Source organism: Streptomyces sp. NPDC102283 (genome assembly GCF_044766265.1).
Classification (GTDB): domain Bacteria; phylum Actinomycetota; class Actinomycetes; order Streptomycetales; family Streptomycetaceae; genus Streptomyces.
In genome coordinates, this window is the sequence record NZ_JBIWLQ010000002.1 from 260,221 (window position 1) to 316,981 (window position 56,761).

Here is a 56,761-nt window from a genome sequence, read left to right on the forward strand (position 1 = left end):
AGCGGCTGTCGCGGAACAACTCGGCGAAATCCGGTACCGCACCGTCGAGGAACTGTTGGGCGAGCGCCCGCAACCTGGAGTCCGCGCTCGGTGCCGGAACGTCCTGCGCGGAGAGCCAGGTGGTGCACCGGCTTTCCAGTTCCGCGATGTCCCGGACCACACGCGCCCATCGGTGCCGCAGGTGCCTGCGGCCGAGCAGAAGTGTGTGGCTCACGTCGCCGACATCGAGATCCGGATGCTCGCGGCAGTGGCGCGCGAGCCGGGCCACCTGGTCGCGCAAGGCGTGCTCCGTCGCCGCCGACAGCACGATCAACCGGTCCCCGTCCGGCCTGCTCCGCGGCGGCGTGGGCGGCTCCGACGACTGCTCGATGACGGCGTGGGCGTTGGTGCCGCTCGCGCCGAGCGACGTGACCGCGACACGCCGCTTGCCGCCTTCCGGCACGGCCCACCGCCTCGGCTCGGTGTGTACGAAGAACGGGCTGCCGGCCAACGCGACGCTGGAGTTCGTCTCGGTGTGATGGGGGAGACCGGGGATCACCTCGTGCCTCATCGCCAGCAGCGCCTTGATGACGCCGATCACGCCGGCCGCGGCCTGCGCGTGGCCGATGGAGGCCTTGGTCGAGCCGAGCGAGCAGAACCGCTCGGCGTCCGTGAAGCCGCGGAACGCGCGATCGAGCGCCCGGAATTCCACCGGATCGCCGAGCTTGGTTCCGGTGCCGTGCGCCTCGACCAACCCGATGCCCGCGGGGTCGATGGCGAAGTCCTGGTAGATCTGCCGGATCAGCCGTTCCTGCGAGGTCCCGTTCGGCGCGGCGATCCCGTTCGTCGTGCCGTTGTGGTTGATCCCGATTCCACGGATCACTCCGTGGATGTGGTCGCCGTCCGCCTCGGCGTCCGAGAGCCGTTTGAGGACCAGCGCGCCGACTCCCTCGGCGGGCACGAATCCGTCGGCCGCCTGATCGAACGAACGGCACCGGCCTGTCGGGGAGAGCATCCCGGCCCGCGACGCCGCCAGATACAGTCGCGGCGAGTTCTGGACGTAGACCCCGCCCGCGATCGCCGTGGTGACCTCGCCCGCCCACAGCGCCTGACACGCCAGGTAGAGGGAGACCAGCGAGCTGGAGCACGCGGTGTCGACCGCGATCGCCGGCCCGTGCAGATCCAGGTAGTACGCGATGCGGGACGGCACGAGCGAGTTCATGTTGCCCCACAGTGCCTGGCCGGGGTAGTCGGACGGCCCCGTCAGATCCAGGTAGTCGCCCGCGGCACAGCCCACGTAGATGCCGCACCGGTCGCGGTCCAGCGACTCGCCCGCGTGGCCCGCGTCCTCCAGTGCCCGCCACGCTTCCTGGAGGAACAGCCGCTGCTGCGGCTCCATGTAGAGGGCCTCCGCACCGGAGATCCCGAAGAAGAGCGGGTCGAACTCGTCGACGCCGTCGAGGAGGCCGCCGTCCAGGCAGACGCTGCCCAGCGACGCGAGGTCCCAGCGGGACACCTTCGAGACAGCGTCCCGGCCGGAGGCCAACAGGTCCCAGAACTCGTCGGCATCCCTGGCGCCCGGGAACCGGCCGCTCATGCCGACGATCGCGACGGGCTCCCGGCCGCCGCCGGACGGCCTGGATGCGGCGGACAGTTCAGGTAGCGCGGACGGTCCGGATACGGCCGACGGCTCGGGTACCGGGGACGGCTCGGGTACCGGGGACGGCTCGGGTACCGGGGACGGCTCGGGTACCGGGGACGGCTCGGGTACGGCGCCCACGATGGCGGCGCCTCCCTCGTCGACGATGAAGCTCGTCAGCCTCCTGATCGACGGGTTCTCGAACAGCACGCTCGGATCGAGGTCAGTGCTCAGCGACTCGTTGAGCCGTTGCACCAGGGAGACCCCGGTGAGCGAGTCCAGTCCGTAGTCGGCGAAGGGCTTGTCGGACGCGAGCTCGTCCGCGGTCAGCTTCAGCGTCTCGGCGAGGATCCGCTCGACGGTCGTGCGGACATGCTCCGGAAGCGAACCGGGCGCTGCGGGCAGCGGATCCCGGCGTGGGACGGGCGTACCGGCACGCGCCAGCAGTACCTGCTGGCCCAGGTCGCGGGCGGACTCCGCCAGCGGTTCCACCGTGTCGAACCCGCACTCGCGCAACACTTCGCGCCACGCGTCCGAGGACAGCGCCGGTCCGCCCTGCATACGCCTTCCGTCCGTGAACCGCCACCACCCTTCGAGGAGCCCGAAGGTCAGGTGCGACCACCAGTCGTTCCGGGCGAGTTCGTTGAGTACGAGGACCCCGCCGGGCCGCAGCAGTGCTCTGGCATGACGCACTGCCTGCACGATGTCCTTGGTGGCGTGCAGGACGTTGTTGGCTATGACGATGTCGTAGTCGCCCGCGCCGAGCCCCTGTGCGCCGGGCACCCGCTCCACGTCGAAGGCCGAGAAGGACACGTACGGCACGTGGTCGGCGAACCGCCGCTCCGCGTCGATCAGGAACGCCTTCGAAATGTCCGTGTAGCGGTACTCAGCGACGTCGCGGCCCGTCAGTCGGGCGAAAACGCGCTCGCTGGTGCTGCCGGTGCCCGCTCCGATCTCCAGCAGCCGGATCCCGTCGCGGCGGGCGTCCGCCTCCGCGCGCACCGCGCCGGCCGTCACGTCGTTGAAGTAGTCGGCCGTCGCGTTCCCCCGGTAGACCGGTTCGACCAGCTCGAACGAGCCGCCCGGGAACATGACCGCCGTGGCCTTCGTCCGCCCGGACAGGATCGCGGGCAGGGCCTCGATCATGCGCTCGGTCAGGCCGGTCTTGGCCGCCGGCTCCGGATCTTCGGCACGGGAATCCTTCCACGCGCGCCAAGCACGCCACGCCTCTTCGAGGCCCGGCGCACTCTTCCCGGGCGCAACGAATTCGCCCTCACGCACGAGTTCCCCGTGGCTCAGCAGCACGGTCACCGTGTGGTCGAGCCACTGGGCCAAGGACGGCGTGATCCCCTGCCCGATCAGGTCGCGACGAACGGGCGCGTCGAAGAGTCCCGCCGCCACGAGCTGGGCCAGCACGAGCGGACGCGCGAGGCTGTCCATCTCGTCCGTGGTGGACGCGCGACCGGACAGGAACGTCCCGACGCTCTCAGGCCCGGCCGCGGCCACGAGCAACGATGCCGCGTCGAGCGGGTCGGCGGCCCGAGGAACCGGCGCCGCCTCTCCAGTCGGCCAGTACCGTTTCGCGGCGAACGGATACGTCGGCAGGCTCACCCGCACCGGCGGATTGGCGCCGTGGTAGGCGTGCCACTCGACGTCGACGCCGTTGACCCACAGGGGCGCGATCTTGTCCCACTCCCCGTGTTCGAGCCACCTGGCGGCCAGGTCCCGCAGCTCCCCGGGGCGAACGAAGAGGCCGAGCAGCTGGTCCTCGGGCCGTCGGGCCGTACCTTCGAACACCGGTCCGCGCGCCCCGCGCTCGACGTAGTCCTGAAGGGTCGCGATCAGCCCGTCCACGTCGTTCGCGACGAAGACCACGCGTTCGGCCATCGCCCGCCGCCCGACCTGGAGCGTGTACGCGAGCGACGCCAGATCTCCGTGCGCGTCCCGGTATCCCGGCAGGAACTCCAGAAGCTGCCGCGCGAGGACGCCGAGACGCTCCTCGTCGCGGGCCGAGAGGACCACCGCTTGGGGGCCGGGGCGTCCGGCGGCCCGCGCACCGGTCGGCGCCTGTTCCAGCACCGCGTGCGCGTTGGTGCCGCCGATGCCGAAGGAGCTCAGTCCCGCCCGCGCTGGCTCGTCGCCGTCCAACGGCAGATTCCGGTCGGCCACGAAGAACGGCGACGCGTCCCAGTCGATCTCCGAGCTCGCCGCGTCGCAGTGCAGGGTCCGCGGAACCTCTCCGTGCCGCAGGGCCAGGGCCACCTTGATGAGGCCGGCGATCCCCGCGGCCGCGTCCAGGTGGCCGATGTTGCTCTTGACCGAGCCGATGCCGCAGTACTGGCTGCGTGCCGTGTAGTGGCGGTACGCCTCGGTCAGAGCCGCGACCTCGATGGGATCGCCGAGCCTCGTGCCCGTACCGTGCGCTTCGACGTAGCTGATCGTGGACGGGTCCGTGCCCGCCTTGTCCAGCGCCTTGCGGATCACGTCGGCCTGGCCGCGCACACCGGGCGCGTAGAACCCCGCTTTGTCGCCGCCGTCGTTGTTCACCGCGACGCCGCGGATCAGGCAGTAGATGTGGTCGCCGGCGGCGATCGCCTCGCTGGCGCGCTTGAGGACGACCACGCCGACGCCTTCACCGCCGGACATGCCGTCGGCGCCGTCGGCGAACGCGCGGCTGCGCCCGTCGCTCGAGAAGTTCAGACCCGGCTGGTGGACGTATCCCAGTTCCCCCGCGGAGAACAGGCTGGCCGCGCCGACGATCGCCTGGTCGGCATCGCCGGACAGGAGTCCCTGGCAGGCGACGTGCACCGCGCTCAGCGCCGAGGAGCAGTTGGTGCTCACCGCCATGCTGGGGCCGCGCAGACCCAGCTTCGTGGAGATCATCGCGGGCACCGTGCCGCCTTGGGCGAACAGCCACGCGGCGTAGGTCTCGGAGCTCGCCAGGACCCGGGGGCCCGAGGCGTTCGCCATCAGAGCCGGGAGGAGGGCGTGGTAGAAGTTCGTGCTCGTGGACGTGGTGACGCTGGTCCCGGGAACGTCCTCCGGGCGGTAGCCGGCGTCCTCCAGCGCCTGCCACGCGTGCTGCAACAGCAAGCGCGCCTGTGGGTCCATGAACTCGGCGTCGCGGGGGGAGATGTCGAAGAACGCCGCGTCGAACTCCGCCCTGCCGTCCACGACCGATCGCTGCGGCACGTATCCGGGTCGGGTGATCAACTCCTCCGGCACTCCGAGCGTGCGCAGTTCCTCGACCGACCAGGAGGTGCCGCCGCTGCGCCCCTCCACGAGCTCGGACCAGAATGCGCGGTGGTCCATGGCTCCCGGGAACCGGCAGGAGATGCCGATCACCGCGATCGCGTCACCGAGCGAGGCGTCGGCGGCCGCCGGAGTGGCAGGGCGCGGATCAGGGTGCTGCTCGGGCTCGACCGACTGCGCCGCGCGTGGTTGTCCAGCAGGTGCCGCTCCAGCAGCTGCCTGTCCAGCGGGCAACAGCCCCGTCAGGTGCCGGGCCATCGCCGCGACGGACGGGTGCGCGAAAAGGCTGGTGGGTCGCAATGAGCAGCCGAACCCGCGGTTGATCCGCTCCACCGCTTCGATGGCCGCGAACGAGTCTCCGCCGATGTCGAAGAAGCCCGCGGCACGGTCGATTTCACGCGAGCCGAGCACCTCTTCGAAGATCCCGCGCACGGTCCGCTCGATGTCGAGCGTTGCCACCGGGCTGTCGGCGGCCGGGCGCGGCGCCGTCCGGGCGGCCTCGGTCAGTTTCGCCCGGTCGACCTTGCCGTGCGCCGTGAGCGGAAAGGCGTCCAGGGCCACGAATGCGGCGGGCAGCATGTAGGCGGGGAGGGTCCTGGCGAGTTCCGCGCGCAGCAGCGCGGCGTCGACAGGCGCGTCCCCGTTCCCGGTGCAGTAGGCCGTGAGCCTGTCCGACAGGCCCACTTGCTCAAGCAGGACGACGCTTCGGCCGATCTCCGGGCGGGCGTCGAGCACCGCCTCGATCTCACCGGGTTCGATGCGATGGCCGCGCAGTTTGACCTGGTTGTCCATCCGGCCCAGGACGACGATCTCGCCGTTCGCCAGCCGGCGCGCGCGGTCTCCGGTCCGGTACAGCCGTCCGGGCGCGAACGGGTTGTCCAGGAAGCGCCCGGCCGTCAGCTCCGGCTTCCGGTGGTAGCCGAGCGCGACCCCGTCGCCTGCGATGTGAAGCTCGCCGGTCACGCCGACAGGCAGGGGGCTCAGGTTCTGGTCGAGGACGTACAGCTGGGTGTTCGCGATGGGGCCGCCGATGGTCACCGGCTCCTCACGGCGCAGCCGCTTGGCCGCGGACCAGATGGTCGTCTCCGTGGGCCCGTACAGGTTCCATGCCTCGCCGCGCGCCACGAGTTGGTCCTTCAGGCCATCGGGTAACGCCTCGCCGCCGCACAACACCTTGACGCCCTCGGTGTTCTGCCATCCGACGCGCACCAGCATGGCCCAAGTGGCCGGAGTGGCCTGCATGACGGTGGGCCGCCAGTCGGCGATCTTCTCGGCCAGCAGCGTGGCGTCGGCGGCCGTGGCCGATGCGCAGACGCCGACCTGCCCGCCGGTGATCAGCGGGAGGTAGAGCTCCAGGGCGGCGATGTCGAAGCTGTGCGTGGTGATGGCCAAGAGCCGATCGGTGGACGCCACTTGCAGTGTGTCCGCCATGGCCAGCAGGAAATTGGTCAGCGCGGCGTGCGGAACTACGACGCCCTTGGGCTTCCCCGTGCTGCCCGAGGTGTAGATGACGTAGGCGGCCGGAGGTGTCGAGGTTCGCGGGTCCGGCGCATCGGCGGTCGTCTCCCCCGCCGCCGCCCGTGCCCAGGCGGCCCGATCATCCGCGCGGTCCGTCAGGAAGAGTCTCGCGTTCGGCGCGCCCACGGCGGCCAGCCTGTCCATCACCGCCTCATGGCAGATGATGAGTTGCGCGCCGCTGTCCTCCACCATGTAGGAGAGGCGTTCGGCCGGCAGCCGGCCGTCCAGGGGCAGATACACCGCGCCCAGCCGCATGACGGCGAGGAGGGCCACGACAAGGTCGATCGACCGTTCGTAGCAGACCCCCACAACGTCTCCGCGGCCGACGCCTCGACGCGTCAGCGCCTGTGCCAGCGCCGAACTGTGCTCTGCGAGTTCGCGATAGGTGAGAGTCCGCTCCCCGCAGGTGACCGCCGGGGCGTCCGGATTCGCCTCTGCCTGCTCCGCGAAGAGGTCCCAGCACGTCCGGTGCGCGGGAAAGGGGGCCTCGGTGCGGTTCCATTCCTCGATGACGAGGCGTCGTTCCTCCTCGTCGAGCAGGTTCAGCCCGCCTATCGGCGACTGCCCGTCCGAGTCGAGGATGCTGCCCACCAGGGTGGCGAAGTGTTCTGCCATGCCCGCGACGGCGTGGGCGGAGAAGGCGTCGGGGTGGTATTTCCAGTTCACCAGGAACCCGTCACCGGGAGCCACGTCCACCGTGAGGTCGTACTCACCCAGCTGGTACAGCCCGTCGACGAGCTCGAAGTCCGTCTCTCCGGTGGCGCGGGCCCGATCGTCCAGGTATCCGGAGAGAGCGGAATCCTGGTAGTTGTACACGATCTGGTAGAGAGGCGACCGCGGATTCACGCCCCGGGCACCGAGATCGCCCACGATCCGGTGGAACGGGTAGGTCCCGTGCTCGAGCACTTCGAGCACCGTGGACTGCACGCGCCGGGCGAACGAAGCGAACGCCTCGGAGCCGTTCGGCCTGCTCCGGACGGGCAGCGTGTTGACGAAGCAGCCGACGACCGGGTCGAAGCGTTCCGTCGGGCGCCCGGCCGCCGGCATCCCGATGACGAGGTCCTCGCTTCCGGTGTACCGGTGCAGCAGAGTCAGGAAGGCCGCCAGGAAGAAGATCCCCGGGCTGATCCCCTGTGAAGCGGTGAAGGCCGCGATGGCGGCGGTCTGCTCCTTCGACAGCCGGCTGCTGTGTACCTCGCCCACATGGGGCGCGTCCGGCGGCAGAGCCACCTGTGAGGGTAACCCGGTGAGCACGTCCGCGCCGGCGAGCTCCCGCACCCAGAACGCGCGGTCCTCCTCGGCACGCTCGCCGGCGAGTACATCCCGCTCCCACGCGACGAACTCACCGAATGAGGCGGAGCCCACCTCGATCGGCACGTCCCGCCCCTCGACCCGCGCCCGGTACGAACGGAACAGCGTGTCGGCGACGAGACGCCCCGACACTCCGTCGATCACGAGGTGATGAACGACCAGCAGAACGTAGGCCTCGGACGCGGAGCGACGCAGGACAGTCAACCTGGTCAAGGGATCAGCGGCCAGGTCGAACGGCCGCCTCGCCCTTTCCGTCAAAGAGTTCACCACCCGACCGGACGGCACGTCGGATATGTCCACGTACTCGACGAAGAAGCCGTCCGCATCTCCGTGGGACAGAAGCGGCCCGTCATCCGTCTCGCGCACCGAGGCCGAGAGAAGCGGATGCCGCGAAAGCGTGTCGCGGAACGCGGCCTGAAGCGTGGCGGTATCCACGTCCGCGAACGAGAAGCACACGGGAACGTTGTACGCGTACGTCTCCGGCTCCATCTTGGCAAGCGCCCACAGGCCGCGCTGCCCCTCGGACAGAGGGATGTCCACGCGTCTGTCGAGCTCGGCCAGTACCCCCGTCGTCGATATCTCGCCGTCGGCGTACATGCGGGCGAGCGCTCGAAGGCTCATGACGAACTCCTTCCTGCCACGCCACCCAGGCATGACACCGCGGCAGAAGATCGCGAGCGAACGCGAGAATTCTGCCCGAGCCCGCACGGAGCAGGCCTCCAGTTGTCTTCCGACGCCCACCCGTGCAACGCCCACCCGTGAACCCGGCCGACTATGACCGCTCCTTGATCATCGTGGTCGAACATCGTGTCCCCGCACCGGGCCACGTTCCCGAGCGGCTCCCGCAGCGGCACCGACTCCGGACTCCGGGTGCCGAAGGTCAATGGGCGGGGTGGTGCGACCGACAGCACCTCGATCAGATCCCACTCGGTGGTATCGAACGACTCGGGATGGCCTGACCGCTGCGACACGCTCACCAGCGCGTCGGCCGGGCCGTAGGACCAGCCGCGGTGGGTACAGGTGTGCTTGCGGATCGAGCGGAAATCGGCGCGGCACGCCAGGGTGCCGCAGTGAGGGCACGAGGCGAGGCAGGCCCGGATCGGGACGAACACGCGGCCCCACTCCCGGCGGGAGGGTTTCGCATCGACACCGGACAGTCCACCGGTCCGCCCTCGGCGTCGACGAGCCCGAGCGGTCGATCGAACGCGACATCCCGGCCGGGCACTTGAGGCCTGTGCGCAGCAACGAGCAGCAGGCGCCCACGGATATGGCCGTCGGTGTCATGACAATGAGTATGACCCGCGGAGCGTTGCGTGTTCTCGCGTTTGTTCCGCTGTGGGACACATCACTTATACGTTTCGACCAGCGAGGAGTACGTGATGCGCGCTGCCGCCGGGAGCCGGCGCCTGACCGATCCAGTCGTCCCCGCACCCGCAGGGGGTGTTCCTTCGCAGGCCTGGTTTCCGGAAGCCCACTCGCGCGACTGCGGTCGCCGCCTCCAACAATGACGTGCCCGGCCCGCCGATCAGGTTCAGCGGTGCCGGTGTCGGAGACGACCAGGATGTCGCGGTCGCCGACGTCGAGTCCGCGACCTGCGTCGGAGGCGCTACTCGGCCCGCCACCAGCCCTGTCCGACATGCCAGTCCCTCACCCAGCGCAGGAAGTCGCCCCCCGGCTGATCGGACGGGCCGTCGGCATAGGGTGCGGCGCATCCGTCTCCGAGCCACCACACCCTGCCGCGTTGCGGCCCGGTCACCACCAGCGTCCAGTACTCACCGGGTTTGTCGCTGCCCAGCAGTACGGAGCCGTGCTGGTAGGTCTGGTGCAATGGAGACGAGTGGCGGGTGTCGTACTCGTACTCCCACTGCCACTCCTCTTCAAGAGGGAAGGGCCGGCCGGGCAGGCGTAGGGCGGTGCCGTCGAACGGCACCGGGCTCAACCAGCAGTCCGCTTCCCAGACGGCCCAGCTGTCCGGTTTCTCTCCCAGGGGCAGCAGTCCCCCCTCGTCGGGCGGACCGTCGTCGGTGCCGTCAGCGACCTCGGTCACGAAAGTGCGATACGGCTCGGGCAACACCACCCCGTGTCTTCGCTCCCACACCAGAAGCTCTTCCCTGTCCAAAGGTCGGTGACGGACCTCTGCCGGAAAGGCTTCACGCAGGCCGACCATCGCAACCGAAATCGCATCTTCCACGCCCTACAGGTACCACCGGGCACCGACACTCCGGCTTCGGACCACTGCACGCGGCGGGTGGACAGCCAAGCTCGGACGGACTTCTTCGCTTGCGACTTCGCATGCCTCCGGCCGGGAGAGGAAGCGCATGGTGTCGGCGGTGGAGATTTGCGGGAAGATCACTTCCGGAGGCTGTGCCGTTCCGGCGGTGACGGAAGCGGAAGCGCCGCGAGCTGAGAAAGGACCGCCTGTCCGGCTCGCCAGGTGCGCGGACGAACCGCGGCGGTGGAGCTGATACGGATATCGCTGAGCTGAGACGCGCCGCCCGGAGGCGTTCGAAGATCATTTACGGGCCCCTCCCTGGCCGAGCAGTGCGGAGGCGTAGAAGTCCGAGTCGTCGGCCACTCCCGGCAGTACGAGAAAGTAGCCGCCGCCCGTGGTAATGCTGAAGTCGGCGAACCGCTCGCCCTCCAGCCGTTTCTGCACCGTCGCGAACTGCCTGGCCAAGTCCCGCTGGTAGCAGCAGAAGAGCAGCCCTACGTCGAGCGTTCCGTCGGGCGCGAGACCTCGGTCCATGTTGTAGCTTCGGCGCAGCAGGACCGAGCTCTCGCTTCCTTGGGTACGCGGATTGGCCCGGCGGATATGGGAGTCCAGCGGCGTGATTCGGCCTTCTGGGTCCCGCCCGTAGTCGGGCAGGTCGCTTTCCTTGCGCCCGTCGAGCGGTGCACCGGTGGCTTTGCGCCGGCCGAAGATCTGCTCCTGCTCGGCCGTCGGGACCCGGTCCCACTCCTCCGCGTGGAACCTCACGGTGCGCAGGACCTGGTAGCTGCCGCCGCGCGCCCAGGCCGGTCCCTCGTGGCCGACCCAGACAAGCCGGTCCATCTCTCGCTTCGATGTGGTGTCGGGGTGCGCCGTGCCGTCCTTGAAGCCGATGAATGACCGCGGAGCGCCCTCGGGTCGCGGTGGGTTCAGGAAGCCGTCGGCCCGCCACCGCGTTCGCAGCAGCCCCGCGGTTTCCCGGGCCAGATCGCGTACGACGTGGAGGACGGCGTCGGGATGCTGGGCGCAGATCTGCAGGGAGAGGTCACCGTGACTGTGTTCGGAGTCCAACCGGTCCCCGGGGAACTCCGGCATGTCCACGAGTCCGGGTGGCCGCACTCCTTCCAGTCCGTACCGCCTGTCGAACAGCGACGCGCCCACGCCGACGGTGATGGTCAGCCGGTCCTGCGGGCCGCGCACCGCCGCTACGTCCGGGTCTTTCGGTGTGACACCCGCTGTCAGGGTGCGGCACCGCGTGGTGAGCTTTTTGAAGAGGGCCGCCAATTCTGTCCGGTCGCGCGCGAGCACGTCGAACGCGACGAAACCGCCGAACGGCTGCTGCCGGGTGAGGATGCCTGCCTGATGTGCACCGTGGAACGGCACCCGGCCATCGCCGGAAGCGCTCGTCGAGATGCTGGAAGCGGGGCTGACCGACACCGTTGCGGCCAGGCCTCCGGCTCCCACCAGGCCCGCGGCGCCTCGTACCAGGGCGCGTCGGCCGGGATGCGGAGCCCGGGCGTGGTCATGTTCTGTCATGGCCGTTCTCTTTCCGGGGGGTCGTACGGCCTGCTCTGTCCCTGTCACCTCTACCCGGCTCGGGCGATAGCTGGGCGAGGGAAGCACCTCTCGCATCCTTTTGGCGTACGGAGAGGTGGGCCATGAGATCTATGGCGGCCGGCGCCGTCCCGCGACCGCCGTCACGCCGTCACGCCGTAGGGCGGAGAACGGCGCCTGCATGGTCGCCGGCTACGTGCGGCGGCACCTCACCCAGCGCCCGGACGGCGTCATCCCCGGCGGTGGTGGGGGCGGGAGCGACAAGGGCGGCGGCCTCCTCGCCCCCTGCGAACTCGTCCTCACCGATAGCCGCCTTGCCCACTCGGCTCTCCCGGGCACCGGGGCGAAGGGTCGGCCTGCGCGGGGTCCTCATTCTCCTGGTGGCCGTCGCGCTGACCGGGTGCACGGCCGGCCTGAGGGCAGTTCGGGCGGTGAACCCGGCTCAGCGCACCCTCCCCCGCGCCTTCAGCGGCACCGGAGGCAGCTCGGGGGCCGGAATCGGAGGGCCGTCGTAGCCCTTCACCTCACCGAAACGGGTGCCGTTCATCCAGTCGTCACGGGCCTGGGCGATCTCCTCGTGGGAACGTCCGATCCAGTTCCAGAACATGACGAGTTCCTCCTCGAAAGGCTCGCCGCCCAGGAGCATCAGGCCGGCGTCGGAGACGGCGCGCAGGGGCAGTTCGGTGCGGCCGCAGCCGAGGTAGAGCATCGAGCCGGGCAGCACGGGGACGCCGTCGACCTCGGCCTCGCCCGACATGGACAGGACCGCGTACTCGAAGTCGGGGTCCAGGGGCAGGCGGGCCTCGGCGCCACCGGCCAGGGCCACGTCGGCGCCGACGATCGGGGTGTACGCGGTGCCGGGCGAGGCCGCACCGTCCAGTTCGCCCATGATGACGGTGGCGGACACGCCGGGGGCGGTGACGAGGGGCAGGTCCGTGTGGTGCTGGAAGTGCGGCTCGATGGTGCGGTGCGCTTCCGGAAGGGCCACCCAGAGCTGCGCCCCGTGCAGGAGCCGGGCGTGTTCCTTCGGGCTCTCCTCCGAGTGGCTGATGGCTCGCCCCGAGGTCATCAGGCCCAGTTCGCGGGGGCGTACCGTCTGCAGGCTGCCGAGGCTGTCCCGGTGGAGAACCTCCCCGTCGTGGAGCCAGCTGACGGTCTGGAGGCCCATGTGGGGATGGGGCGGGACCTGCATTCCGGGCTCGTCGGTGATGTCGTCGGGGCCGTAGTGGTCCACGAAGGCCCAGGCGCCGACCATGCGCCTGCCGAGGTTGGGCAGCAGGCGGCGGACCTCGGTGCTCTCGCCGAGCTGGACGCGGCGGGGGGCGAGAAGCTCACGGACGGGTTCGGCGACGACGAAGCCGCGCCCTCCGCAGACGGAGGGCGTGGCCTGGCGATCGAGATTGCTCATGGCGCTCAACCTATTCCCGTAGGGGCGTGCGGCACCGGGTCCCACGCCAAAGTTTTAGTGGAATGTTCAACCATTGTGCGATGTTGTCATGGCTGAACGTACGGCGGGGCGGCCCGGAACCGGCCCGCACCACACGAAGGAGGACACGTGAGCGAGACCGAGACCTACTACGAGTTCGGCACCGCCGCCGACCGGTGGGACCGGGCGCAGATGTTCTTCGAGGCCAAGGAGTACCTGACGGCCGCGCGGATCCTGGGCGGACTCGTCGAGGAGGAGCCGAGGCAGGTCGCCCCGAGGCTGCTGCTGGCCCGCTCCTACTACCACTCCGCCCGGCTGGGTAGGGCGGAGAAGGAGCTCCGGGCCGTTCTGGAGCTCGACCCGGTGGAGAGCTACGCGCGCCTGATGCTGGGCCGGACGCTGGAGCGCCAGGGGCGGACCGCCGACGCGGCTCCGCATCTGCGGATGGCCGCCGCCCTCAGCGGCGACTTCGGCCCCGGAGGCGCCCTCTCCTGAGCCGCCCCGTGTGAGCGGCCGGGCCCGCACCCCTCGGTGCGGGCCCGGTCTCCTTTACCCGCCGATACCGGCATCGGACAATGGGATCTCCAGGACGAAGGGGTGGGAGATGCACGGATCCAGGAGTGCGGCGTTACGCCGGGCGCGGTCGGCCGCGCTCATCGGGCTGGCGGTGGCGGTTTCGGCCGGCTGCTCCGGCGGCGATGAGGGAAAGAGCGGAGAGGCGGCGGAGCAGGCCGCTCGCCCGCCGGGAGTCCACAGCTGGACCAGCAGACCGTGCGATCTCCTCACGGGCGCGGCGCCCGCCGAGGGCTTCACCCTCGGCAGCACCACCGACTCCGCCTCCTCCGACGCCCGGGAGGACCTCGGCGAGAACGGGGCACGGCCGCTCTACCGGCAGACCGGCTGCCTCGCGGACCTGAAGGCTCCCGACGGCACGTTCTGGAAGCTCAGCACCAGGGCCTCGGTGTACGAGGACCCCGAGGCCGCCGGCCACGCGTACCGCGTCAAGGAGGACCTCGACCGCGCTCACGGGCGCGGGCCCGAGAAGGTCCACGACGCGGCCTACGCGATACCGGCCGACGACCGGGGCCGACCCGGCCGCACCCTCCTCCTGTGGAACGGCGACCTCGTGCTCACGGTCTCCGCGTACGCACCGCACGGGAGCACGGAACACGACGTGCAGCAGGGCCTCGAACGCATCGTCGGCAACGCGGCACGCCGCACCGAGGACGGCCTGCGCGACCACGACGCCTCCTCCCCCGCGCCATGAAGACCTCTGTTCCCCGCCCGCTGCCCCCTGGCTCAGGTCCCCGCCGTAGCAGCGCTGTGAACCTTGCTACCCGCCGATCGCCACCCGCCTCGGCGGCTGTCCGGACGCGAGGGAGCCCGCCGGGGCCACGCCCGGCGGGCTCCTTCGTGTGCGTGCGCGCCTGCGTGTGCGTACGCACACGCAAGGACGATCCGGCTCAGTTCACCGCGCTCGCGGTGCGGTGCGTCGAGGCAAGGGCGGCGGGCGCCAGCAACCGTTCGGTGAGGTGGCCGAAGACGACGCCGAACACGGTCCACAGCGTCGCCTGCACCGCGAGCGTGGAGAGCCGGAACTCCCACAGCAGGCCGGCCGGGAAGTCCTTGCCCACTTCGTCGAAGGAGGGCAGGAAGGCGTAGGCGAGGCCGATCAGCAGGACGAAGCCGGCGACTGCTGCGACGGTCGCGTTCCAGTTGCCCAGGCGTGGAGCGAGCCGTCTGCCGATGATGACGGCGGCGACGGCCAGCAGCACGCTGAGGGCGACCATCAGGAAGAACAGGGCGGTGCGCTCACCGATGGTGTCGGGGTTGCCGACGGCGGGCGGGTTCGCCGGGTATTTGAGGAACGGCACGACGTAGACCGTGAGCAGGGCGGCACCCGCGATCAGCGCCGCCGTGGCCCGGGGGCCGAAGTCGCCGATGCGGCCCAGCGCGTAGCAGAACACGAGGGCGGCGATCCCGCCGACCGCGACGCCGAACACCAGAACACCGGTGGCGAGTCCGCCGGTGGCCTGCGTGGTGCGGCTGACCAACTCCTCGCCACCGCCGTGGTCGTGGCTGTGCGCCTCTTCGAGGGCGATGGCCGCGTCCACCTGGGACTCGCCCAGGAAGTAGGCCACGGCGAGCGCGAACGCGCCCGCGATCAGGCCCGCGAGCATGCCGCGCACGAGCAGAGCTCTGACAGATGTGGAGTTCACGATATTTTCCTGATTCCTCTTGCTTCCCGTGTCCGCTGATTACCTGGTTGCTCAGGTGCCTCAGTGGCAGGGGAAGCCGAGCAGGTGACGGCCGTCGTGAACCCATTCGTGGACGCCTTCGCCCGAGATGAGCGCGGTGGCGCCCTGTTCGGCGCCGACGAAGTACAGCAGGACGAGCATGAGGATGCCGAAGAAGACCGCCCACGGGGCAATGGCCTTCGCCGAGATCGGGGCGACCGTGGATGCCCCTGGCGCCGGAACGGCGGACTGTGCCATGGCAGAACCTCCTGTGGGAACACGCGTCCCTGTCGTGGTGCCTCGGACGAAGGTGCCGGGTCTGACTTCCCCGCGGGCGCGGGTTCACAGTGGCGCGACCGTGCCGGATTCCCACCGGACTTCCGTCGCACCCTCGTCATGGTCGACGTGACCATACCGCCTGCGCGCAGGCACCGCCATGGTCCAATCTGCGGGGTGGCGAAGCGCGGATTCCATGGGACGACAGGGTCCTGGGGCCCCTGATGGGAAAGTGAAGGCAGGGACATGACAGTTCGGGTGACGTTGATCTCACCGGCGATGAACGCCGCACTGCGGGAGGCCCGCTTCGACGGCGACGCCCCCCTGGACCGGTCCGGCCGGGAGCGGGCGCTGGCGGCGGCCGGCGCGGCGCCCGCGGCCGGAATCGCGCTCAGCGGCCCCTCCGAGCGGTGCCGCGGGACCGCCGAGGCGCTCGGCCTGACGGCGCGGACCGAACCGGCCCTGACCGGCTGGGACCTGGCGCGGTGGTCCGGCCGCCGCCTCGACGATGTGGCGGCCGCCGAACCCGCTCAGCTGACCGCCTGGCTCGGCGATCCTTCGGCGGCTCCGCACGGCGGCGAGTCGCTGCGGGATCTGGTCGAAAGGATCGGAGGGTGGCTGGATTCCCTCGGCGGGCCGGACGCACCCGGCGCGGGCTTTCTGGCCGTGGCCGAGGCCGCCGTCGTACGGGCGGTGGTCGTCCATGGCCTGCGGCTGCCGCTGGAGGCGTTCTGGCGACTGGACGTCGCCCCGCTGACGCTCACCGGACTCAGCGGGCGGGCGGGCCGGTGGAACGTGGCACTGGGCCGCCCGCTGACCGCTCCCCCGGCCGGCTGAAAGTCACCGCGCCACCGTCAACGCCCCCGGCCGGCTGGACTCCCTGCACCACCCCCTACAGCCCCCAGCGCCTGCCGAACGCCACCGCGCAGCCCTCGCACGACCCGCCGGACCTCACACGCAACGCGCTCCCCGGCCGCCCCGCCGAACGCTCCCGCGCACCGCGCACCGCGCACCGCGCACCGCGCACCGCGCACCGCGCACCGCGCACCGCGCACCGCGCACCGCGCACCGGCTGATTGCACGTCACACTCCGGCGATCACCCGCCAGTCGGGCCGGACCAGCACCGCCGTGGCGACGATGCCGTCCTCGATCCGCCAGTGCCCGTGCAGAGTCGTCGGCAGGGCCGGGTCCGTGAGAAGCAGACGCGCGGCGAACGTGCCCTCGGCGGCCGACCCGCCCTTAAGCCCCTCGCCGCCCCTCGGATCGTCGACTCGACGGAACGTCAGATCTGCCTGGATGAAGTCGAGTTCGACTCCTGTGACCGGGTACCAGGTCTTGAAGACACTTTCCTTGGCGCTGAACAGGACACGGTCCCAGTGGATCTCGCCCGTGCCTTCCGGTGCGGGCGGACCGATCCGCTCGCGTTCCGCGGGCAGGGTCACCAACTCCCTCACGCCGGTGGGGAGCGGGGCGTGCGGTTCCGCGTCGATGCCCAACGACAGCACGTCCGTCGCACGGGCCAGCGCGGCCGCCCGGTACCCGTCGCAGTGGGTGAGGCTGCCGACGATCCCCTCGGGCCACAGCGGTCGCCCCCGGTGACCGTGGAGCACGGCGACGGGCGGCAGGCCGAGTTGGGCCATGGCGCGCCGGGCGCAGGCGCGGGCCGTCGCGAAATCGTTCCTGCGTTTGGCCACGCTCTTGGCGATCAGTGCCTCCTCCTCCGGGAAGAGGGTTTCGTCGGGGACGGTCTCCGCGCGGGTGGCAGCGCAGGAGATGTCGGCGGGCAGCAGCCGCTCGATCATGAGGAGCCTCCGGGGGTGCGCCGTCGTGCGGACGGTTCGGCGTCGGTGCGGGCCGGTGGGGCGGGTTCGCCCTCGTAGGGGAGGATCTGCCGCAGCAGGCCGCGCGGGTGCCCTCTCTCACGCCACTCCCTGGGGTAGCCGATGGAGACCTCCTCGAAGCGCACCCCGTCGTACCAGGTCGTACGGGGAATGTGCAGGTGTCCGTAGACGACGGCGGTGACGTTGAAGCGGCGGTGCCAGTCGGCGGTCAGTTCGGTGCCGCACCACTGGGCGAACTCCGGGTACCACATCACCGACGTGGGTTCCCGGACCAGCGGCCAGTGCCCGGCGAGGACGAGAGGTATCCCGGTGTCGTGCTCCGCGAGCCGGCGTCCGGTCGTGGCGACCCGCGCGCGGCACCAGTCGTCCCGCGTCGGATAGGGGTCCGGGTGCAGGAGGTATTCGTCGTTGCAGACGATGCCGGACTCGTGCGCGACGGCCAGCGACTCCTCCTTCGTATGCGTTCCCGGGGCGCGGAAGGTGTAGTCGTACAGGAGGAAGAGCGGCGCGATCGCCACCGGTCCGTCCGGGCCCGGCCAGAGCGGGAACGGGTCTTCCGGAGTCGTCACTCCGAGGTCCCGGCACAGCTCGACGAGGTGGTCGTAGCGGGCCTGGCCGCGCAGTTGGACCGGGTCCTTGGGCAGCGTCCACAACTCGTGGTTGCCGGGGGTCCAGATCACGTGGGCGAAGCGCTCCGCGAGGAGTCCGAGCGTCCACCGGATGTCCTCGGGCGTCTCCGCCACATCGCCGGCGACGATCAGCCAGTCCGCGTCGGACGTCGGATGCAGGGACTCCACGATGGCGCGGTTGTCGGTCACCGCGGCGTGCAGGTCGCTCACGGCCAGCAGACGGCCCGCGCCCTGCTGTCGGCGCCCGTCGCCGGGGGCGGGAACGGCGGCGGGAGCACCGTGCGGTGCTGGGTCGCTCGGAGGCGTCATGGGCGCTGTCTTCCCGATCTGTCGGCAGTGGTCCGGCTCCGTCCGCACGGTGGGGAGCCGCTGGGAAGGTAGCCTCTCACGCTCCCCTCGTGGTTCCCCCGGGGTTTCGGACGGCGGGCACGTCGGACAGAGATCCGCCGCGTCGGTGACGTCTCGTCAGTCGCGCTCTGTCCGGGTGAAGTTCAGCTCGTCCACCGCGCCGAGCGCGTCGCCGACCGTCGTGTAGTCGACGGCGATGAAGGTGACCGGACTGCCGCGTTCCGCCTCGCAGGCCCGGGTCCGCTCCAGGACCCAGTCGCGGGCGTTGACGCGACCGGCGTCCAGGCGGCTGCCGCCCGCGTTCGTGATGAAGTGATTGAGCAGGAAGAGCTGTTTCCCGGTGCCGCCCCGGTGGGGCGCGCACGTCATCTCGGACGGGCTCCGGAAGGCGAACGGGGTCTCCATTGCGTACCGGTAGAAGTTGCGGTACCAGGGCGCCGGACCGTCGGCCTTCTCGGCGAACACCACCAGGCGCCGACCGCTGTCGATCATCTCCTCCAGGGTGGGCCACGGGGCGTCCGGGTCCGCCGAGGGGGTGTGCAGGAGGTCCTCCAGGCCGGCGGCGCGGAACGCCTTCTCGGTGTCCTCGGGGCTGACGTCGTCCTGGACGATGAGCGTCACGATCTCGGTGGGGTGGGCGCGCAGCCAGTCGCCGATGTCCTCCAGGGTCGGGACCAGCTCGACGGCCCCGGCGCGGCAGACCCCGTGGCAGAGCCAGAGTCCCTCGCGCGGCGGGTTGGCCCGGTCGATGGCACCGGAGATCAGGCGCCGTTGCTCGGGGGTGAATTCCGGTGAGTCGAGGCGCGCGGCGATGTCCTGCGGGCGTTCCCAGCGGTATGTGTCCAGCTGGAGGGCCCGGACGCCCGTGTTGAGTTGGGTGGTGATGTCGGGGTCCTGGAGGGGGCCGATGAACCGGTCCGCGGTGGTGGACATGGCGTTGTGCGAGGTGAGGTAGGCGGCTTCGTCGTAGCGCAGTTCGCACAGGCGGCTGCTGCCCAGGCACTGGCGGGGTGCGGACGGGCCGAACACGGGCGGCACGAGCAGTACGCCGGCCAGTGCGGCACAGGCCACGCCCCCAGCGGTCGTCCGCAGCGCTGTCGGGGTCGGCATCCGGCCCGGGCGCACCAGCAGCGCCCAGCCCACCCCCGTGAGGAGTACTCCGCCGAGGAGGGCCGTGAGGGCGGCGCTCAGCCCGGTGGCGACCGCCTGGTCCACGGCGTTGCGCTGGAGGTCGTCGATGAGCGAGGTGACGCTCGGGGCCCAGGAGGACGGTGTGGTGAGGAGGTGTCCTCCGGTGACCGGCCGGGCCAGGAGCACGGCCGCGGCGGTCAGGACGCCCGCGCAGGCGAGCGCCTGTCCCAGGCGCATCAGCCGGCGGGCCGGGGCGGCGGGACCGGTGAACCAGAGCGTCGTGAGGGCGGCCAGTGCGAGGGCGAGGGCGAGGGCCTGCACCAGGGTCAGGAGGCCGATGGCCTCACGGGCCCGCTCCAGGGCCGCGAGGTCCGTCCCGGCGGTGGTCAGGGTGTCGGTGAGGTCCCACGTACCGTCCTGGAGGGCCGTACGAAGGTCGGCGGCGGCGGTCCGTGAGCCGTCGGAGAGCGCGGCGGCCGCGGTGGCAGCAAGGGCGGTCGACACGTCTCCCTCCCCCAGGGCCACCTCGATCTCGGGGCGCAGCGCCGGCCGCTCCCGCTCCGGGACCGCCGCGAGGAGGACGTCGGCGGCGCGGTCGGCCTGGTCCTCGGTGAGCGGCAGCGTGGGCAGGTTCGGGGCGCGGCCCTCCTTGAGCGCGTCGAGCGCCGTGGCGAGGTCGGCGGTGAAGCGTTCGAAGTCCGGCTGCTCGCGGCCCTGGATACTGGCCACCAGGTCGCCGAAGTAGACGCGTGCGAGATCGGCGAGGTTCTCCAGCACCGGGGCCAGGTCGACGGTCAGCCGGAGCTCCTCGCGGTCACCGCGCAGATAGCCGGTCACCGCCTCGATCTGCTGGTCGGTGAGGGCCCGGACCGTGGCGGGCGGCAGCACGACCTTGATGTTCGACGTCACCAGCGCCTCGGGCACGGGCAGGTGGGCGAGCAGGTCGCGGGTGACGGGAGAGGTCTCCGGGTCGACGAGCACCTCGCTGTAGAGGCGGTCGTAGGCCGACTCCTCGTCCAGCACCGCCTGGTAGAAGCCGGGCGAGGCGACCGTGGACCGGACGGTCGCGGCCAGGGCGACCGTCGCCACGCACAGGACGGCCAGCAGGAAGGCGAGCACCGGCACGAGACGGCCGGACCGGCGCGGGGACATGGATCCCCACGCCGGCCCGAGCGGGTTCGCGGACGGTTCGGCGCTCACCCGCCCAGCCTATGCGGAATATCGTCTTTTATGTATGAATGATGAGACTGAGGAGCTGAGGAGCCCGCTGTGCACTCCGTTCACCTGGCCGTGCTGATGACGAGTCACGACCGCCGCGCGCGCACCCTGTCCGCGCTGCGCGCCCTGGAGGAACAGCGCGGGCTCCCCGCCGGGACGACGCTGGGCGTGCATCTCGTGGACACCGGCAGCACCGACGGTACGCCGGAAGCGGTCCGGCTGCGGCATCCGGCGGTGGAGGTCATGTCGGTGGGCGCGGACGTCTCCCGCAACCAGGCGCTGCGCGTCGCGAGCCGCAACAGCCGGAGCGGCGGCGGGGGCGGCGGTCCGCTCGGCGGCGCGCCCGGCGGGCCGACCCATGCGTGGACGCATCAGCTCTGGCTCGACGACGGGGTCCAACTGCTCCCGGACGCCCTCGCGACCCTGTTGCGCACGGCCGGGGTGGCCGGGCCCGGGGCCGTCGTCGTGGGTGCGGTGCGGAACGCGTACGGGGACACGGTGTACTCCGGCCGGCGGGGCCGGTCCTTGGCGCTCGTCGAGCCCGGCGAGCACCGGCCCGAGCCCTGCGACACGTACGACGGGCGCGTGGTCCTGGTGCCCCGCGCCGTGTACGACCTCGTCGGGGACCCCGACAAGGTCTTCCGCCACCGGATGGCCGACTACGACCACGGCTGCCGTGCGCGGCGGGCCGGAGTGAGCGCGTTCGTCGCGCCGGGTCACGCCGGTGAGTGCGTGGGCGGGCCGGGCGTTCCCGGATCCCGGGAGCCCGGGATCGGCGTCCGGGAGGCTCTGCGCCGCGCGACCTCGGTACAGGAGCTGCCGCTCCGCCCGTGGTGGGTGTACTGCCTGCGGCACACCTGGCCGTGGGCGCCTTGTCTGATGCTCGCCCCGTACGCGCGCACCGCGGCCCGCGCGACGCTCGGCCGGCTGCGGGGGTGATCACGGGCCGGGCGGTGTCAGCTTCGCTCGGCGGCGACCGCGGCGGACCGGCCGCTGGGCGGGGGCGGCACCGTGGGGTGCCTCGCGGCGGTCCCGGCGGAGGCGGAGGCCGCGCCCTTCCCCGGAGCCTGCCCCGTGACACCCGGCGTGAACGCGGCGGAGGGGATCGCGGCGCCGGTGGCGGGCGCCGTGGCGCGCCGGGCGGCGGTACGGGGCGGGGCGTACCCCGGGATCCTCAGCAGGGCGAACACGGCGGCCACGGTCCCGGCGAGCGGCAGGAGGAGGAACGCGGGATGCAGCAGGTCCGCGTACACCAGGGTCGCGGTGGTGACGGGCACAGCCGCCCACAGGGCGAGGAGGACCGCCGCGCCCGGCACGGTGACGCGGACCCGGCGCAGGCGGTGCGCGATGTGGTCGTCCGCGTCGCGCAGCGGGGAACGCGCGGCGCGGCGGCGGGAGATCAGGACCAGGGCGGTGTCGGCGAGGGCCACCGTCGCCAGGACCGGCAGCGCGGCCCACGCGGCGCGGCCCGGCAGGGCGGCCGCCTGGATCAGCGCGCCGGAGGCGGCCAGCGCGAATCCGATGAACTGCGCACCGGACGCGCCGAGCCGGAGGCGGGCGGGGTGCCAGTTGTGGAGCAGGAAGCCGGCCAGTCCCGCCACCAGGGTCGCGGGAAGCAGGGCGAGGGCGGAGTCTCCACCGAGGGCGGCGCACGCGAGCAGCCCGGCGGCGGTGACCAGGCCGACGGTGGTCAGCAGTCCGTCGACGTGGTCGAGCAGGGCGAAAGCGTTGGTGACGAGGACGATCCAGAGCACGGCCAGGGTGCCCGCCGCCGGTGACAGTCCGGCGAGGCAGACGACGAGGATCGCGGCGGCCGTCTGAACGGGGAGGCGGATCACGGCCGGAAACGGCTTCACGTCATGGACGAGACCGAGCGCGGCGGCGATCCCGGCACCGGCGAGCAGCCCCGCGACGGAGCCCGCGGAGTCATCCGCGGCGCCGAGCCACAGAGCCCCGCAGGCCGCCGCGCCGACGCCGAGCACGACCGACGCACCGCCTGCCCCGCGCAGCGCTTCGGCCCGTGGAGCACGTCCGTCCGGGGCGTGGGGGCGGAGCGCCGCACGGCGGGCGACCTTGGCGAGTGCGACCGTGATGAACAGCGCGGCCACACCGGAGGCGATGATCCCCAGCACGTTCACCTGCCCTGCCTTTCCTCGTTCATGACCTGCGGCGCCGGTGCCGGGCGGCCGGTGGAACGGCGGCCGCCCGGCACCGGGCCGGTTGCGGGTCGGGGATATGGGACGCCACGCGGGTGGCGTTTCTCCCCAACCTACGGGCCGATGTCCCCATTCACCCTAAATAACACGAAAAGGTCCATGTATTGTTCTGCCTCCCGCCTGCCGCCCGACGGCCACCGGGCTTCGGCAGGGCGCGGGCCGACCGGTCCACGACCTTCAAAGAGGCTCCGCGTGAACGCGGTTGGGAGAGGGAGCGGACGGAGTGGCCGTCAGCCTCCGAGGCCGCGCCCGGCGTTGCGCTCGGCGGCGGCATGCCACCAGCGGGGCGGAGAGGGGCCGGTGATCACAGCGGTGGGCTGGTCGGGGTGCAGGCCCAGGACGCGCAACGCGTCCGCGCGGACATGGACGACATACCGACCGCGCCAGTGCCCGTCCGCGCCGACGCCGCAGAGGAGGTCGAAGCGGACGAGACTCCCGGCGAAGGGCATCCAGTCGATGCCACGGTCCCGCAGTCAGGCGCGGAGGGCCGACGGGGGCCGCGGACCGCCCGGCAGGTTCTCGTACGACACGAGAGCCACCCACTCGGCGACCGGCCCGCCCTCCGCCTTCTCCACCCTCTCCGCACGCATGGCATCGAGCGTAGCGTCACCTCGCGGCGCGGGCGTCCCTGCCGTCCACGAAGGTCCCGACGATCTCGATGTCCCCGATCCGCGAGGGGTCCACGCGGTGCGGGTCCTCGCCCAGCACCACCAGGTCGGCGCGCATGCCCGCCGAGAGGGCGCCCGCCGACCCCTCCCAGCGACAGGCGTGGGCTCCGGCGACCGTGTAGGCCCGCAGCGCCTCGTCGACGGTGACGGCCTCGTCCGGGCCGACGAGGCGGCCCGACACGGAGGCGCGTTCGACCATGAACTGGATCGCCCGCAGCGGTGAACCGTCCGCGACGGGGCGGTCCGAGCTGCCGACGAGGGCGACCCCGTGATCCAGGAAGGCCCGGCCCCGGTACATCCAGCCCTCCCTCTCCTCCCCCATCACCGTCGCGTAGTCGTCGCCGAAGTGGCGCAGGAAGCTGGGCTGGACCACAGCGCTCACGCCGAGCCCGGCGAACCGGGGCAGCTGGTCGGGGCGGATCAGCCCGGCGTGTTCGATACGGTGACGCGCGTCCGGGCGGGGGCGCAGCTTCTGGGCCCGCTCCAGGGCGTCCAGGGCGAGGTCGGCGGCGCGGTCACCGATGGCGTGGACGGCGAGCTGCCAGCCCGCCAGGTGCCCGTCGACGATGAGGTCGGCAAGGCGGTCGGGGTCGTCCTGGAAGCGCCCGACGTTGTCGGTCGTGCCCTCGTACGGGGAGGTGAGCGCCGCCGTGCGCGCCATCATCCCGCCGTCGGTGTAGATCTTCAGCGCTCCCAGGGACAGCCATTCGTCGCCGAATCCGGTGCGCACGCCGAGGTCCAGGGCCCGGGGGAACCCGTCGTCGGCATGGGTGGCACGGGGGCGCAGGGTGTCGCCGGATGCCATGAGCTGGACCCGCAGGGGCAGTCGGCCGCGGTCCCGGAGCAGTTGGTAGGCGCCCAGTTCGACGGGGCTGTGGCCGAGGAGGCCGCCGCCGACGCCCGCCTCGGCGCAGGCCGTGATCCCTTCGTCGAGGCTGGCGCGGGCGGCCAGCTCGATCGCGTCGGCCAGCTCTTCCTGGGAGTAGGGCAGCCGCAGTCGACGGGCGGCGGTCATGGCGCTTTCGGCGAGGAAGCCGTTCTCGTGCGGCGTCCCGTCCGGCAGCAGCTCCAGCACGGCGGTGTTGACGACACACGCGTGCCCGGAGTCGTGCATCAGGAAGACCTTGCGGCCGTGGCTGACCCGGTCCAGTTCGGCGGCGGTCAGGTGCCGCCCCAGGGCCCGTTGGTCGTACCCGGCGACATCCACCCAGGCGCCGGACGGGGCCGGCCGCCGGGCCGCCGCGTCCACGACGGCGAGGATGTCCTCGACCCGCTCGCACGGGGCGACGCTCGGCGTACCGGCTTTCAACCCGGCCCAGGCCAGGTGGACATGGCTGTCGATGAAGCCGGGCAGCACGGTGGCGCCGCCCAGGTCGAGGACCTCGCGGGCGGGCAGGGAGGCCACGGCCTCGTCCACACCGACGACCCGGCCCCGCCAGATGCCCAGGTCGTGGGCGACGGGGTGGTGGGGGTTCATCGTGAGGATGCGCGCGTTCGTCAGCCGCGTACAGAGCATGGGCAGTCCGTCCGTCGGAGGTTCGGGGGGAGAGCGGGGGCGAAGGGGCCGGGCCGGCGCGGAATCCCTCGGAGCCGTACGCCCGCGAGGGCCTCGCCGCCGGGGGCCCCGCCGTCCGCAGGAATGTAGCGCCGGGGCGCGGCGGGCACCATCGGCCCCCGGACCGGGCTCGGGTCGGACGCGGGTCGGAGATGGGCCGGACGCGGGGTCGATCATGGGCGGACATGGGTGGGACATGGGCGCGGTCCGACGCAAGGGCGCCAGTCGACACTCCACCCGCAAAGGGCCCGGCGGCCTTCTCCCCCGGCAGTCCGGCCGTGATGCGGCGGCTGTTTCCGGACGCCCTCCTCGCCTCCGCAGCCGTCGCGGCCGCGTTCGGGCTGAACGCGACGTCGGACGGGTACAACGTGGTGTTGCCGCAGAACGCGACGGATCTGGCCGGCCGGCTGTGCGAGCGCGGGTTCCGCCCGGTCGGCGTGGACCTCTCGGAACTCCTCAAGGCGGGCGGCAGCGTGAAGTGCTGCGCCCTGGAGCTGCGCCGGGACGCCTGAGCGGGCGGCCTCCCCGCGGATATTCCGTGGGGAGGCCGCCGGGGCGTCGGTACGGTGGCGCGCATGACCACCGAGCCCAGGACCTTCCCTCCCCGCCCCCTGTCCGCGGTCAAGGCCGTGTACGCGCGCCAGGGCGGCTGCCCGTCCTCCCTCGCCGTGGCGGTGGCGGATTTCGAACCCTGGGAGGAGGGAGTGGAGTTCGAGACGGCGGACACGTGCACGGTGCCGGGCTGGCCGGACACCCGGGTCGCCGAGCTGCGGGAGGCCTTCGGCTCCGGCGTACGCGAGGAGTTGGAGGAGCTCGCGACGCTGAACCCCGGCACCACGGTGGCGGTCGCGGTCGTCCTTCGGTCGATCAAGGTGCACGAAGTGGACTCCCACCCCCGCGCGTTCCGGCAGGCGGGGCGACAAGCCGTCCATAACGCGTTGGTGGCGGCCTACGGCCCGCCGTCGACACCCTGGCCGAGGCTGTCCTGAACCCGCGCCCCGCCCCCCACCGGCCGGCCGGCCGGCCGGCCGCACATCGTCCGCGATGACCGTGGCCGCCTCCATCGCCGCCCAGCGGCCGCCCGGGATAGTTAGGGTAACCTAACTTCATGCCGATCGCCGCCTCCCGCCACCCGCACGTCGAGGCCACCTCGACGGCCTCGACGGCCTGGGCCGAACCCCCGGCCGGCGGGGCCGAGGTGGCCGAGCCGTATCTGCTCACCACCGCGGTGTTCGACGACTCCGAACCGACACGGCCGGTGACCTCGGGCGTGCACACGCACACCGACGCCCTGCTGGTCTGGCCGCACACCGGCTCGATCACCCTGCGCACCCGGAACACCGTGCGCCGGCTGCTCCCGGGGCAGGGCGCCTGGCTTCCACCCGGCACCCCGCACGCGGCCTCCCACGAGGCGGGCGGCATCAGCTGCTACACCTACGTGGCACGACGGGCCGTCCCGCCGGGGTGGTCCGCCGCCCGCCCGATGCGGGTGAGCCGTGCGCTCCAGGAGATGCTGCTGCACCTCGACGCGACCGCGATGCCCGACGACCTCCGGCTGCGGACGCAGCGCGTCGTCATCGAGATGCTGGAGGAGGACACCCTTCCCGCGATCGAGGTGCCCGTGCCGGAGGACCGGCGGATCCAGGTGCTGGCGGACGACGTCATGCGCGATCCGGAGAGCGACCTCTCCGTGGAGGGCTGGGCGGCCAGGCACGCGCTGAGCGTACGCACCGTCACCCGGACGTTCAGCCGCGACGTCGGCATGCCGTTCGCCCGGTGGCGCTCACTGGTCCGCATGTCCGCCGCCACGGCCCTGCTCGCCCAGGGGCACCCGGTCAACCTCGTGGCACACCGCAGCGGTTACGCCACCACCAGCGCGTTCTGCGCGGCCTTCCGCCGGGTCACCGGCGCCAGCCCGACGGAGTACCTGCGCGAGCAGGCCGCTCCGGCGCCGGCCGCCCGCTGACCCCCGACCGCCCGCCACCCCCTCCCACCGCGACGCCGCGGGCGGAGGCCCGCCCGCCAGATGGCCGATTCACGACACACCCTGGCCGGTACACGACCCCTCAGCGACTCCAGCCTTCCTAATGTCTCTCCAGGTGAGGGTTGCCTTACCTCGGAACCAAGGAGAGACATGTCGATATTCATCCCGGCCCGACGCGGGCCGGGCGCCCTGGTCCGCGCGCTGACGGTTGCGGTCGCCGCGGTCGTCGTCCTGGCGGGCTGCGGTGGCACCACGTCCGGCTCCAACGCCCCGGAGGCGAAGTCCGGGGCGAAGTCGGCCGCGTTCCCCGTGACCATCGAGCACGGTCACGGAAACACGACGATCGAGCAGAAGCCGAAGCGCGTCGTGGCGGTCAGCTGGATGTCCCTGGACGTGGTCGCCGCCCTCGGCACCGTCCCCGTCGGCGTGGACAAGCAGTGGGGCGGCGACAAGCAGGGCTACACCCCTTGGTTCCGCAGCACGGTCGAGAAGCTCGGGGGCCCGCTGCCCGAGACCCTCAACTACGGCGACGCGGGCGAGATCGACTTCGAGCAGATCCTCGCGCTGGAACCCGATCTCATCGTCGGCCTGTACTCCGGCATCACCGACGTCGACTACGAGCGGCTCTCCCAGATCGCCCCCACCCTCCCCTACCTCGAGAAGCCGTGGGACGGCGGAACCTGGCAGGAGATGACCCGGACCATCGGCACGGCGCTGGGCGAGAGCGGCAAGGCCGAGAACCTCGTCACCGACGTCCAGGGGCAGCTGGCCGCGGTGGCGAAGGACAACCCGGGGTTCAAGGGCACCACGTTCGCCTACGGACTGGCCCTCGCCCCCGGCTCCACCGACGTCGGCCTCTACGTCGACTACGACGCCCGGGTCCGCCTCCTCACCGAGATGGGCTTCGAGAACACCCCCTCGATGAAGAGGATCGCCTCCACCGTCAAGGGCACCAACTGGTACGGCGGCATCAGCCTGGAGAAGCTCGACACCATCGACGCCGACATCTTCGTCGCCTGGGCCAACGGGGCCGACGAGGTCGAGCACACGCTGAAGGACCCGCTCTTCACCCGCTGGAAGCCGATCGCGGAGCGCAGGTACACCTTCGTCCAGGACGCGACCATGGGCATGGCCACCAGCGGACCCTCGGTGCTCTCCATCCCGTGGGCGATCGACCGTTACGTGCCCATGCTCGCCGACGCCGTGGCGGGCAGGGGCAACACCGGCGCGGGCTCCTGACCTCCGTCCGCCGCTCCGCCCAGGTGACGCCCCCTCCCCAAGGACAACCATGACGACCGCCCCGCCCACGGGTGACCTCACCGCCGCCGCCGAGCGCACCGCGCCGGGCCCGCGCGACGACGCGGGCCCCGCCCGCCGCCACCGGCACCGGTTGCTGATCCTGCTCACCGCCGCCGCCCTGCTCCTCGTCGTCGCCGTCCTCAGCGTGATGATCGGGGCGCGCGCCATCGCGCCCGGCACCGTAGGGGACGCGCTGCTCCACTTCGACGACTCCGACGAACACGTCATGGTGCGCGAACTACGGGTCCCACGTACCGTCATCGGGCTGGTCACCGGCGCGGCTCTCGGCCTCAGCGGCGCGCTGATCCAGGCGTTCACCCGCAACCCCCTGGCCGACCCCGGCATCCTCGGCGTCAACGCGGGCGCGAGCCTCGCGGTGACGTTCGCGGTCGCCGTACTCGGATACACGGCCGCCGGACAGTTCATCTGGTTCGCCCTGGGCGGGGCGTTCGGGCTCACCGTTCTCGTCTACGCCCTCGGTTCGATCGGGGCGGATCGCGGCACACCCGTCAAACTCACCCTGGCGGGCGTCGCTTTCACCGCCGTGTGCGGCGGATTCACCAGCGCCATGGCGCTCAAGAGCACGACCACCTTCGACGTCATGCGCTTCTGGGGCGTCGGCTCCATCGGCGGGCGGTCGCTCGACATCCTGCCGGTCGCCCTGCCGCTCATCGGCTCCGGCCTCCTGCTCGGACTGCTCAGCGCGGGATCGCTCAACGCCCTCGCACTCGGCGACGACATCGCCCGCTCCCTGGGTACGCGTCTGGCGGTGACCAGGGTCTCGGTGATCCTGGCCGTCACGCTGCTGGCCGGAACCGCGGTCGCCATCGCCGGTCCGATCTCGTTCGTCGGGCTCATGGTCCCGCACATCGTGCGCTGGTTCGTGGGGCCCGACCAGCGCTGGATCCTGCCGGTCACCGTCATCGTCGCCCCCGCCTTCCTGCTGGCCGCCGACATCATCGGCCGTGTGGTGCTGCCCTCCGGGGAACTGCGGGTCGGCCTCGTCACGGCGCTGGTCGGCGCCCCCGTCCTCGTCGCCCTCGTCCGGCGGCGGAAGGTGAGCACCCTGTGAGCACCCGCAACGCGTCGCAGCCGGCCGGGACCGCGCCGCCGACCACCGGGACCCTACGGACACGGGGCCCGGACCGACCGCCCGGCAAGGTCGACTCCGGCCGGGCCACCTGGACCCTGCGGCGCGGCGGGGTGGCGCTGCGCGTCGACCGGCGCGCCGTGCTCGTCTGCGCCGCCCTGGCCGTCGTGGTCGCCGCCCTGGGGGTCGTGACCCTGGGCTCCGGGTCGATCAGCCTGACGCCCCTCCAGGTGCTGTCCGCCCTCCTCGACCCGGACGCCGACCCCCGGGCGCGCCTCGTCGTGGTGACCTGGCGGCTGCCGAGGCTGCTGTTCGCCGTGGTGTGCGGAGCGGCTCTCGCGATCAGCGGCGCCCTGTTCCAGTCGCTCACCAAGAATCCGCTCGGCTCCCCCGACGTCATCGGCTTCGCCTCCGGCTCGTACGCCGGCGCGAGTGTCGTGATGCTTCTGCTCGGCACGGCCAACTACCTCGCGGTGGCCTCGGGTTCCCTGATCGGCGGGGCCCTGACAGCGCTGCTGGTGTACCTGCTGGCCTACCGCGGCGGGCTGCGGCCGTTCCGGCTGATCATCGTCGGCATCGCCGTCGGCGCGTTCCTCGGCTCGCTCACGTCGATGCTGCTGCTCTCCGTCAGCCCGCAGCAGGCGATGCTCGCGGCCACCTGGGGCGCCGGTTCCCTCAGCGGGCTCGGCTTCGACCAACTGCGCTCGACCGCCGCCGTGTTCGCCCTTCTACTGATCGGCTCCGCCCTCGTCGTACGGCCCCTGGTCCATCTGGAGATGGGGGACGACGCGGCCGTCGCGCTCGGCGTGCGCGCCCAGCGCGCCCGGTTGACCGCCACCGTCGTCGGCGTGGCGCTCACCGCGCTGGTGACCGCCGCGGCGGGCCCGATCGCCTTCATCGCCCTCGCCGCTCCGCAGATCGCCCAGCGTCTGACCCGGAGTTCGACCACCCTGCGCATCGTGCCCGCCGCCCTCGCCGGGGCGGCCGTCCTGGTCGGCGCGGACTACCTGGCCCAGCGCATCGACCTGCCGGTCGGCGTCGTCACGGTGTGCGTCGGCGGCGCCTACCTGGCCTGGCTGCTCGCCCGCCAGTACGCGGGCCGTCGTCGATGACCGCCCTGCGGACACCTCCACCCGCGCGGCCCACCCCCCCTTGCCTCCCGAGGAGCGACCCGTGAGCACCACGACCCCGCCGGCCCGGCCCCCGGCAGCGGACCACCCGGCGAAGGGCCCCGGGCCCCGCGCATCCGAGGCGCGCCAGGACCCCGAACCCGCCTCCGTACAGACGCTGTTCCGTATCGCGCTCGTGCGGGACGGGCGCGGCCTGCGGCTCGGCCTCACCACGGTCGCGTTCATGGTCCATCAGCTGTGCGAGGCCCTGGTGCCGATCCTCATCGGGGTCGTCATCGACCGGGCGCTCGCCCCTTCCGACGGCCCGGCCCTCCTCGGGTGGCTCACCGTGCTCGCCGGGGTGTTCACGCTGCTGTCCCTGTCGTACCAGCGGGCCTCGTCCGCGATGGTGACCGTCTACGGATACGGCGAACAGGCCTTGCGCCTGAGGACGATGGCCAGGCTGTTGGATCCGCGCTCGCTGCGGCGGCCGCCCGGGGCGGGCGAGGCGCTCTCGCTGGTCTCCTCCGACACCTACCGGGTCGCCGGGGTCTCCTGGAGCGTCGTCCAGCAGGCGTCCACGATCACCGCCATCCTGACGGCGTCGGCCGTCCTGCTGCTGATCTCCCTCCCGCTCGGCGCCGGGGTGATCGGCGGCACCGTCCTGCTGCTGCTGGTCATGCGGCGGATCTCGATGCCGCTGGAGGCACGGGGGCTGGCCGAGCAGAGCTCGGCGGCTCGGGCCGGTGACGTCGCCACGGACATGATCACCGGCCTGCGGGTGGTCACCGGCATGAACGCCCGCGCCGAGGCGGCCCGCCGCTACCGCGTAGCGAGCCAGGAGTCGCGCCGGGGCGCCGTCGCCGCCGCGCGGTCGGTACTGACGTACTCCAGCGTGAGCCTCCTGCTGTCCGGACTCTTCCTGGCCGCGCTCGCCACCGCCTCCGGGTGTCTCGCTCTCGACGGCGACATCACGACCGGTCAGCTCGTCACCGTCCTGGGCCTCGCCCAGTACCTCCAGGGCTCGCTCGCCCACGTGGGCACCTTCGCCTCCAACTGGATACACAAGCGCGCCTCCGCCCGCCGGCTCAGCGACCTCATCAACGAACCGCCCCTGATCGAGACCGCCCCCGGCCCCCGGGACGGCCTGCCCGGGGATTCGGCCGACACCACCGCCCCGGCGCTGCTCTGGCACCCGCCCGGCCACGACGAGCCGGTGCGGCTGGGGCGCGGCGAGCTCGTCGGCGTCGTGCCCGGCCGGCCGGCCCTGGCCCGGGACATCGGCGACCGGCTCGGCTACCGCGTGCCACTCGCCCGCGGTGAACTCCTGGTGGGCGGCGTCGACGCGGTCGCGCTGGGGCCCGAGCGGGTACGGGAGTTGATCGCCGCGCCACCCCACCACAGCGCGGTGTTCTCCGGCTCGCTGCGGTCCAACCTCGTCCCCCCGGGCGGTGCCCCGGACCCCGCCGTGCTGCGGGCGACGATGCTCGACGACGTGATCGAGGACATCGGCGGGGACGGGCGCGACGTCGGCGAACGGGGACGCAAGCTCTCCGGCGGGCAGCGTCAGCGGCTGCTGATGGCCCGCGCGCTGCACACCGGTGCGCAGGTCGTGGTCCTCGACGAGCCGACCACCGCCATCGACCCGGCGACCGAGCAGCGCATCGCCGAAGGCCTGCGCGCCCTGCGCACGACCACGCTGCTGGTCACCACCAGCGGCATCCTGCTCTCCGCCTGCGACCGGGTCGTCGACCTGTCGGCGGAAACCGACACCGCGCCCTGTACCACTCCTGCCGCCGCCACTTCGGGCACGGAGTGCGACTCCACGTCCGACACCGCTCCCGCCGCCGACCGTCACGAACCGAACGGAGCCCCCCGGTGACCCCGGTACCCACCCTGCCCATCGCCGACTCCCGCCGGACCCGGCGGGAACTGCTGCGCCGAATCGGCGCCCACCGCTTCCGGCTCAGCGCGGCGCTGGGGACCCTCCTCGTCGGAACCGCGGTGACCCTCGCCACTCCGCCCCTCCTCGGCTCCATCGTCGACGCGGTCGCCGATGTCTCCGGGAGGGGCCGGGTGACCACGCTCGGCATCGCCCTGCTGGTCGTCGCGGCCACCGGTGCCGCTCTCGCCCTCCTGGGCGGGCGGATGTTGGTCGCCCTGGTCCAGGACGTCCTGGCGGCACTGCGCGAGGACGTGTTCACGACCGCGATCGGGCTGCCCGTCGACCTCGTGGAGTCCTCGGACAGCTCGGACGTGGTCTCCCGGGTGACCCACGACGTCGAGGCCATCTCGGAGGCCGCTTCCGACGTCCTGCCCGAGGTGACCGGCGCTGCCTTCACCATCGGTCTGAGCCTGGTCGGGCTCGCGGTCCTCGACCCCCGCCTCGCCCTGGCGGGCCTGGTCTGCCTACCCGTCCACGTCCTGGCCACCCGCCGCTTCCTCGCGGGCACCCACCAGGTGTACGGGGACATCCGCAGGCTGGAGTCCGCGCGCGGGCAGAGCGTCATCGAGGCGGTGCACGGCGCGGAGACCATTCGCGCGTACGGAACCCAGGGCGCGCACCTGGCCGAGCTGTCCGATCGGGGCGAGCGGGCCATCGAGCGGCAGCGCGAGGGCGTACGGCTGCGCAACCGCTTCACGGGGTGGCTCAACGCGGCGGAGTTCGTCGGCCTGGCCGCCGTACTCGCGACCGGGTACGCGCTGCTCGGCGCGGGGGCGATCTCGCTCGGCGCTGCCACCGCCGCCGCCCTCTACTTCCACCGCCTGTTCGGACCGGTGGGCGCGCTCCTGGGCAGTCTGGACGATATCCAGCGGGCTACGGTGGGCCTGGCCCGTCTGGTCGGGATCACCGACCTCGCCGACGGTCGGGGCGACGGGACGGCCGTGCCGCGCCCGGCGCGCGTCCCGGACTCCCCGGACTCCCCGGCCTCTCCCGAGATAGCGGTGCACAACGTCTCTTTCTCGTACGACGGAGTGCGCCCCGCGCTCAGCGAGGTGACCCTGACCGTGCCGGCGGGCACCAGCGTCGCACTCGTGGGCACGAGCGGCTCGGGCAAGTCCACTCTGGCGCGGCTGATAGCGGGCCTGGGCGAACCCACCGGCGGCCGGATCACCGTGGGGTCGTGCGCCGGGGCGCCCGCCGCCCGGTATCTGGTGACGCAGGAGGTCCACCGGTTCGGCGGCACCCTGGCGGACAATCTGCGGCTGGCCCGCCCCGGCGCGTCCGACGAGGAACTCCGCGCGGCGCTGCGCGCGGTGGACGCCGACTGGGCGGAGGGCCTGGAGTCCGGCCTCGACACCGTGCTCGGCCCGGGCGGGACGCCCCTGGACGACGGCGCGGTCCAACATCTGGCGCTGGCCCGCGTCCTGCTGGCCGATCCGCCCGTGGCCGTGCTCGACGAGGCCACCGCCGAGTCGGGGGCGGGCGATCTGCTGCGGAGGGCGCTCGCCCGGGTGACCCGGGGCCGGACCAGTGTGATCGTCGCCCACCGCCTGGACCAGGCGCGCGACGCGGACCGTATCGCGCTGCTCTCCGGCGGCCGGGTCGCCGAAGAGGGCACCCATGACGAACTGCTCGCGCACGACGGCGAGTACGCGGCGCTGTGGCGGGCGTACAGCCGGGGTGCCGGCTGAGTCCGAGAACGCCGATCGGCCCTTGGCGCAGGTGTCCGGGCCCCGGCGTGATGCGTGGCGTCGGACCGGTGAGCCGGGCGCGGCTCACCACCCGGACCACACCTCGGCCGACCTCACGGCGGACCGCCGGCCGCTCCGCCCTCAGCAGCGGTCCGGCACTCGGCGCAGGGAGCGGATCGGGCGGGCGGCCAGCAGAGCGGTGGCGGTGAGGAAGGAGACGACGACGCCGACCAGGAGCACCTGGTCGGTGCCGAACGCGCCGACGGCGGGGCCCGCCAGCGCACTGCCGATCGGGTACATGCCGACAGAGCCGGCGACCTCGTAGGCGTGGATGCGGTTGAGCATCTCGCCCGGTATCTGGGTCTGCACGCTGGTGGCCCACATGACGCCCCAGACACCGATCCCGGCCCCGACCGCGACCTGGGCGGCAGCGAGCGCCCAGACCGGCAGTCCGAGCACGATGCCCAGCGGGTACAGCGGGTAGGCCAGCATCGCCACCGCACCGGCGGCGAGCGGCCGTTGGGGCTTGTAGCGGATCGCCAGCAGGCCACCGATCACGGTTCCGGCGCCCAACGCCGCGTTGAGCAGGCCGAAGGACCGCGCGCCGTGTTCGGGCACGATGACACCCGCGGCGACCGACAGTTGCGGCCCCCAGGCGAGCACCGCGTAGAACATCCAGATCACGATCACGCCCCAGAGCCAGCTACGGGCTCGGAACTCCCGCCAGCCGACCGCCAGGTTGCGCCACAGGCCCTCGCCCGGCGGCGGGGCGGGGACCGTTCCGAGCCGGAGCGCGAGAAGGCAGACCGCGCTGGTCCCGTAGGCGACGGCGGAGATCGCCATCACCCAGCCGGTGGATCCGAACCCGACGAGGACGCCCGCCAGCGCGGGGCCGCCGAGTCCGGTGATCGCCTCGGAGGTACGCAGCACCCCGTTGGCGCCCTGCACGTCCCGGGATACCAGCGGGACGGTCGAGGAGGCGCCCGGCTGGAACAGTGCGTTGGCGGTCCCGGCCACCACCAGCAGCGCGTACAACTGCCAGAGGTGGTCGATGCCGTGGACGAACAGGAGGGCGAGCATGATGTGGGCGGCGAGGTTGGCCAGATCCGCGATGATCATCATCCGGCGGGCGGTGAACCGGTCGGCGAGCACACCGCCGAACAGCACCAGGCCCGCGAACGGGGCGACCAGGAAGGCCATCGAGTAGCCCGCGGCGTCCAGACCGTACCCGTCGAGGAGCAGACCGGCGGCGACGGCGACCGGCAGCATGGCCCAGCTGAGCAGACCGGCGCTGCGGGCGACGAAGTAGTACCGGAAGTTGCGGGACCAGATCGCGGGCTCCCCCGGTGGCGGCGCCCCGGCGGTCCCGCCGGTCATCGGCGGGGTCGCGACCACCGTGGCGTGTTCTGCCGGTCGTTCTTCCACGGCCGTTCAGCCCTTCCGTCGTCGATGGTGCTCGTCGGCTCCGCGCGGCGGTGACGAGCGGTGTCGCGCGGCGAGTTCCGCTCGCAGGGCGGCGTTCTCCTCTTCCAGCCTCGCCAGCCGGTCATGGACCGGTCCCAGGGCGTCGGAGAGTTCGCGTCGGGTGAAGCGGGGCGTGATGTGGTTGGGACAGTTCCAGGCGACGGCCTCGACCCGGACGGTGACGAGTTGTTCGACCCTGCCTTCGGTGCGCGGCGAGTCCAGGCGTTCGGCGAGTACGGGGTTCTCGTCGGCGGGTACGGCGGTGGCGCGGCCGAAGAGTTTGAGGCGGGTCTGCCGGGCGTGGTCGAGGAAGAAGAGCGCGACGCGGTCGTTGCCGCGCACGTTGCCGGTGGTGATGTACTGCCGGTTGCCGCGGACGTCCAGATAGCCGAGGGTGTGCTCGTCCAGGACGTGGACGAAGCCCGGTGGTCCGCCGCGGAACTGGATGTACGGCCAGCCGGTCTCACCGACGCTGGCGAACAGGAAGCCGTCGAGGCTGCGGATGAAGTCGGTCGCGGCGGCGGTCAGGGGCTCCGCCTCTTCGGCCGGCTCCCGCAGGCGGCGGCCGACCGCCGTGGCGCTGCCCATCTCCTGCTGGACCCGGCGCACTGCCGAGGTGTGTGCGAGTCGGTCGTACCGGCTCATGCGGGGCTCCTGTCGATCGGCACGTAGGGAGGTAGGTGGTCTCGCGGTGCCGCAACGTTACGATTTCCGCCTGGCCGCGCTCCTCCAGTCGGGCCAGAGGAAGGAGAGCGCCGACGAAGCCGGTAGCGACTGAGGAAACCTGCGTTGACCTGCCTGTTTGCCGGTCGTTGCCGACCTAGCCCCGGGAACCGGCAGAAGAGACCGAACTGCCGGAGCAGTTGCCCTCCCCTCTCTCCTGTCCGCGTTCCTGTCCGTCGACGCTCCGGAAGAGTTCACGCGCCCGGGCGTGGTCGAGCCGTCGGCGTGCGGCGTGCGCTTCCTCGCCGCTGGCCAGTTCACGGGCGTAGGCGTGCAGCAGGACGTCCAACTCAAAGCGACCGAACGCCCGTTGGCGCACCAGATGGGCGTCCGCCAGGCCCACCAGGAGTCGGGCCACCGCGGCCGGGGTCGAGTCCGCCAGGGCTGCGGCGTCCTCCAGGGTGACCTCGCGGCCCGGCAACAGGCCGAGGAGCCGGAACATCCGCCGCGCACCGGCCGGAAGCGCACGGTAGGAGAGGTCGAAGGCGGCCCGCACGGCCGAGCTCCGGTCTCCTTCGATGTGCAGTCGGCCGATGAGGTCCTCACCCGCCAACTCGGCGCAGTGGTCGGCGATACGGGCGTTGCCGGCCACCAGGTTGGCGGCGGCGATCCGGATGGCCAGAGGCAGACCGCCGCACAGCGCCACGAGCCTGCGGGCCGCCTCCTTCTCGGCCGCGACGTTGCACACGCCGACGATGCTGCTCAGCAGCCGGCAGGCCTCGTCCGGGTCGAGCACGTCCAGGGCGATGCGGCGCGCGCCGTCGCCGGAGACCAGCCCGGAGAGCTCACCCCGGCTGGTGATCACCACCGCGCAGCCGCGGGCGCCCGGGATGAGCGGTCTGACCTGCTCGGCGTCGCGCGCGTTGTCCAGCACGACCAGCAGGCGCCGGTCGGCCAGCAGCGTACGGTACAGGGCCGCGGCCTCGTCCTCGTCCTGGGGCAGGTCGTGGGACCGGACTCCGAGTGCCCGGAGGAACTGTGCGAGGACGTCGCCGGGGCGCAGGACCGGGAGCCGGGAGTAGCCACGCAGATCGATGAACAGTTGTCCGTCCGCGAAGTGTTCGCGACGCGCGTGCGCCCAGTGCGTCGCGAGGGCGGTCTTGCCGACCCCGGGCGCGCCGACCACGACGGCCAGGTGCGAGCGCCGCGCCGGATCGGACAGGACGAGGGTGTCCAACACCCGCGTCTGGGAACGCCGTCCGACGTAGGCGTCGGCCGCCGCGGGCAGTTGGGCCGGGATCGGGTGGGTGATCGCCGCTCGTCCGGCCGAGGCCGAGTCGTCGAGGCGCTGCGTGCGCGGCAGTTGCCCGCGCAGCACTCGAAGGTGCGCCTCGCTGACCTCCGAGCCGGGCTCGATGCCGAGTTCCTCGTCGAGCCGGTCGCGCAGACGGCTGAACACGTCGAGCGCGGCGGCCTGTTCCCCGCTGTCGGCGAGGCCGAGGATCAGCCGGGCGTGCAGGCCCTCGTGCAGCGGCTCGGTGTTCACCAGGGCCGCCAGGACCGGGACGGCCTCCTCGGAGCGGCGGAGCAGCAACGCCGTGTCGGCGTGCAGCAGCGTCGCCCTGACCCGACGCTCGTCGGCCGCCACCGCGGCCGGATGCCGGCGCAGCACCGGGTCCGCGTCCGCGAGGACGGGGCCCCGCCAGCAGCGCAGTGCCCCCGTCAGCGACGTGAACAGGGCCTCCCGGTCCTGCACGCGGTGCGGCCGCTGCGCCTGGGCCAGCACTTCGTCGAAATGGCCGAGGTCGATCTGGTTCCGGGACACCTCCAGCCGGTAGCCGGTGGGTGTCCGGGCGATGGCCTGCGGCGGAGCGCTCCGCGGGTCACCCGTGGAAAGCAGCCGGCGGACCTGGCTGACGTAGGTGTGGATCAGGCTCGGGTGGGAGTGGGGCGGCCCGGACGGCCAGAGGATGTCGGTGATCTCCTGCTGGGTGGCGGACTCGGGGTGCTTGAGGGCGAGCAGCCCGAGGAGGCGGCGCAGCATGGGGCTGGTGACCGGGAGAGGGGTCCGGCCCCGTTGGAGTGCGAGCGGGCCGAGGACCAGCAGCCGCGGCCGGCCGGTGTCGCGCGGCGGCCCGGTGCGGGCGGCCAGCAGGTCCGCCAGCTCCTCGCCGCTCAGTCCCAGCGTCCCGGCCAGGCTTCGGAGCGTGCGCGGCCGGGGCCGCCGGGCCCGGCCGCGCTCGATGTCACGCAGCGCCCTGGTGCTGATCCCGGCCCGTGAGGCGGCGGCCTCCTGGCTCAGCCCGGCCCGCCGGCGGAGCGCTTGGATCCGTGGGCCGACCGCGCCCTGCTCCTCCCGCGGGTCCCCCGTGGCCGACGGCGTATCCGACATGTCATCCCCTTATTCCGCCCGTGGCCAGTGTGGACTGGACCTCTGCGCCGATCAAGGGAGAACCGTCCGGCGGCCGCCCGCTGCCTCGGGGCATCCGAGCACGTGCGGGGTCAGTTCGCCCGTGCGGTCGTACGGCGGCCGGTGGCGGCGCCGACGATCACGGCGAGGGCGACCAGCACGATCCCGAACAGGACGACGCTCGTGACGCCCACGTGGTCCGCGAACAGGCCGCCGATGAGAGCCCCGAGGGCGGCACAGGTGTTGTAGGCCATGGTGTTGAGCGACATGGTCGCCTCGAATGCCTCGGGAGCCGCCGAGAGCGTCAGGTTGATCCGGCTGAGCTGGACGACTCCGAAGGCGAGCCCCCACAGGCTCATCGCGACGACCTGCTCTCCCGAGGCGGCCGGCGGGTTGGCCTCTTCGTGAACGGTCATGTCGTCTCTCCGGATGTGGTCGGGAGTGGTTCGCGGTGGTCGCGCCGCGCCGGCGCCGGCCCGGGAGCCGCGGTGTCGGGCGGGGTCGTGACCCGGTCCCGCCCCGGCCGCTGGCCGAGGACGACGGCACCGAGGATGACGGCCATGCCGACGATCTGGAGGACGGACAGCGTCTCGTCCTTGACCAGGTAGCCGAGCAGGGTCGCCACGACCGGACTGGCCAGCGCGAGGAAGGAGACGGCGACGGCGGGCAGGCGTTCGATGCCCCGGAACCAGACGAAGTAGCTCAGGACCGCGCCCAGGGTGATGAGGTGGGCGAACCCGAGGACGTTGGAGCCGGTGAGACGCTCCGGCAGCCCTTCCAGCGACAGCCAGAACGGCAGCAGGACCACTCCGGCGGCGGTGAGTTGCCATCCGGTGAAGGTGAGCAGGCCGACGCCCTCCGGCCTGCCCCACCGCTTCGCCAGTGTGATGCCCAGGGCCATGCACAGCGCTCCGCCGACCGCCGCGAGGACCCCGAGGACATCCAGCGGCACCGGGCCCCTGAGGACGAGCAACACCACTCCCCCGGCGCCCATGGCGCAGGCCAGGGCATGGAGGGCTCGGATGCGGTCGCCGAGGAGGAGAGCGGCGAGGACCACCACGAACATGGGCTGGGCCGACATGATCACGGCGGCGATGCCGCCCGGCAGTCGGTAGGCCGCGAAGAAGAGCAGGAAGTTGAAGGCGCCGAGGTTCAGAACGCCCAGTGCCGTCGCACGCCACCACCAGACGCCGGCGGGAAGTCTCCGGCCGAGTGCCAGCAGCACCAGCCCTCCGGGCAGGGCCCGCATGGTGGTCGCCAGGAGTGGCCGGTCCGGTGGCAAGAGCTCGGTGGTGACCAGATAGGTGCTGCCCCAGACCGCCGGAGCGAGACCGGTCAGGGCGGCCGTGCGTATGTTCTGTCTGCTCGTCATCTCGCCTCGGAGTTGCAGGGGGATCACGGCGGCTCCGCTTTCGGGCGCGCCGGAGAAGCCCCGGTCGCGTGGCCGACCGAAGAGGTCGGGCCCGAGGAGGCTCCTGCCGTGTGCGGTCGTCCTCAGTCTCGGGCCGGGTGCATCCATGAGTCCAACACATGCTTGTCACGTGATCGATCCGGATTCACGATGGATGTATGGAGCTCCAGCAGATGCGGTACGTGATCGCCGTGGCCGAGACGAACAACTTCACGCGGGCCGCCCAACGCTGTCTGGTGGTCCAGTCCGCGCTCAGCCACCAGATCGCGCGCCTGGAGAAGGAGTTGGGTGCCCGGCTCTTCGAACGCACCAGCCGCCGCGTCCGGTTGACGCCGGCGGGCGCGGCGTTCCTGCCCGCGGCGCGGCAGTGCCTGGACGCGGCGGAGCGGGCCGCGGCCGAGGTGGCGGCGACGGTCGGAGAGGTGCGCGGACGCCTCACGGTGGGCCTGATCCCGACCGTCGCCGCCGTGGACCTCCCCTCCGTCCTCAAGGACTTCCACCGGCGCCACCCCAGAGCCCGGGTCAGCCTCGGCGTGGGGGCGAGCGAAGAGCTCGTCGAGCAGGTCAGGAGGGGCGAGACGGAGGTGGCATTCCTCGGCGTCCCGGTCACGACCCGGCCTCAAGGCGTCCAGGCCCGGGAGCTGGCGAGGGAGCGGCTGATCGCGGTGGTCTCCCCGGCCCACCCGCTCGCCGGGGAGTCCTCGGTCGACCTTCGCCGGCTGTCGTCGGAGGTCTTCGTGGACCTCCCGGCGAAGACCGCCGGCCGAGCGCAGTCCGATCTCGCCTTCGCCGCCGCCGGCCTCACCCGCGAGGTCGCCTTCGAGGTGACCAACGCCGACTACCTGGCCCGGTTGGTGGGCGCAGGCCTGGGCGTGGCCCTGCTCCCGCCCACGTACGTCGCCGGTCTGGCCGGGGTCAGCACGATCGAGGTCACGGACGCGCCGACCCGCGTCGAGTACGTGATCTGGGGCCGCGGAAGGCCGACCCCGGCGGCGGCGGCCTTCCTCGATCTCCTGGGCATCGAGGAGGAGTAGCCGCGGCCGTCGGCGGACGAGCCACGGCGGTCGACGGGTTCGCCTTCAGGGACCGTCGCTGTGAACCGCCTCACCCGCCGGGGCTCCAGGCCGGACGTACGCGATCATGACCGGATGGAAACTCGTTTCCTCGGCATCGCCGAGCTGACCCGTACTCCGTCCGTGGCGGTCGTGGTCGACGTCATGCGGGCGTTCACGGTGGCCGCCTGGGCGTTCGGCCGGGGCGCGGAGAAGATCGTCCTGGCCGAGTCGCTCACCGACGCCCTGGCGCTCAAGGCACGCTGTCCCGATTGGGTGGCGCTCAAGGACGGTCCGCCGGCGCCCGGCTTCGACGCCGTCAACTCACCGGGCCTCCTGCGCTCCCTCGACCTCGGCGGACGGACCGTGGTGCAGAAGACCACGGCGGGGACGGTCGGCGCCCTCGCGGTCAAGGAGGCGTCGCTGGTGCTGTGCGCCGGCTTCGTGGTGGCCGGCGCGACGGCTCGCCTGCTGCGGCAACGCGGGTGTGACGCCGTCACGTTCGTGGTCACCGGCGAGGAGGGGCGCGCCGAGGAGGATCTGGCGTGCGCCCAGTACATCGCGCGGAGGGCCGACGGGGGCGGGGCGGACGCGACCGCGTTCCTGCGCCGCGCCGCCGATTCGCGCGCCGCCGCCGAACTGACGGAGGGCGTACGGCAGGGAGCCCATCCCGATGACGTCGCGCTCTGCCTCGAACTCGACCGGTTCCCCTTCGCCATGGTCGCGTCGCGGGAGGACTCACTGATGGTCCTCCGCCCGTACGCCGCGCCCTCGCCTGCCGACGGAACTCCCGCGTAGGGAAGACGGGGCAGGTGTCGCCTCAGCCCATCGTGACGCGGACGTCGGTCTCACGGACCGCGTCGACGGTGAGCACCTTCGGCGTCTCGACGCGGTCGACGAGGTGATCGTGCTGACCGGATTCCGCCCCGACCTCGGATCAGCGGAACGAACGGCCGCCCGTCGCCTTTCGGATACCGAAGACGGCGGCTCCGATGACGAGAACCGCGGCGCCGGAGATCACGGCGCCCGCCGGCAGCGCGAAGGCGAGGACCGCGCAGCCGGTCAGGCCGACGGCGGGGACGAGGCGGTTCGGTCGCCCTTCGGCGGGCGTGAGCGTCCACGCAGAGGCGTTGGCGACGGCGTAGTAGGCCAGCACCCCGAAGGAGGAGAACCCGATCGCTCCGCGTACGTCGGAGGTCACGGCGAGCACGGCGAGCACCGCGCCGACGGCGAGTTCGGCTCGGTGCGGGACACCGAAGCGGGGGTGGACGGCGGCCAGGGCGTGCGGCAGATGCCGGTCGCGGGCCATGGCCAGGGTGGTGCGGGAGACACCGAGGATCAGCGCGAGCAGGGAGCCGAGGGCGGCGACGGCGCCGCCCACACGGACGACGGGCACGAGCCAGCCGGCCCCCGCGACGCGTACGGCATCCGTCAACGGGGCGGCGCTGTCGGCCAGTCCACCCGGACCCAGTACCGCCAGGGCGGCGCCGGCGACGAGGGCGTAGACGGCGAGCGCGATGCCGAGCGCGAGAGGAATGGCGCGCGGAATGGTACGGGCGGGATCCCGCACCTCCTCGCCGAGGGTGGCGATGCGGGCGTACCCGGCGAAGGCGAAGAACAGCAGACCCGCGGACCGGATGACCCCGCCGACGCCGGCGTCCGAGCCGATACGCGCCCGCGAGGCGTCCGCGCCGGACGAGGTCAAGGCGGCGAGGACCACGGCGGCGAGCACTACCAGGACGACCGCGACGATGACCCGCGTGAGCCGCGCGGACTTCTGCACCCCGGCGTAGTTCACCGCGGTCAGCGCCGCCACGGCCGCCACCGCCACCACGTGTTCCTGACCGGGCCACAGATACGCTCCGACCGCGAGGGCCATGGCCGCACAGGAGGCTGTCTTGCCCACGACGAACGCCCAGCCGGCCACGTAGCCCCAGAAGTCGCCCAGCCGTTCACGGCCGTAGACATAGGCGCCGCCGGACCGGGGATAGCGGGCGGCCAGCCTCGCCGAGGACATCGCGTTGCAGTAGGCCACCACCGCGGCGAGGGCCAGGGCGAGCAACAGCCCCGAGCCCGCGGCCTCCGTGGCCGGTCCCAGCGACACGAAGATCCCGGCCCCGATCATCGATCCCAGGCCGATCACCACCGCGTCGAACACACCCAGCCGACGCCGCATCCCGCCCCCCGCGACGTCCACCGTGCTCACGCGCGCCCTCCCGTCCCGCCCCATGAACAACCGATCCAGCGCGCACCGTACCCGAACCACGTGTCACGCCGGTGTCGCGGCGGAAGCGAGGAAAGAGGGAAGAGGAAAAGGGGGAAGGCGGCGAAAGCCGTCGCAGCGGCGGGCGTCGCGGCGTCCAGGTGCGCGGCGGACGCATGTCCGGGCCCACCCTCCGACCCATTTCGTGATGACTATCGTTTTCATGTAGCGTCTCGACGTCAACGACGAAGGTGGGCTCCCATGGCAGTCCCGAAGCGGAAGACGTCCCGCGGCAACACCCGTCACCGCCGCGCCCGGTGGAAGGCCACGACGCCTCAGCTGGCGCCGGTCACGATCGACGGTTTCGTCCACCAGGTGCCGCAACGCCTGGTGAAGGCCTACGAGCGCGGCCTGCCGCGCCCCGAGGACTGAGACCCCTCCGAGCGCGGAACCTTCCGCCCCCGTCGCGGCGCCTTCCGGCTGAACACTCCTCGCCGGCCGCCTCCGGTCAGCGCCCGCGCAGGGCCGCGAGAGTGGCGTCGAGGTCGGCCGCGCCGACGCGGTTGCGGGGCAGCTTGGCGAGCATGGCGGCCATGCCGCAGGTGTCGGTGAGGGCGGAGAGGACCAGTCCGGCCGCGATGCCCGCCGGGAGGAGCTGGAACGCGGGGTGGACGAGGAGGCCGAGGAGCAGGCCGAGGAGGACGACGGTCCCGGCGGTGAGACGGACCTGCCGCTCCATGCCCCAGGTCGCACGAGGGGTTCCTCGAGGGCGGTGCAGGTCGTGACCGGCGGCCGCCCAGGCGCTGGTGCCACCGTCCAGCGTGGCCGTGGTGACGCCGTTCTCGGCGAGGATCCGGCAGGCGCTCCGCGAGCGGGCGCCGGACGCGCAGACGATCAGGACCTCACCGCGGTCCGCGGCCTGCCGGACATCGGCGAGGGCCCGCTGGATCCCGTCCAGCGGGATGTTGAGCGCGCCGGGCAGGTGGCCGCCGGCGTACTCGCCGGGGGTCCGGACGTCGATGACGGTCAGCTCGTGCAGGCGGTGGCGGACCTCGTGGGTGGCGAGGGCGGAGGGCATGGTCATGGCGGGTGTCATCCTTTTCTGTCCGTGGGGCTCCACCGAGGGGAGTACATTACCCCTGGGGGTATTTCATGAGGAGTGATGATGGAGCTTGATCTGGCGGGAGCGGAGCTCAAGGCAGTCCTGAACCGGCTGCGCCGGGCGCAGGGGCAGATCGCCGGGGTGATCCGGATGATCGAGGAGGGGCGGGACTGCGAGGACGTCGTGACACAGCTGGCGGCGGCCTCGCGGGCGCTGGACCGGGCCGGGTTCGCGATCATCGCCACCGGGCTCCAGCAGTGCCTGACCGAGGTGGAGGACGGCCGGCGTTCCGGTGAGTCACGGGACGAGATGCGCGCCCGGCTGGAGAAGCTGTTCCTCTCGCTCGCCTGACGCCGGGTCGGCCCGCGTGCTCAGACGATCACATCGATGATCATGAAGGCCGCCACCGCGAACAGCGCGTAGGCGAAGACTCGCAGCAGCGTGGCTCCCGCGACCTTCGCCGCGAGCCGTTTGCCGTCCCAGGCTCCGAGGATCGCCGCTCCTGCGAACGGGGCGATCACCTCCCACCGGAGGTCGTCGGCGGTTCCCGATCGGGCCACGAGGGCGGCGAGGGAGTTGACGGTGATGACCAGGAGGCTGGTGCCCACAGCCTGTTTCATCCGCAGACCGAGGACGCCGACCAGGGCGGGCACGGCGAGGAATCCGCCCCCCACCCCGAGGAATCCCGTCACGGCGCCGAGACCGGCGCCGGTTCCGGCCGCCTTCACGGACCGCGCCCCCTCCGTCGGCCCGGCAGCGGAGGGCCGGAGCATCCGCAGCGCCGCCAGGGCGGCGATCACCGCGAACGCCGTCGTGAGAGCCGCTTCGGGCAGGTGATCGGCGACGGCTCCGGCGAGGAACGCCGGGAGGACTCCGGCCGCCGACAGCAACAGTCCGGCCTTCCAGGCGACCTGGCCGTCTCGCGCGTGCGCGTGGAGAGCGGTCGCCGATGTGGCGGTGACGATGACGAGGCTGGCCGTGGTGGCCGAGGCGGTCGAGAAGCCGAGCAGGTAGACCAGAGCCGGAACGGCCAGAACGCCGCCACCGCCACCCAGCGCACCGAGCGCCAGCCCGATCACCGTGCCGGCGACCAGGGCGAGAAGCAAGGTGCTCACGCTATCGAGCCGCCGTCACCGAGCTCGTCGATCACCGGCAACCCCAGGGCGGCCCACGCGATCATGCCGCCCCTGACGTCCACCACGTCCGCACCCCGTTCGGCGAGAAGCCGTACGGCCCGCCGCGAGCGGTGTCCGCTGCGGCAGATCACCACCAGCGGCCGCTCCCGGGCCGGCGCCGGAAGCACCGTGCCCGCGGCCAGGGCGGTCAGCGGGGCGTGCACCGCGCCGGGAGCGTGGCCGGTTCGCCACTCGGCCTCCTCCCGCACATCCAGCAGTACGGCTTCGGGCCGCTCCCCGCCGGTGCGGGTGCGCGCCTCGCCGATGGACAGGCGCAGTCCACGTTCACGGAACGGGAACATCGACGACGTCACCCCTCTTCGGTGACGATGGCCAGTCCTGCCACTGCCGCGGCGTCGAAGCCGTCGTCCACGGCGACCACGTCCCGTCCCGCCGCGTCCAGCAGCGACGCGGCGATACCCGCACGCATACCGCCGGCGCAGTGCACCCAGACCGTGCCGTCGGGCACGTCGTCGATGCGACGGTGGAGCCGGTGGATCGGGATGTGGACCGAGCCCTCGATCCAGCCTTCCGCCCGTTCGGATGAGCGGCGTACGTCCAGCACGACGATCCGGCCTCCTTCCTGACCGGCCAGCTCGGCGAACGTGGCACGGGGAAAGGAGGCGACGCTCTCGCCGGCCCGGACCCAGTCCGCGGGACCGCCGGTCGCGGCGGCGGCCGGCCGGTCGATACCGACGCGCACCAGCTCCCGCTGGGCCGCGGCGAGCTGTCCGGCCGACTCGGCAAGCAGGGTCACCGGTTTGCCCCAGGGGATCAACCAGGCGAGGTAGGTGGCGAGCTTGCCGTCCGCCTCGAAGTTGAACGCCCCCGCGACATGCCCCTGGGCGAATGCCACGCGGTTGCGCAGATCCACCACCCACTCCCCCGCCGCGAGCCGCGCGGCGATGTCATGGGGGTCGGCCACGGCCGGCACGGTCAGGTCCACGGGCGCGGGCCCGGCCGCGTTGGCGGGGCTCATGTGCGCGTAGTAGGCGGGCACGTCCTCCAGTCCCGCCAGCAGTTCGGCGACAAAGGTGTCCACGTCCACGGTGAGAGCAGGATTGACAGCCCTCTCCCTGCCGATCGTGGTCGCCTCCCCATCGGCCTGGGCGGACGAGCAGAAGCTGCCGAACCCATGCGTCGGCAGCACCTCGGTGTCATCGGGCAGGGCGTCCGCGAGGCGGCGGGCGGAGGCGTGCTGGGCGCGGGCCAGCCGCTCGGTGAGCCGCGGCTCCACGAGATCGGGCCGCCCCACCGTACCGATGAGGAGAGACCCCCCGGTGAACGCGGCGACGGGCCTGCCGCCCTCGCTCAGCACGTAGGACATGTGGTGCGGCGTATGCCCGGGTGTCGCCACCGCGGCCAGGATCAGTTCCGCGTCGACGTCGACGGTGTCGCCGTCGGACACGGCGGTCCGGGCGAACGAAACGTGTGCTCCGGCCGGAACGTGGTAGGCGGCTCCGGTGACACGGGCCAGTTCGGGTCCGCCGGTCACGTAGTCGTTGTGGATGTGGGTCTCGACCACACGGGTTATCGCCACACCACGCCGTGCCGCGACGGCCAGCACCCGGTCGATGTCACGCGGCGGATCCACCGCGACCGCCGCCTGCCGGCCACCGACCACGTAGCTCCGGTTGCCCAAGCCCTCCAGCTCGATGGCTTCAACAAAAAACACGGGATACTCCTTCCGACGAGAAAATTACCCCCGGGGGTATGCAATTCACCGTAACACTCTTACCCCCGGGGGTATATTTCGAGGTGCGCGGCCGCAGCCGCCGTGCGGGACCCGCCGGCAGGGGTGCGCCGCCCACGGCATGTACGGGCTTCGGCTTTCCCCAGTTCGGAGCTGGGGCTGCCCCCCGTATCGACCGGCCGGTTGCCCGGATGGCCGAGCGGGCTTCAGACGACGAGGCTGAACACGTAGGGATCCGCCGAGCAAGGGAACCACCTGTGTTCAGCTTCCACCCACTGCGTCCTCGTACCGCTGCCCGGAGGGCTGCCGTCGGCGCTCTCGTCGTTGCCTGCGCGGTGGGCATGACAGGGACCGCCGGGGCCATCGTCAACGGGTCGGACTCCACCGAGGAGTACCCGTTCATGGCGACCATCCCGGAGTCGGCCCCGAAGCACCGCCTTCTCGACGGGACCTGCGGGGCGTCGCTGATCGATGAGCGCTGGGTGCTGACGGCGGCCCACTGCGTGAAGGGCGACGGCCTCGAACTGGACGGCATCGTGCGGGTGGGCAGCGACCACCGCAAGTCCGGCGGCACGGTCCGCAAGCTCGACCGGATGTTCGTCCACCCCGGCTATGTGAACGGCGGTGGCAAGACCGCCAACAGGAACGACATCGCGCTGATCCGGCTGGACCGCCCGGTCGAACAGAAGCCCGTCAAGATCGCCGCCGAGGCCGGAGAACCCGGCGCACCGACCCGGTCGCTCGGCTTCGGCACCACCAGCGACACCGCGCTCACCTTCCCGGACCGGCTCCAGGAGTTGAACACGCGCCGAGGCGCCGCGTCCGAGTGCGCGCCCGGCTACGCGGACACGACGCGGCTGTGCACCATCGCCACGGTGCCCGACTCCATGGCGTGCTTCGGGGACTCCGGCGGACCGCAGGTCGTGAAGGGCCGGGACGGCCGCTGGGAGCTGATCGGTGTCACGTCCGGGCCCGGAGCGCCGGACGTGCCGTGCTCGCAGGGCCCCGGCCTCTACACCAGCGCGCCCGCATACGCCGGTTGGATCGACGAGACCATGAGGACCAACGGCGCCCGGCCGGTCGCGGGCAAGGAGGCAGACCTCGCCGCAACCGGAACGCCCGGCGGCACCGCGGCGATAGCCGGGGTGGCCACCGCGCTGATCGTCACCGGTGCCGTCACCCCTCTCGCGATACGCCGCCGCAAGGCCCACCGCCCCGCCTGAGCCCGGCCGACAGCCCAAGGAGCAGGCGCGTCGACAGAGCCCGATGATGTACTCGCTGGACTCCTCCGGCCTGGCCCACATATCTGCGCCCTCCCAGAGGGAACCGTCCTCCACCCGGGCCGGCGGCTCCGGTGCCGGCCGGTCGAACGATTCGCCCAGGTATCCGTACTCCGGACCCGCCGGATGCTTCACCAGGCCCAGCAGATCGGTGGCAGTGGGTGTCGTGGGGCGGCGCAGGTCGTCTTCGGTGAGTCCCTCCAACCTGGAGAGCAGGCCGGTTCGTCCTCGCGTGGTCTCACATCCGGGATCTCAGCACGTCGACCTCGCAGCCCGGCGCGAAGGGGTCGAAGCCGTGCTCGATCAGCCAGCGAACCGCCAGCAGGCTGCGCAACGACCACCACGCGTGGATCACGTCGAGGTCGACGTCGGTGCCATAGCCGGCGAGGACGTCGTCGAGGTGCTCCTCATGTCCGAGCGTGAAGGAGGCAAGGTCGTACAGGGCGTCGCCCCGGCCCGCCTCGGACCAGTCGATGATGCCCGTGACCTCGTCGCCGTCGAGGAAGACGTGCGCGATCTGCAGGTCGCCGTGCGTGAAGGCCGGAGTCCACGGCCGGAGCGCGGCCTCGGCGGCCCGACGGTTGCGGATGACCAGGTCGGCGGGCAGGAGGCCGTTCGTCACGAGCGCCCCGCACTCGTCGTCGAGTTCCGCCGCCAGCGCGACGGCGCTCCGCCCGGCCCGGCCGGTCCAGGGCGGCAACGGCGCCTCGTGCAGCTTCCGGATGGCGGCGCCCGCCGCGGCCCACGCCGCCGACGACCCCGTCGACGGCCCGCCGAGACGCCCGAGCGTCGCGCCTCGGAGCGCGGCGATCGCGAGCACGGGCGACTTGCGCCACAGGACCTCCGGGGTCGGGACCGGCGCCAGAGTCATCGCCTCGACCTCGGCGTCGACGCGCGCCTGATCGGCGTCCACCTTCAGGAACACGTCGCCGACGCGCAGGGTCGCACGCTCGGTATGGGCGACGACGACTTCGACCTTGTCCATGGGCGACCACTATGCCCAAAGTGATCGCCGACGCCGCCCGGTGTCCGGCCTCGACGGCCGCGCCTACCCCCTGAACGCCTCCAGCAGCCTCAACCACACCTCGCTGATCGTCGGGTACGCCGGCACCGCGTGCCACAGGCGGGCGATGGGGACCTCCCCCGCGACCGCGATCGTCGCCGAGTGCAGGAGCTCGCCGATGCCCGGGCCGACGAAGGTGACGCCGAGCAGGATCTCGCGGTCCAGGTCCACGACCATCCGGGCGCGGCCCCGGTAACCGTCGGCGTAGAGGCCGGAGCCGGCGACCGCGGCGAGGTCGTGGTCGACGGCGCGTACGCGGTGGCCCGCGCGTTCGGCCTCGGCGAGGGTGAGGCCGACGGACGCGGCCTCCGGGTCGGTGAAGACGACCTGGGGGACGGCCGTGTGGTCGGCGGTGGCCGCGTGGGCGCCCCACGGGCCGGTCTCCAGAGGGCCTTTCCCGGTGCGGGCGGCGATCGCCGCGCCCGCGATGCGGGCCTGGTACTTGCCCTGGTGGGTCAGCAGGGCGCGGTGGTTGACGTCCCCGACCGCGTACAGCCAGTCCGTGCCCCCGACGAGGCAGCTGTCGTCCACGGTGAGCCAGGAGCCGGGTTCGAGGCCGATCGTCTCCAGGCCCAGGTCGTCGGTGCGCGGAGCCCGGCCGGTGGCGAAGAGGATCTCGTCGGCCTCGATGCGGTCGCCGTCGTCCAGGTCGACGGTGACCGGGCGCTCCGGTGCGGGGCGGTGGACGGCGGTGACCGAGACGCCCGTACGGATCCGGGCCCCGGCCTCCGTCAGCGCGTCGGCGATCAGCTCGCCCGCGAAGGGCTCCATCTTCGGGAGCAGACCGCCGCCCCGGATCAGGAGGGTCACCTCGGAGCCCAGCGCCTGCCAGACGGTCGCCATCTCCACGCCCACGACTCCCCCGCCGACGATCACGAGCCGGCCGGGTGCCTCCTTGGCGCTGGTGGCTTCACGGCTGGTCCAGGGGCGGGCCTCCTCGACGCCGGGGAGCGCGGGGACCACGGCCCGGGAGCCGGTGCACACGGCGACGGCGTGCCGGGCCGCGAGCCGACGCTCCGTGCCGTCGGGGGCGGTGACGGTGACCGCGCGGGGGCCGGTGAGCCGGCCCATGCCCCGGTGGACGTCCGCTCCGACACTCTCCAGCCAGGCGACCTGGCCGTCGTCCTTCCAATGGCTCGTCTCCTCGTCCCGGTGGGCGAGTACGGCCTCCACGTCCAGAGGGCCCTGCACCGCGGCGCTCAGTCCCGGCACCCGGCGGGCGTCGGCGCGGGCGACGACGGGGCGCAGCAGTGCCTTGCTCGGCATGCACGCCCAGTAGGAGCATTCGCCGCCGACCAGCTCGGACTCCACCACCGCTACGGAGAGCCCGGCGGCGCGGGCCCGGTCCGCCACGTTCTCCCCCACCGGACCTGCGCCGATGACCACTACGTCGTACTCGGAGCGCTCGGAGTTCTTCCCTGCGTCAGTCATGGAAACAGTGTCCTCGCGGGTGTGCGCCCCGGCCACATGGGCAGGCGGAATAGCGCAAGTGCAGTCACCGTTGTGCCGGACAGACCCGTCAGGACTCCACCGGCAGAGGAAGAGGTATCCCCCGTATGAGCACCGTCGAGCTCACCAAGGAAAACTTTGATCAGGTCGTCAGCGACAACGATTTCGTTCTGATCGACTTCTGGGCTTCGTGGTGCGGCCCCTGCCGACAGTTCGCGCCGGTCTACGACTCGGCCTCCGAGCGCCACCCCGACCTCGTCTTCGCCAAGGTCGACACCGAGGCGCAGCAGGAGCTGGCGGCGGCCTTCGAGATCCGGTCCATCCCGACGCTGATGATCGTCCGCGACAACGTGGCGGTCTTCTCGCAGCCCGGTGCGCTGCCCGAGGCGGCTCTGGAGGACGTCATCGGGCAGGCCCGGAACCTGGACATGGACGAGGTCCGCAAGTCCGTCGAGGAGCAGAAGCGGGCGGCCGAGGCGGGCCAGGGGCAGGACCAGCCGGAGGCCCCGTAGCCGCCCCTACCGGCACGCACGGCACGGCCCAGGGGCCCCGCCCGACACCGTGGACACGGTGTACGCGGTCGGGGCCCTCGGTCGTGCCCGGCAGCCTGCGGCCAGGGCTTTCCCGACCCCGCCCTCTACTCGCTCTCAGGACGCCGGGTGTTCTCCCTCGGCCCCGGCGACGCGGACCGACATGCCGTAGTCCAGTTCCTCGCCGTCGATGAGCACGGCCTCCACCGTCCGGGTCTCGGGATCGACGTCGGCCTCCATGCCCTCGCCCGCGTACCGGGGGTAGCCCGAGGCCCCCGTCTCGCCGGTGGCGGCGACGACCGCGGACCGGATAGGCCGGCCGGGGGCTCCGGTCCGCGTCCTGCTGTGGTCGGGGATCAGGAGGAGCTCGTAACTCTGCGGGTGGCTCATGCCTCCGACGCTAGACATCCGCCGTACGTGGCGCATGTCGTCGCGCCGGAGGCGGTCAGCTGGATTCCCGGTGCACGGCGCTGGTGCGGAGCAGGTCCTGATGGACCGGCGGTCCGCCCGGATGCTGGACCATGCGGTCGATCGTCTCGGCCAGCGGCTGCGGCATGGCGAGTTCCATCCGGACCGTGCTCAGCCGTGGACGCAGCAGCCGGCCGATGAGGGAGTCGTCGGCGCCGATCACCGCCGTGTCGGCGGGGACGGCCACCCCCGCGTCCTGGAGGGCCCGCATCAGCAGCATGGCGTACTCGTCGTTGTACGCGAACACCGCGTCCAGTCCCAGTTCCGGCCAGCGGGCGGCAAGCTGGTGAGCGGACTCCTCCTCGTACCGCAGCGGGAGGGGGCATACGCGGGCCCCCGCCGGTTCGGCGACGCGACGTGCCCCGATGAGGCGGGGTTCGGAGAAGGGCACCCGGCCCGGCTCCTGGGGCATGACCACGCCGATGTGGCGACGGCCGCGGGCCAGCAGGTGTTCCACCGCGCTGGCCCCGACCTGGCGTTGGTCCATGACCAGGCCGTGCGCTCCGGCCACCGGGCCGGGGCCCAGGGTGATCACCGCCTTGGCGCCGGAGCGGGTCAGGATGCCCGTGCCGTGCGCGGTGAGCGCGATGCCCGGCGGTACGACGACCGCGACGGGTCGCAGTTCGGCCCAGGCCGTGGCCGCCTCGTCGGCGGTGAGACCGACGCTGCCGTACTGGACGACGGTGTAGTCCAGGCGGCGCAGCCCGGACTGGAGTTCCTCGAAGAAGTACTGGTGCAGTGGTCCCGCCGGTATGTGGCCGGAGGGCAACAGGACCATGCGGCTGTGTCCGGCGCGCAGGCTGCGGGCAGCCGCGTGCGGAACGTAACCGAGCTGGAGGGCGGCCTCCCTGACCCGGCGTCGGGTGGGTTCGCTGATCCGGACGGTGGCGTTGTTGTTCAGTACGTACGACACGGTGGCCCGGGACACTCCGGCGAGGCGCGCGACATCGGCGCTGGTCGGAACGGAGACTTCGGCGGGCTGCTTGGGTAACTGGCTCATGGCGTCGGGCAGTCTTCCAGACCTGTGGGAGCGGGTTTCGGCCCGGGGCCCGCAGGTCCGGTCACGGTGGCCGGAAGGCCGCCCCGCGGTCCCGGTCCGACGCCCCGCTCCCGGGATCGGGCGGTGAAGGTTCTACGGTGTTGCGATGACGTTCCACGACAGCGCGTACCGTTCCGACAACCCCTTTGACGTGCCCGGCAGCAGCGGGCCCACCGCCACGACGGAGGCCGACACCGACGACGTGGGCCCCGTGAGCACCTCCTACGCCCCCGATCGCGACGGCGATCCCGACCCAGGTGAGATCGTCTGGACCTGGGTGCCCTTCGACGAGAACGACGGGCGGGGCAAGGACCGGCCGGTGCTCGTCGTGGCCCGTGAGGAGGCGGGCACGCTGCTCGCCGTCCAGCTCTCCAGCAAGCAGCACGACCGGGAACACGAGTGGGTGGCGCTGGGCGCGGGCCCCTGGGACAGCTCGGGGCGGCCGTCCTGGGCGGGTCTTGAGCGAGTACTGCGGGTCCACGAGGACGGGATGCGCCGGGAGGCGTGCGCCCTGGATCGGGAGCGGTTCGACCGGGTCGCCGCGCGGCTGCGCGAGCGGTACGGCTGGAGCTGAGCGGCGGCGCGTCGGGAGGCGGCGGCGCGAGGGGGTTACCCGAAGGCCCGGGCGAAGGCGGCCCGGACGGTGGAGCCGGGGTCACGGTCCAGGATCCCGAAGACGATCTGCTCGAAGTGCCCGCCGAACCGGCCGCCCTCGCCGAGCAGGGCCCGGAACGCCTCCGCCACCTGTGCCGGTTCGTTCTGGAAGACCCCGCAGCCCCAGGCCCCCAGAACCAGTCTGCGGTAGCCCCGTACGGCCGCGACCTCCAGCACCCGTTCGGCGCGGGAGGCCAGTGCCGCCGGGACGCGGTGTGCCTCCTCGGGAGTCTGCCGCCGGATCACTCCGGCGTTGGGCGCGGGCGAGGTGAGGAACCCGACGGTGTAAGGGGCGTCCAGGAACGCGCCGCGGTCGTCGCGGAAGACCGGCACCCCGGGCGAGTGGATCACCCGGTCGGTGTAGAAGGCGCTGCGTTCGGCCCGGTGGTGCGCGTAGTACTCGGGCGCGCGCAGAAGGGTCGCGTGGAGGGCCGAGCCGCGGCACAGGGCCTCTTCCTGGGCCTGCGCGCCGTTGAGGTAGCCGCCGCCGGGGTTGCGGGCCGAGGCGTAGCTGAGGACGGCGACCCGGCCGGGTGCCTCGCCGGTCATCCGGCGGGCCGCGGCGAGGCTGCTCTCGCCGGTGACCTCGAAGTGCGGGGTGCGGTCGGTGTCCAGGGCCGCGACGGCCACCGGGTCCGGTCCGTAGAGCCTGGTGCCGGACAGCGCGGCGGCCACGGCCCGTGCGATGGGCACGTCCTGACCTGCCGCGTTGCGATATGTCCCGGCCTCGACGACCGCTTCCGTCCCGCGCGCGATGCCGCGCAGCCGCGCGCTCACCGGCGTTCCCCCGTGTGGTGCATACGGGGCATGCTGACGGGGAACCCGGCCTGGGCGCAACCGGATTCTCCTGGCTCGGGGGCACCCTTGTGCGATCTCCGGGTACGGGTTTGGCTGGTAGGTACGCGGCTGAGAAGGAGGCCCCATGGGCTTGAATATTCCCGGCGCAACCGGCTCGCGCCCGGACGCCGCCCCCCTCGACGAGAGCGGGGCAGAGGACTTACTGCGCGGCATATGTTTCAAGACGGGCCCGCCTCGAACCGTCGGGGTGGAGCTCGAATGGCTCATCCACGACCGGGCACGACCTGACCTCCCGGTCGGGCAGGAAAGGCTGGACCGTGCCGTCGAGGCGGTCCGCGCGCTACCGCTGAGCGCGGCGCTGACGTTCGAGCCGGGCGGGCAGCTGGAGCTCAGCTCGCAGCCGGCCGGCTCCCTCATGGAGTGCGTCGACACCACCGCGGCCGATCTGGCGGCGGTCCGCGCCACGCTCGGCGCGGCGGGACTCGCACCGGTCGGGCTCGGCGTCGACCCGTGGCAGGTGCCGAACCGCAGGCTGCGGGAGCCCCGCTACGAGGCGATGGAGGCCGCGCTGGACCGTACGGGTCCGGCGGGGCGGGCGATGATGTGCACCTCCGCGTCGGTCCAGGTCTGCCTGGACGCGGGTGAGGAGGAGCCGGGCCCGCTCGGTTACGGACGGCGCTGGCAGCTCGCGCACCTGCTGGGCGCGGTGCTGGTGGCCGCGTTCGCGAATTCGCCGTTCCAGCAGGGTCGCCGGACCGGTTGGCGCTCCACCCGGCAGTCCCTGTGGGCCGATCTGGACCCGGGCCGGACCCTCGCGCCGGGTGCCGGGCGCCCCCCGCGCGAGGCCTGGGCCGCGCACGTGCTGGACACGACCGTGCTGTGCGTCCGGTGCGAGGAGGGCCCCTGGGACGTGCCGCGAGGGCTCACCTTCCGCGAGTGGATCCGTACCGGGTCGCCCCGGCAGCCGGTGCGGGCCGACCTCGACTACCACCTCACCACGCTGTTCCCGCCCATCCGGCCGCGCGGTCATCTCGAACTGCGCATGATCGACGCGCAGAGCGGGCCCGACGGGTGGCTGGTGCCGCTCGCCGTCGCCACGGCGCTGTTCGACGACCCGGAGGCCGCCGAGACCGTGTACCGCACCGTGAAGCCGCTCGCGGAGACCGCCGGCGCGCCGGCCGCACCACGCAATCCGCTCTGGACTGCGGCCGCCCGCGAGGGGCTCGCCGACCCGGAGCTGCGGGCCGCGGCCACCGTCTGTTTCGGGGCGGCGCTCCCGGCACTGGAGCGGATGGGAGCGAGCGGGGCGGTGCTCGACACCGTGGCCGCCTTCACCGACCGCTACGTCGCCCGGGGCCGATGTCCGGCCGACGACCTGCCCGAGCCCGGCGACCTGACCGGTCAGAGCCTGTCGGCCGATCAGAGCCTGCTGAGCCTCCCGAGCGGTCCGAGCCCGCTGGGCGATCACACCCCGCCGCGCCCCGGAAAGGCGGCCTCCGCATGACCGAGCACCGAGAAGACACCCGGCACCGCGAGCACTCCGACGCCTTCGATCCGGCCGGCTCCACCGCGTCGACCGGCTTCCCCGTCGCGCCCGGCATCGATCCGGCGGCCCTGCGGCGACGCGCCCTCGACGCGCTGCTGTCCGCCCGCGAGCGCACCGCACTGCTCACCGACAGCGTGGACGACGGTGAACTGACCGCTCAACACTCCCCGTTGATGTCGCCACTGGTCTGGGACCTGGCGCACATCGGCAACCAGGAGGAGCAGTGGCTGTTGCGCGCCGTCGGCGGCCGGGAGGCACTGCGCCCGGAGATCGACGGGCTGTACAACGCCTTCGAACACTCCCGTGCCTCGCGGCCCTCGCTGCCGCTGCTGGCACCCGCCGAGGCCAGGACGTACGCCTCCGACGTGCGGGGGCGGGCACTGGACCTGCTGGAGGGCGCACCACTGCACGAGGGCGGACGGCCGTTGGAGCGGGCCGGATTCGCCTTCGGCATGATCGCCCAGCACGAACAGCAGCACGACGAGACCATGCTGATCACCCATCAGCTGCGCGCGGGTCCAGCGGCGCTCACCGCACCGGCGCCCCCGCCGCCCGTCGACGCCGAGGCGCTTGCGGACGACGTCCTGATTCCCGGGGGCCCGTTCACGATGGGGACGTCCGCCGAGCCGTGGGCC

General features: G+C 72.4%; 47 protein-coding genes, 3 pseudogenes and 1 riboswitch (2 of these 51 running past the window's edge). Of the genes and pseudogenes, 21 read left to right on the top strand and 29 right to left on the bottom strand.

Annotated features, from left to right (window positions below):
- From ACIRJT_RS05595 to ACIRJT_RS05610, 4 genes are all read right to left on the bottom strand, one after another.
- Positions 1-8,320, bottom strand: partial view of an amino acid adenylation domain-containing protein gene (locus tag ACIRJT_RS05595; RefSeq protein WP_403904908.1) — the 5' portion only. It extends 2,366 nt beyond the left edge of the window; 8,320 of the gene's 10,686 nt are visible here — the first part of the coding sequence; it begins with the start codon at positions 8,318-8,320; the stop codon falls past the left edge of the window.
- 985 nt (positions 8,321-9,305) lie between these two features.
- Entirely contained in the window at positions 9,306-9,866 is a 561-nt protein-coding gene (locus ACIRJT_RS05600; RefSeq protein ID WP_403905464.1) for an SMI1/KNR4 family protein, read from the bottom strand.
- 345 nt (positions 9,867-10,211) lie between these two features.
- Positions 10,212-11,444, bottom strand: a complete 1,233-nt coding sequence (locus ACIRJT_RS05605; RefSeq protein ID WP_403904911.1) for a Dyp-type peroxidase — start codon at positions 11,442-11,444, stop codon at positions 10,212-10,214.
- A gap of 460 nt (positions 11,445-11,904) precedes the next feature.
- Positions 11,905-12,870, bottom strand: a complete 966-nt coding sequence (locus ACIRJT_RS05610; protein WP_403904913.1) for a pirin family protein — start codon at positions 12,868-12,870, stop codon at positions 11,905-11,907.
- Positions 12,871-13,017: 147 nt separating this feature from the next.
- Between ACIRJT_RS05610 and ACIRJT_RS05615 the strand changes: the two genes are divergently transcribed.
- Both ACIRJT_RS05615 and ACIRJT_RS05620 read left to right on the top strand, forming a co-directional pair.
- Positions 13,018-13,383, top strand: coding sequence for a tetratricopeptide repeat protein (locus tag ACIRJT_RS05615; protein WP_403904917.1), 366 nt, complete (start codon positions 13,018-13,020; stop codon positions 13,381-13,383).
- 109 nt (positions 13,384-13,492) lie between these two features.
- Positions 13,493-14,155, top strand: a complete 663-nt coding sequence (locus ACIRJT_RS05620; protein ID WP_403904920.1) for a hypothetical protein — start codon at positions 13,493-13,495, stop codon at positions 14,153-14,155.
- Between the two features lie 196 nt (positions 14,156-14,351).
- Here the strand turns inward: ACIRJT_RS05620 and ACIRJT_RS05625 are convergent, their stop codons facing one another.
- On the bottom strand, positions 14,352-15,107 hold the full coding sequence (locus tag ACIRJT_RS05625) for a CbtA family protein (RefSeq protein WP_403904922.1): 756 nt from the start codon (positions 15,105-15,107) through the stop codon (positions 14,352-14,354).
- A 60-nt stretch (positions 15,108-15,167) separates the two neighbouring features.
- Positions 15,168-15,383 carry a CbtB-domain containing protein gene (locus ACIRJT_RS05630; RefSeq protein ID WP_403904925.1) on the bottom strand — a complete coding sequence of 72 codons (216 nt, stop codon included), beginning with the start codon at positions 15,381-15,383 and terminating at the stop codon, positions 15,168-15,170.
- Between the two features lie 45 nt (positions 15,384-15,428).
- Positions 15,429-15,521, bottom strand: a riboswitch (adenosylcobalamin (AdoCbl) riboswitch).
- 126 nt (positions 15,522-15,647) lie between these two features.
- Between ACIRJT_RS05630 and ACIRJT_RS05635 the strand changes: the two genes are divergently transcribed.
- Entirely contained in the window at positions 15,648-16,238 is a 591-nt protein-coding gene (locus ACIRJT_RS05635; protein WP_403904928.1) for a histidine phosphatase family protein, read from the top strand.
- A gap of 246 nt (positions 16,239-16,484) precedes the next feature.
- Here ACIRJT_RS05635 and ACIRJT_RS05640 read toward each other — a convergent pair whose 3' ends face one another.
- The 3 genes from ACIRJT_RS05640 to ACIRJT_RS05650 form a co-directional block, all read right to left on the bottom strand.
- Positions 16,485-17,204, bottom strand: a complete 720-nt coding sequence (locus ACIRJT_RS05640) for a 4'-phosphopantetheinyl transferase (protein WP_403904931.1) — start codon at positions 17,202-17,204, stop codon at positions 16,485-16,487.
- Complete coding sequence (locus ACIRJT_RS05645; protein WP_403904934.1) at positions 17,201-18,181, bottom strand: metallophosphoesterase family protein; 981 nt, start codon at positions 18,179-18,181, stop codon at positions 17,201-17,203. Before ACIRJT_RS05645 ends, ACIRJT_RS05640 begins: the two co-directional genes overlap by 4 nt.
- Positions 18,182-18,337: 156 nt before the next feature.
- Positions 18,338-20,551 (bottom strand): PI-PLC domain-containing protein, encoded by a 2,214-nt coding sequence (locus tag ACIRJT_RS05650; protein ID WP_403904935.1) that lies wholly within the window; start codon positions 20,549-20,551, stop codon positions 18,338-18,340.
- A gap of 69 nt (positions 20,552-20,620) precedes the next feature.
- Between ACIRJT_RS05650 and ACIRJT_RS05655 the strand changes: the two genes are divergently transcribed.
- Complete coding sequence (locus ACIRJT_RS05655; protein WP_403904938.1) at positions 20,621-21,508, top strand: glycosyltransferase family 2 protein; 888 nt, start codon at positions 20,621-20,623, stop codon at positions 21,506-21,508.
- A 17-nt stretch (positions 21,509-21,525) separates the two neighbouring features.
- Here ACIRJT_RS05655 and ACIRJT_RS05660 read toward each other — a convergent pair whose 3' ends face one another.
- The 3 genes from ACIRJT_RS05660 to ACIRJT_RS05670 all read right to left on the bottom strand — a co-directional run bounded on the left by ACIRJT_RS05660 (position 21,526) and on the right by ACIRJT_RS05670 (position 24,969).
- Positions 21,526-22,707 (bottom strand): MraY family glycosyltransferase, encoded by a 1,182-nt coding sequence (locus tag ACIRJT_RS05660; RefSeq protein WP_403904940.1) that lies wholly within the window; start codon positions 22,705-22,707, stop codon positions 21,526-21,528.
- A 308-nt stretch (positions 22,708-23,015) separates the two neighbouring features.
- Positions 23,016-23,234, bottom strand: coding sequence for a hypothetical protein (locus ACIRJT_RS05665; protein ID WP_403904943.1), 219 nt, complete (start codon positions 23,232-23,234; stop codon positions 23,016-23,018).
- A 157-nt stretch (positions 23,235-23,391) separates the two neighbouring features.
- Complete coding sequence (locus ACIRJT_RS05670; protein ID WP_403904945.1) at positions 23,392-24,969, bottom strand: amidohydrolase; 1,578 nt, start codon at positions 24,967-24,969, stop codon at positions 23,392-23,394.
- A 287-nt stretch (positions 24,970-25,256) separates the two neighbouring features.
- On the opposite strand from ACIRJT_RS05670, the pseudogene ACIRJT_RS05675 reads away from it, so the two are divergent.
- From ACIRJT_RS05675 to ACIRJT_RS05710, 8 genes and pseudogenes are all read left to right on the top strand, one after another.
- Positions 25,257-25,520: pseudogene (locus ACIRJT_RS05675) on the top strand (amidinotransferase); the annotation flags it as partial.
- A 63-nt stretch (positions 25,521-25,583) separates the two neighbouring features.
- Positions 25,584-25,997, top strand: a complete 414-nt coding sequence (locus tag ACIRJT_RS05680) for a hypothetical protein (protein ID WP_403904947.1) — start codon at positions 25,584-25,586, stop codon at positions 25,995-25,997.
- A 119-nt stretch (positions 25,998-26,116) separates the two neighbouring features.
- Positions 26,117-26,974 (top strand): helix-turn-helix domain-containing protein, encoded by an 858-nt coding sequence (locus ACIRJT_RS05685; RefSeq protein WP_403904949.1) that lies wholly within the window; start codon positions 26,117-26,119, stop codon positions 26,972-26,974.
- A gap of 168 nt (positions 26,975-27,142) precedes the next feature.
- Complete coding sequence (locus ACIRJT_RS05690) at positions 27,143-28,231, top strand: iron-siderophore ABC transporter substrate-binding protein (protein ID WP_403904950.1); 1,089 nt, start codon at positions 27,143-27,145, stop codon at positions 28,229-28,231.
- A gap of 49 nt (positions 28,232-28,280) precedes the next feature.
- Positions 28,281-29,363, top strand: a complete 1,083-nt coding sequence (locus tag ACIRJT_RS05695; RefSeq protein ID WP_403904952.1) for a FecCD family ABC transporter permease — start codon at positions 28,281-28,283, stop codon at positions 29,361-29,363.
- A 116-nt stretch (positions 29,364-29,479) separates the two neighbouring features.
- Entirely contained in the window at positions 29,480-30,493 is a 1,014-nt protein-coding gene (locus tag ACIRJT_RS05700; RefSeq protein ID WP_403905466.1) for a FecCD family ABC transporter permease, read from the top strand.
- 61 nt (positions 30,494-30,554) lie between these two features.
- Positions 30,555-32,372, top strand: a complete 1,818-nt coding sequence (locus tag ACIRJT_RS05705) for an ABC transporter transmembrane domain-containing protein (protein ID WP_403904955.1) — start codon at positions 30,555-30,557, stop codon at positions 32,370-32,372.
- Complete coding sequence (locus ACIRJT_RS05710; protein ID WP_403904957.1) at positions 32,369-34,126, top strand: ABC transporter ATP-binding protein; 1,758 nt, start codon at positions 32,369-32,371, stop codon at positions 34,124-34,126. The genes ACIRJT_RS05705 and ACIRJT_RS05710 overlap by 4 nt, the downstream gene beginning before the upstream one ends.
- A gap of 141 nt (positions 34,127-34,267) precedes the next feature.
- On the opposite strand, the gene ACIRJT_RS05715 is transcribed toward ACIRJT_RS05710, so the two are convergent.
- From ACIRJT_RS05715 to ACIRJT_RS05735, 5 genes are all read right to left on the bottom strand, one after another.
- Positions 34,268-35,551 carry an MFS transporter gene (locus ACIRJT_RS05715; protein WP_403904960.1) on the bottom strand — a complete coding sequence of 428 codons (1,284 nt, stop codon included), beginning with the start codon at positions 35,549-35,551 and terminating at the stop codon, positions 34,268-34,270.
- A gap of 6 nt (positions 35,552-35,557) precedes the next feature.
- Positions 35,558-36,235: a pyridoxamine 5'-phosphate oxidase family protein gene (locus tag ACIRJT_RS05720; protein ID WP_403904963.1), complete on the bottom strand. Its 678-nt coding sequence runs from the start codon at positions 36,233-36,235 to the stop codon at positions 35,558-35,560.
- 175 nt (positions 36,236-36,410) lie between these two features.
- Positions 36,411-38,645: a BTAD domain-containing putative transcriptional regulator gene (locus tag ACIRJT_RS05725; protein ID WP_403904966.1), complete on the bottom strand. Its 2,235-nt coding sequence runs from the start codon at positions 38,643-38,645 to the stop codon at positions 36,411-36,413.
- 110 nt (positions 38,646-38,755) lie between these two features.
- Positions 38,756-39,079, bottom strand: coding sequence for a hypothetical protein (locus ACIRJT_RS05730; protein WP_403904968.1), 324 nt, complete (start codon positions 39,077-39,079; stop codon positions 38,756-38,758).
- On the bottom strand, positions 39,076-40,035 hold the full coding sequence (locus ACIRJT_RS05735) for an EamA family transporter (protein ID WP_403904971.1): 960 nt from the start codon (positions 40,033-40,035) through the stop codon (positions 39,076-39,078). The genes ACIRJT_RS05730 and ACIRJT_RS05735 overlap by 4 nt, the downstream gene beginning before the upstream one ends.
- A gap of 197 nt (positions 40,036-40,232) precedes the next feature.
- Here ACIRJT_RS05735 and ACIRJT_RS05740 point away from each other — a divergent pair, with 197 nt between their 5' ends.
- Both ACIRJT_RS05740 and ACIRJT_RS05745 read left to right on the top strand, forming a co-directional pair.
- On the top strand, positions 40,233-41,108 hold the full coding sequence (locus ACIRJT_RS05740; protein ID WP_403904973.1) for a LysR family transcriptional regulator: 876 nt from the start codon (positions 40,233-40,235) through the stop codon (positions 41,106-41,108).
- A gap of 114 nt (positions 41,109-41,222) precedes the next feature.
- A complete protein-coding gene (locus ACIRJT_RS05745) occupies positions 41,223-41,924 on the top strand; it encodes a 2-phosphosulfolactate phosphatase (protein ID WP_403904976.1) in 702 nt (233 codons plus the stop codon).
- 25 nt (positions 41,925-41,949) lie between these two features.
- Here the strand turns inward: ACIRJT_RS05745 and ACIRJT_RS05750 are convergent.
- Positions 41,950-42,012 (bottom strand): annotated as a pseudogene (locus ACIRJT_RS05750) (phosphotyrosine protein phosphatase); the annotation flags it as partial.
- A 51-nt stretch (positions 42,013-42,063) separates the two neighbouring features.
- Complete coding sequence (locus tag ACIRJT_RS05755) at positions 42,064-43,302, bottom strand: APC family permease (protein ID WP_403905468.1); 1,239 nt, start codon at positions 43,300-43,302, stop codon at positions 42,064-42,066.
- 288 nt (positions 43,303-43,590) lie between these two features.
- On the opposite strand from ACIRJT_RS05755, the gene rpmF reads away from it, so the two are divergent.
- Entirely contained in the window at positions 43,591-43,761 is a 171-nt protein-coding gene (gene rpmF, locus ACIRJT_RS05760; RefSeq protein ID WP_403904979.1) for a 50S ribosomal protein L32, read from the top strand.
- Positions 43,762-43,837: 76 nt separating this feature from the next.
- Here rpmF and ACIRJT_RS05765 read toward each other — a convergent pair whose 3' ends face one another.
- On the bottom strand, positions 43,838-44,413 hold the full coding sequence (locus ACIRJT_RS05765) for a rhodanese-like domain-containing protein (protein ID WP_403904982.1): 576 nt from the start codon (positions 44,411-44,413) through the stop codon (positions 43,838-43,840).
- 81 nt (positions 44,414-44,494) lie between these two features.
- Between ACIRJT_RS05765 and ACIRJT_RS05770 the strand changes: the two genes are divergently transcribed.
- Positions 44,495-44,782 carry a metal-sensitive transcriptional regulator gene (locus ACIRJT_RS05770; RefSeq protein WP_371627317.1) on the top strand — a complete coding sequence of 96 codons (288 nt, stop codon included), beginning with the start codon at positions 44,495-44,497 and terminating at the stop codon, positions 44,780-44,782.
- Positions 44,783-44,802: 20 nt separating this feature from the next.
- Here the strand turns inward: ACIRJT_RS05770 and ACIRJT_RS05775 are convergent, their stop codons facing one another.
- Genes ACIRJT_RS05775 through ACIRJT_RS05785 form a run of 3 tightly spaced genes read right to left on the bottom strand, consistent with a single transcriptional unit; the run spans position 44,803 to position 47,281 of the window.
- Positions 44,803-45,546, bottom strand: a complete 744-nt coding sequence (locus ACIRJT_RS05775; RefSeq protein ID WP_403904985.1) for a sulfite exporter TauE/SafE family protein — start codon at positions 45,544-45,546, stop codon at positions 44,803-44,805.
- On the bottom strand, positions 45,543-45,908 hold the full coding sequence (locus ACIRJT_RS05780) for a rhodanese-like domain-containing protein (RefSeq protein ID WP_403904988.1): 366 nt from the start codon (positions 45,906-45,908) through the stop codon (positions 45,543-45,545). Before ACIRJT_RS05780 ends, ACIRJT_RS05775 begins: the two co-directional genes overlap by 4 nt.
- 8 nt (positions 45,909-45,916) lie before the next feature.
- Entirely contained in the window at positions 45,917-47,281 is a 1,365-nt protein-coding gene (locus ACIRJT_RS05785; protein ID WP_403904990.1) for a rhodanese-like domain-containing protein, read from the bottom strand.
- Between the two features lie 359 nt (positions 47,282-47,640).
- Here ACIRJT_RS05785 and ACIRJT_RS05790 point away from each other — a divergent pair, with 359 nt between their 5' ends.
- Positions 47,641-48,522: a S1 family peptidase gene (locus ACIRJT_RS05790; protein WP_403904991.1), complete on the top strand. Its 882-nt coding sequence runs from the start codon at positions 47,641-47,643 to the stop codon at positions 48,520-48,522.
- A gap of 18 nt (positions 48,523-48,540) precedes the next feature.
- Here the strand turns inward: ACIRJT_RS05790 and ACIRJT_RS05795 are convergent.
- The 3 genes and pseudogenes from ACIRJT_RS05795 to ACIRJT_RS05805 all read right to left on the bottom strand — a co-directional run.
- Positions 48,541-48,807: pseudogene (locus tag ACIRJT_RS05795) on the bottom strand (DUF664 domain-containing protein); the annotation flags it as partial.
- Positions 48,808-48,817: 10 nt separating this feature from the next.
- Positions 48,818-49,564, bottom strand: a complete 747-nt coding sequence (locus ACIRJT_RS05800) for a phosphotransferase family protein (protein WP_403904993.1) — start codon at positions 49,562-49,564, stop codon at positions 48,818-48,820.
- A gap of 63 nt (positions 49,565-49,627) precedes the next feature.
- The gene (locus tag ACIRJT_RS05805) at positions 49,628-51,073 is read right to left on the bottom strand and encodes a dihydrolipoyl dehydrogenase family protein (protein WP_403904996.1); all 1,446 of its coding nucleotides are present in this window, start codon (positions 51,071-51,073) and stop codon (positions 49,628-49,630) included.
- Positions 51,074-51,198: 125 nt separating this feature from the next.
- Between ACIRJT_RS05805 and trxA the strand changes: the two genes are divergently transcribed.
- Positions 51,199-51,603, top strand: a complete 405-nt coding sequence (gene trxA / locus ACIRJT_RS05810; protein WP_403904999.1) for a thioredoxin — start codon at positions 51,199-51,201, stop codon at positions 51,601-51,603.
- 135 nt (positions 51,604-51,738) lie between these two features.
- Here trxA and ACIRJT_RS05815 read toward each other — a convergent pair whose 3' ends face one another.
- Both ACIRJT_RS05815 and ACIRJT_RS05820 read right to left on the bottom strand, forming a co-directional pair.
- A complete protein-coding gene (locus tag ACIRJT_RS05815; RefSeq protein ID WP_403905001.1) occupies positions 51,739-52,011 on the bottom strand; it encodes a hypothetical protein in 273 nt (90 codons plus the stop codon).
- Positions 52,012-52,066: 55 nt separating this feature from the next.
- A complete protein-coding gene (locus ACIRJT_RS05820; RefSeq protein ID WP_403905004.1) occupies positions 52,067-53,089 on the bottom strand; it encodes a LacI family DNA-binding transcriptional regulator in 1,023 nt (340 codons plus the stop codon).
- 145 nt (positions 53,090-53,234) lie between these two features.
- Between ACIRJT_RS05820 and ACIRJT_RS05825 the strand changes: the two genes are divergently transcribed.
- Entirely contained in the window at positions 53,235-53,702 is a 468-nt protein-coding gene (locus ACIRJT_RS05825; protein ID WP_403905007.1) for a type II toxin-antitoxin system PemK/MazF family toxin, read from the top strand.
- Positions 53,703-53,737: 35 nt separating this feature from the next.
- On the opposite strand, the gene ACIRJT_RS05830 is transcribed toward ACIRJT_RS05825, so the two are convergent.
- The gene (locus tag ACIRJT_RS05830; protein WP_403905010.1) at positions 53,738-54,559 is read right to left on the bottom strand and encodes a TIGR02452 family protein; all 822 of its coding nucleotides are present in this window, start codon (positions 54,557-54,559) and stop codon (positions 53,738-53,740) included.
- Between the two features lie 145 nt (positions 54,560-54,704).
- On the opposite strand from ACIRJT_RS05830, the gene egtA reads away from it, so the two are divergent.
- Together egtA and egtB are read left to right on the top strand one after the other, a co-directional pair.
- A complete protein-coding gene (gene egtA / locus ACIRJT_RS05835; protein ID WP_403905011.1) occupies positions 54,705-56,084 on the top strand; it encodes an ergothioneine biosynthesis glutamate--cysteine ligase EgtA in 1,380 nt (459 codons plus the stop codon).
- Positions 56,081-56,761: the 5' end (the start) of an ergothioneine biosynthesis protein EgtB gene (gene egtB / locus ACIRJT_RS05840; protein WP_403905013.1), read on the top strand. 723 nt of this gene lie beyond the right edge of the window; only the first 681 of its 1,404 coding nucleotides appear in the window; it begins with the start codon at positions 56,081-56,083; the stop codon falls past the right edge of the window. Before egtA ends, egtB begins: the two co-directional genes overlap by 4 nt.

Bases quoted from the DNA above. Each gene is read 5' to 3' on its own strand.
- ACIRJT_RS05600 (WP_403905464.1), bottom strand. From the start codon at position 9,866: ATGGTCGGCCTGCGTGAAGCCTTTCCGGCAGAGGTCCGTCACCGACCT.
- ACIRJT_RS05605 (WP_403904911.1), bottom strand. From the start codon at position 11,444: ATGACAGAACATGACCACGCCCGGGCTCCGCATCCCGGCCGACGCGCC.
- ACIRJT_RS05610 (WP_403904913.1), bottom strand. From the start codon at position 12,870: ATGAGCAATCTCGATCGCCAGGCCACGCCCTCCGTCTGCGGAGGGCGC.
- ACIRJT_RS05620 (WP_403904920.1), top strand. From the start codon at position 13,493: ATGCACGGATCCAGGAGTGCGGCGTTACGCCGGGCGCGGTCGGCCGCG.
- ACIRJT_RS05630 (WP_403904925.1), bottom strand. From the start codon at position 15,383: ATGGCACAGTCCGCCGTTCCGGCGCCAGGGGCATCCACGGTCGCCCCG.
- ACIRJT_RS05635 (WP_403904928.1), top strand. From the start codon at position 15,648: ATGACAGTTCGGGTGACGTTGATCTCACCGGCGATGAACGCCGCACTG.
- ACIRJT_RS05640 (WP_403904931.1), bottom strand. From the start codon at position 17,204: ATGATCGAGCGGCTGCTGCCCGCCGACATCTCCTGCGCTGCCACCCGC.
- ACIRJT_RS05645 (WP_403904934.1), bottom strand. From the start codon at position 18,181: ATGACGCCTCCGAGCGACCCAGCACCGCACGGTGCTCCCGCCGCCGTT.
- ACIRJT_RS05665 (WP_403904943.1), bottom strand. From the start codon at position 23,234: ATGCCCTTCGCCGGGAGTCTCGTCCGCTTCGACCTCCTCTGCGGCGTC.
- ACIRJT_RS05670 (WP_403904945.1), bottom strand. From the start codon at position 24,969: ATGCTCTGTACGCGGCTGACGAACGCGCGCATCCTCACGATGAACCCC.
- ACIRJT_RS05680 (WP_403904947.1), top strand. From the start codon at position 25,584: ATGACCACCGAGCCCAGGACCTTCCCTCCCCGCCCCCTGTCCGCGGTC.
- ACIRJT_RS05685 (WP_403904949.1), top strand. From the start codon at position 26,117: ATGCCGATCGCCGCCTCCCGCCACCCGCACGTCGAGGCCACCTCGACG.
- ACIRJT_RS05690 (WP_403904950.1), top strand. From the start codon at position 27,143: ATGTCGATATTCATCCCGGCCCGACGCGGGCCGGGCGCCCTGGTCCGC.
- ACIRJT_RS05695 (WP_403904952.1), top strand. From the start codon at position 28,281: ATGACGACCGCCCCGCCCACGGGTGACCTCACCGCCGCCGCCGAGCGC.
- ACIRJT_RS05720 (WP_403904963.1), bottom strand. From the start codon at position 36,235: ATGAGCCGGTACGACCGACTCGCACACACCTCGGCAGTGCGCCGGGTC.
- ACIRJT_RS05725 (WP_403904966.1), bottom strand. From the start codon at position 38,645: ATGTCGGATACGCCGTCGGCCACGGGGGACCCGCGGGAGGAGCAGGGC.
- ACIRJT_RS05730 (WP_403904968.1), bottom strand. From the start codon at position 39,079: ATGACCGTTCACGAAGAGGCCAACCCGCCGGCCGCCTCGGGAGAGCAG.
- ACIRJT_RS05735 (WP_403904971.1), bottom strand. From the start codon at position 40,035: ATGACGAGCAGACAGAACATACGCACGGCCGCCCTGACCGGTCTCGCT.
- ACIRJT_RS05740 (WP_403904973.1), top strand. From the start codon at position 40,233: ATGGAGCTCCAGCAGATGCGGTACGTGATCGCCGTGGCCGAGACGAAC.
- ACIRJT_RS05745 (WP_403904976.1), top strand. From the start codon at position 41,223: ATGGAAACTCGTTTCCTCGGCATCGCCGAGCTGACCCGTACTCCGTCC.
- ACIRJT_RS05755 (WP_403905468.1), bottom strand. From the start codon at position 43,302: ATGCGGCGTCGGCTGGGTGTGTTCGACGCGGTGGTGATCGGCCTGGGA.
- rpmF (WP_403904979.1), top strand. From the start codon at position 43,591: ATGGCAGTCCCGAAGCGGAAGACGTCCCGCGGCAACACCCGTCACCGC.
- ACIRJT_RS05765 (WP_403904982.1), bottom strand. From the start codon at position 44,413: ATGACCATGCCCTCCGCCCTCGCCACCCACGAGGTCCGCCACCGCCTG.
- ACIRJT_RS05770 (WP_371627317.1), top strand. From the start codon at position 44,495: ATGGAGCTTGATCTGGCGGGAGCGGAGCTCAAGGCAGTCCTGAACCGG.
- ACIRJT_RS05780 (WP_403904988.1), bottom strand. From the start codon at position 45,908: ATGTTCCCGTTCCGTGAACGTGGACTGCGCCTGTCCATCGGCGAGGCG.
- ACIRJT_RS05790 (WP_403904991.1), top strand. From the start codon at position 47,641: ATGACAGGGACCGCCGGGGCCATCGTCAACGGGTCGGACTCCACCGAG.
- ACIRJT_RS05800 (WP_403904993.1), bottom strand. From the start codon at position 49,564: ATGGACAAGGTCGAAGTCGTCGTCGCCCATACCGAGCGTGCGACCCTG.
- ACIRJT_RS05805 (WP_403904996.1), bottom strand. From the start codon at position 51,073: ATGACTGACGCAGGGAAGAACTCCGAGCGCTCCGAGTACGACGTAGTG.
- trxA (WP_403904999.1), top strand. From the start codon at position 51,199: ATGAGCACCGTCGAGCTCACCAAGGAAAACTTTGATCAGGTCGTCAGC.
- ACIRJT_RS05815 (WP_403905001.1), bottom strand. From the start codon at position 52,011: ATGAGCCACCCGCAGAGTTACGAGCTCCTCCTGATCCCCGACCACAGC.
- ACIRJT_RS05820 (WP_403905004.1), bottom strand. From the start codon at position 53,089: ATGAGCCAGTTACCCAAGCAGCCCGCCGAAGTCTCCGTTCCGACCAGC.
- ACIRJT_RS05825 (WP_403905007.1), top strand. From the start codon at position 53,235: ATGACGTTCCACGACAGCGCGTACCGTTCCGACAACCCCTTTGACGTG.
- egtA (WP_403905011.1), top strand. From the start codon at position 54,705: ATGGGCTTGAATATTCCCGGCGCAACCGGCTCGCGCCCGGACGCCGCC.